We start from the raw sequence: 57,671 nt of genomic DNA, 5'->3' as shown, positions 1-57,671 counted from the left end.
GGTGCAGGTGGTTCGCATCACGGAAGGGTCACCCGCGTGATAACCGCAGGCAATGTTGGCGGAAGAGACGATGCGCATCATCGCCGCATCGTCGCCCATGTTCCAAGAACCGAAAGACTCACCGGAGTCTGAATTGAGGTCAATATGCACGATAGGTGCTCTTTTCTACTGGGAGGTGCGCCGAGGCTGCCGGTAAATACATATTTTGGTTAAAAAAATACTCAATTGACGTTTCGGCTACGATATATCTGTATCTATTGTTGCGTGAAGCAGGGCACACCTGTCAAGATTGTTGAACAATCTTAAGTGTGCGGTTTCACCCGCACCCATTCACACCAAGGTAGGGTACATGACGCGCATCAAACGGTTTTCACTCAACTACGCGCTGGTTGATTGCAACTCTTTGCAACACGCCCTCAGCGTACACGCCCACCTCACCGAGCATCCTACCCCCGGGCAGATTGAGCTGATCCCGGCGGCACAAACTGTACTGGTTCACTTTGCCACCCCGCAGCAGACTGAATCATTCATTACCTCATTTACCGTGCCCGAACACAGCGAAACCACAGGAACGCAGACGACCACGCGCATCATTGAAACCGTCTATACCGGCGAGGACCTCAATGATGTTGCCAACGCTACCGGTCTCAGCGTTGAAGAAGTCATCACAAAGCACAGCAGCGCCAGCTGGCAGGTAGCTTTTGCGGGTTTCGCTCCCGGCTTCTTCTACCTGCACGCACCCGACAACACTATGGACGTACCCAGACGAGCCACCCCGCGCACCTCCGTTCCAGCAGGTTCAGTAGGACTTGCCGGGCAACTTTCCGGGATTTACCCGCGTTCATCCCCAGGTGGCTGGCAGCTGATCGGGCATACCAACGCCCCCCTGTGGGATCTCACCCAGAACCCACCCGCCCTCTTAGAGCCGGGCAACACAGTGCAATTCAAGCCTGTGCGGGAGCTCGTGGAGATTCCCGCGTCCGCAAGCGTTAATCCCCCACAACCCCCTGAAAAAGGTGTTGCCCGCCTTGATGCTCCCGGTCTTCAGACGGTGTATCAAGACGGCGGACGCGACGGCTTGAGCCACTGGGGAGTCTCACCTTCTGGGTTTGCTGACATTGCTGCCGCCCACGAAGCGAACCGCCTAGTAGGTAACGCTGTGACGGTTACTCTTCTTGAAAACTTAGGCGGCGGACTGAAACTAACCGCCACCGACGATATCGTGCTCGCGGTGACCGGCGCACAGGTATCAGCAACAGTAACCTCCCCCGATGAGGCTAACGATAAAACACCCCGAACAGTTCGGCTATACAAAGCCTTCGCCCTCAAACCCAGCGAAACCCTGCAACTGGGCCCCACCACCGGTGGGCTACGCACCTACCTGGCACTGCGCGGTGGCTTTGAAGCACCGGTTGAAGCAGGCAGCACCTCACGAGACACCCTCTCTGGTCTAGGAGCACCACCGCTAACCACCGGGCAAACCCTCTACACCGCCAACCTGCCAGCAAGTGCCGTAGCGGTAGGCGCGCGTCCACTCGATGTGCCCAGCGAAAGCATCACCCTGCGCGTCACTGCCGGACCACGCGATGACTGGTTCACCACCGAATCGCTAGAGAAATTTACCGCAACCAGCTGGCAGGTGAGCGACTCCAGTGACCGCATCGGTGTGAGGCTTACCCCCGAAAATCCGCGGGATTCTACAACGCCGGTCTTGCAACGCTCCCGTGAAGGCGAGCTGCCCAGCGAAGGCATGGTCACCGGCGCCATCCAGGTGCCACCCAACGGTGAACCGGTTATTTTTCTCAGCGACAGACCGGTCACCGGCGGCTACCCCGTAATCGCCAGCGTACACCCAGCCGACCTGCGGCTACTTGCCCAAGCACCACCGACAACCCGCGTCACTTTCACTTTCATCGACCCCGCCAACTAAGGAACCCTCATGCGTAAAATTCTCATTGCCAACCGCGGCGAAATCGCCGTTCGCATCATCAATGCCTGCGCCGATGCAGGTTTTACCAGCATTGCCATCTACGCCGACGCTGATGCCCACGCCCTGCACACTGTCTTAGCAGACGAAGCCCACGCCCTTGAAGGCAGTTCACCGGCAGAGACCTACCTCAACATCGAGAAAGTGCTTGAAATCGCCAAAAAATCAGGTGCCACCGATGTACACCCCGGCTACGGCTTTTTGGCAGAAAACGCCGATTTTGCCCGCGCTGTTATAGATGCCGGTCTCACCTGGATTGGTCCCTCACCAGAGACCATCACCGCCCTGGGCGACAAGGTAGCAGCACGCGACATTGCAATGGCAGTAGACGCTCCACTGGCTCCTGGCACCGACGGACCGGTGGCGGACGCAGCAGAAGCCCGCGCCTTCGCTGAAGAACACGGTCTACCTGTAGTTATCAAAGCCGCCCACGGTGGCGGCGGACGTGGCATGCGAGTAGTACGCTCCCTAGATGAAATTGAGGACGCCTTCGACTCGGCATCACGCGAAGCCATCGGTGCCTTCGGCAACGGCGACTGCTTCGTAGAGCGCTTCTTAGACACCCCTCGCCATGTCGAAGCCCAGGTAGCGGCGGACGTCCACGGCAACGCCGTCGTCATCGGCACCCGCGACTGTTCCCTGCAACGACGACACCAAAAACTGGTCGAGGAAGCCCCCGCGCCCTTTTTAAGCTCGACGCAAGAAGAGCAGATTGTGCGCGCGTCCGCCAATATTTTCAAGCGAGCCGGGTACGTGGGCGTGGGCACCACCGAATTTTTGGTCGCCGTTGATGGCGCTATCTCCTTTCTCGAAGTAAACACCCGTATTCAGGTAGAGCACCCCATCACCGAAGAAGTCACCGGCGTTGATCTGGTGCAGCTGCAATTCGCCCTCGCCGCCGGTGAGCCGCTGCCCTTCACCCAGATGCCAGAACCGCGCGGACATGCCTTTGAATTCCGCATTAACGCTGAAGACCCAGCACGAGGTTTTCTACCCGCTGCCGGCGAAATCACCTCCATCAGTGTGCCTACAGGTCCCGGCATTCGCTGGGATTCAGGGGTACGTGCGGGTACCGTGAGCTCAGGCGACTTTGACTCCCTGCTCGCCAAACTGATCGTGAGTGCCCCGACGCGCCAGCAAGCGATTCGACGCGCACGACAGGCCCTGCGACAGCTAGAAATTCAGGGCATTTCAACCGTCATAGACTTTCACCGCCGAGTCATGGAACACCCTGACTTCACCTCAAACGACGGGTTAAAGGTGTACACCACCTGGATCGAAAACGAACTGGGCGACGACCTGCTACCCGATGAAAACTACCGCGGCGGGCTGCTACCCGTAGGTGCCACGAGCTTTCCGGGCACCGGCGTCACCCGCTTCAACCTCGAAGTGAACGGGGTATCTACCCAAGTAGGAATTCCAGATTCTATCTTCGCTTCTTTCGGCAATAGTGCAGGCGCTGGCAATGCTGGCGGGGAGGTGGCAGACGCGCGCGCACCCGAGGTCACCTCACCCATGAGCGGCAATCTACTGCGCTTTGAGGTTGCCGTTGGTGACAGTGTTGAAACCGGTCAGCAGGTTGCCGTACTTGAAGCCATGAAAACCGAGGTACCCGTCACCGCAGACGTTAGCGGCGTAGTATCTGCCCTGCCGGTAGAACCCGGGACGCGCGTCAACGCCGGGCAAGTATTGGTTCAGTTCTAGGAGTTGACGAAAAAACACGGGATTACGGTGAAAGCAGTATCTCTACGGCTGGTACTTTCGCCGTAGTCCCGTACTTTCTCGGTGAATCTTTAAATACACCGACTAAAGTGATGCACTGTGAACTTTTCTTCCCCAACCACAAACGCCCCCATGCTACTGAGCGAGTTGGTGGACGCGTCCACCCCAACCAACCACACCCACGCACCCGTATGGGCGGCGCAGGTATTGCGGGAAGCCATGATTCAGGGTGTGCTAGCGCCGGGAGCAAAGCTGGGCGAAGTGCAGCTGACCGAGCAGCTGGGCATCTCGCGTAATACCCTACGCCAGGCGTTTACCGCGCTAGAAGCCGAACACCTGGTGACGCGCGTACCCAACCGCGGGGTGTTTGTGGTGGTTCCCGATGCCCAGCAAATTCAGGAACTTTTTACCCTGCGCCTAGCACTTGAGGGGGCAGCTATTGATCTGGCACCCACCAGGGAGCATACGAAACTGCGCGCTATCATCACAGAATCTGCTGCCCACCGCGAGCGAAAATCAGCGGCGGGCATGGCGGCAGCCAACCAAAATTTTCACCGCGGACTCGTGGCGCTGGCGGGTAGCCCCAGATTGGACGCACTCATGGCACACGCACTAGCCGAAATGCGCCTACTCTTTCACTCCATGACAACCGTGCCGGATTTTCATGCACCCTTCATCGACAAGAACGCCCACCTACTGCAACTGATAGAAAACGGACAGAAACCCCAGGCACGGGACTACCTGCACGGGTACCTTGAAGAATCAGCAGCCTACTTTGCGGGCAGGGTCTAAAGCAGGGGATAGCGCGAGCAGATGCAAGGGAGAGAGGGCTGACATTACGTCCGCCCGTTACTGCGGTGGCAGTGCCCCCAGCAACCGGCGATTCTCCCTTTAACGCACGATTCACCTCTGCAGAAGAGGTGAATTATGCAATAAAAGGTGAATTACGGATGCGACCAATCTGCCAGCTCGGGAAAGACCGCGTTCGCTACGCTCACACTCTCCCACGCTGGGCCGCTGACGCTGTGCCCAGCGCTAGCAACCAATTTTTGCTTCCTCACTCACTCGGAAAAGACCGCGTTCGCTACGCTCACACTCTCCCACGCTGGGCCGCTGACGCTGTGCCCAGCGCTAGCAACCAATTTTTGCTTCCTCACTCACTCGGAAAATTGGTTGCTAGCCTTGCCATAGCTTCGCAATGCCACCCAAAGAGTTCCAACCCAAGTAGATGGTCAGCAACCAGGACGCCCAACCCACAACCAACAGCCACACCGGGTACTTATACCCCGCCAGCAAGGTCTTCGCACGGAAAGTCGCCACAAACAAGAGCACACCGAAACCAACCGGCAGAATCAGACCGTTCACCGCGCCCGCCACAATCAGCAGCGTCGCAGGAGCCTTACCCAGCGACATAAAAACAACGGTCGAAACTACAATGAAGCCGATGGTCAAACCGTTCTTCACACCCACCGAAGTGCGAGAAGTCGTCAAGAACGACACCGAAGTATATGCAGCACCAATCACAGACGAAATCGCCGCACCCCACAAAATCAGACCAAACAGACGGGTACCGATCTCACCAGCGGCAACACCAAACGCCTGACCGGCAATCGAGCTTTCCGTTGACAGTTCAATACCGGTAGCAACAACACCCAAAATCGCCAGGAACAGCAAGAAACGCATCACGCCGGTGATAATAATGCCGGTCACCGAAGACCGGGCAATATCGGTCACGGACTCAACACCCGAAACACCGGCGTCAATCATGCGGTGCGCACCCGCATAGGTAATGTAGCCACCCACGGTGCCACCCACCAGGGTCGTAATGACAGCAAAATCAACGGTCTCAGGCATGACGAAGTTACGCATCGCCTCACCCACAGGCGGGTTAGATACAACAGCAACGTAAGCAGTTGCCAGAATCATGATGATACCCAACACAACCACAACGCGGTCCAGAGCCATACCTGCCTTACGTGATACAAAAACGGCGATTGCCAAAACAGCGGTCAAGATACCACCGAGTTTCGGGTCAAGACCCAGCATGGAATCCATGCCCAAACCGCCACCGGCAACGTTGCCCACGTTAAAGACGAAACCGCCGAGGGCAACAAGCACCGCCAAAAACATGCCCAACCCAGGGAGAACGGCATTCGCCAGCTCCTGCGCTTTACGCCCCGAAACACCAATAACACGCCAAACATTCAGCTGCACCGCGATGTCGATAATGATTGACACCAGAATCGCAAACGCGAAAGCGGCACCTAACTGGTAGGTAAACTGACCGGTCTGTGTAATGAAGCCCGGACCGATGGCGCTGGTTGCCATCAAAAAGAGCGAACCGATGAGCGCCGAACGGCGACCTTTCACCGATCGCTGCGGACGCGCGTCCGCAGGGTTAAAATTCTCAGCCACAATGGCTCCTAATCAGAAGAGGAAGACGCTCAAATATTGCGTGTGTCATAGATACTAGTCACAATATAGAGATTGTTGAACAATCCTGCAAGTGGGGCAGGCAAAAAGGGGCGTTCCCCACGGTCTTCCCGCGGAGAACGTCCCCTTTTTTCTGACTGCTAGATAAGGTCAAGACGCGCGGCGGCGGCTTGATGACCAGGGCGCTGACAGCAAGCGAGGTCAGCGTAAAGGCTCATGCACTGGGGGAGGTGAAGGTAGACGGGGTGTTTTCAGGGGTGCAAACTAGCCCTTTCTGGCACAGAGGAAAGCAGTGGCACCGTTTCACCACAACTTAATTGATAACGGTTCTCATTATCATGTTATTGTTGTTTGGGAATCATTTTCAAAACTTCTAGTAGAAAGCACAGCATCGCTGCCATGGCTCACCAAAACTTTAAGCGCGCGCTCTTTACCGGATCTCTTGCGCTCAGCATTGCCCTTCCGGGCATCTCAGCTCACGCACTGCCCGAGAACACCACCGTTGTTGCTGGTGTCCACACTGATGCCATTGCGATGGACCTTCAGGGTAACGCCCTTAAGGTTTTCTCTTACGCTGATTTGCCTGGCAAGATGCGCAGCAAGCTAGACCCTGCCACCACTATTTTTCATCTGCCCGATCATGAGGCAACCAGGGTAGAGGTTCCTGCTGGCTATGAGTTCATTGCCCAGCCCGGCACCCAGGTATGGTTCGCTCCGCAGACTCAGCGCGATGGGGTAATTTGGCCCGGTTGGAACACCGAAGATATCTCCCGCGGTAAGGTGAAGAATGACTCTTTGGTCATGGAACTGGTGGACGCAAAAACCCCGCAGGGTGGTTCTGTTGAGGTTTTCCAGGACAGCGCGTTTGGTGCCCCCACCCGCGTGTGGAGCAGTGACGAGGACGTTAAGAAGTACACCCAGCCCGTTGCCTCGCACGTTCACGCGAACTGGGCTTTTACCCATGCAGGCACTTATACTCTGACCTTTAAGGTCACCGGTGAAACGGTGGATGGCGCCCCCCTTGAAGATACCCAGGACTTCACCTTCGTAGTGGGCGATCTGCCTGCAGATGAAGTTGCACCTGAAAAGAATGACACAGCGTCACCGTCACCCGAGGCTACCGAGCAGCCCAGCGCGTCCGCGCCCACTGCCACCCCGGTAAAGGAATCACCTACGACCCAGCCCAGCACGCCAGCACCTCCGCACGAGAGCGTTCAGCCTACTAAGGACGAGAGCGCGACCTCCCCCGCACCGACCTTCGCTGAGTTGGCAGAATCTGCTCCGGCCGATAATAAGGCAGAGAACCATGACGGGCATTATCACGCGCCTGAACAACCCGCAGCAGAAGCCGGTAAGACAGACGAGCAGAACACACCCCAGCAAGCCCCTGCCCCCACTGCACCAGCAAACCCTGCACCTGCTTCTCAGAACAATTCACGCAGCGGTGCTCAGCAATCAGCCCCACAGAGCGCACCAAAGCCCGCCGCTGAAAAGTGCATGGCAACTGAAGTCGTTGTAGAAAAGGCTCCCGAGCAAAAGACTACTGCTGACCGTGCCGCGTCATCTCAGGACGCAACCATCAAGACCACCGGCAATAAGGCAACAACCGGTGCCCACATTTTCACCATCAATAACTCATCGCGTGAACAGCTCACCGAAGGTCACTTCGATTTCGGGGCGGTTCTCAACGGTAAGCAGCTCAGCGCGTCCATCAAGGACGATCGCACCAGCCCCGCTCGTTGGGTTGCTCCGCGCTCTGTAGAGTTTGTGCTCTCAGAATCTGCGAAGAAGAAGATGCCCGCTGGTATGGAGAATATTGCGCCTGCCGGTAGCGACGTTTACCTCATCGGCAGCACTCAGGAGGCTGGCGTGCCGTGGCTGGGTTGGAATACCCAGGATTCAGCCCTGTCGCAGAATGTGAAGGGTGATGCCACGCTGAAACTCGACTCGGTGACCGGCCCCGGCAAGCTATCGGTGTTCCTCACCGGCAACTTCGGTTCGGCGGGTCAGACCGTGTTCAACGCTCCTGGCGATACCTTCAAGGTGCCTTTAAACACCCACCAGCACGGTAACTGGGTTTTCTCAGCGCCGGGTGTTTACACCGCTACCGTTTCGTGGCATGCCACCCTCAAGGATGGCACCCCCACCAGTACATCAGCAGAGCTTCGCTTTGTGGTGGGCGATGTAACCGTACCTCCGGCGACACCTGCTGAGCAGTCAGAAGCTCAGAATACTGAGAAAGCTAAAACTGAGTCAAAGAACGAGAGCGCACCCCAGGGTTCCGAGCAGAAAGCTACCGCGCAGGGTTCAGTTGATACTGCAACCGGCATCGTCACCAAGCCCGACGGCTCCAAAGTGAAAATTGTCGGTAAAACCTCATCAGGCGCTGATTGCACCCTCTCCGACAACGAGTTGAAACAGGCTCAGGAGGCTTCAGCCCAGGGCAAGCTCGCCTACACCGGTTTCAGTAGCGCTCAGCTTGCCGGTTTTGGTGTACTCACTCTGTTAGCCGGCATCGGCACCTTGCTGCTGGCGCGTCGTGCTCAGCGTAAGAATGCGTAAGACAAAACTTCTTGCTCTAGCAGCTAGCTGCCTTTTCGCGCTCACCGCGTGCACAGCCCCTTCATCGGGCGGTGCAGGCGGTGAGCAACTGAAGGTTGTTACCACCACCCCCATTCTTGCCGACTTCGCCGCTCGTGTTGGTGGGGATTATGCGCAGGTCAGTTCTTTGGTGCCCAACGGGGCTGACCCGCACTCCTACGAACCGACCCTGCGCGATGTGCGTGATATAGCCTACGCTGATGTTGCGTTCACTAACGGGTTACTTCTTGAGCAGCAAAAGATGTTGAAGACCGTCAGCGCGAACTTGCCGCAGGACGCAACCTCCGTGGCTGTTGCCGAAGGCATCGAAACCTACGGCGGCAAACTGCAACCCATCGTTGAAGATGCGTCGCTCGATTCAGTGTGGCTGGGGTTGCGCGTTGAAGCTGGTAACGCAGACACCTCAGGTGAGCACACCGCGACTTTTAGCGCGTCCAACCCGCAAGGCCCCGGCAGGCTGGCAGCTTTCATCACGCAAACTTTTGGTGCTGTTGAGGTCGTTGCAGATTCTGAGCAAGGACGCGCTCAGGTGGGTTCAACCCAGCTACCCCTGAATGCCCACACTCACCTTTCGTGGGCTTTCACTGCCAGCGGTCACTATACCCTGGAAGTTTCTGCCAGCAGTAGCGACCCCTCCCTGGGCGAAGTGCCCACCCACACCCTGCACTTTGTAGTGGGTGAAGACCCCACTGCTGTCGCGCAGCAGATGGGCACCGACACTCACATTCTTGATGGGGGGCATGCTGATCTCACCGCGCAACTTGACCAAGGGCGCATGATGATTCGCACCGACCACGACGGAGAGGTTCACTACCACGAGCTAGAAAAAACCCTTGTGGTCGTGCCCTCCAAAACTCTGCAGGAACTACCCGCCAGTGCCCAGTACCGTTTTCTGGGCAGAGGCGGGGAGCAAATGTACCTGCTGGCTCAGGCGGTAGCGGGCAAGCATGTTCACGGTGAAATCGACCCGCACATCTGGCATTCAGTGCCCAACGCTAAGGCAAGCGTCGAGCTCATGCGAGACACCCTCGCTACCGCTAACCCCAAGCACGCCAGTGCCTACAACGCCAACGCGTCCGCTCTACTGGCAGAGCTGGATCAGCTCAACCGGGATCTCATCGACGCCTATGCGAGCCTTCCAGATTCTCGCAAAAACCTGATTACAACGCATGACGGTTACCGCTATCTCGCAAGCACTTACGGCCTGGAAACCGCCGGGTTTGTGACCCCGGCACCGGGCAGTGAACCCAGTATTCAACAGCGCAACAGACTGCGACGAACCATTGAGGACCTCAACATTTCAGCCCTCTACATAAACAGGGGCGAGATGGAGAAAACCTCAATTCTTGCCCAAGTCGCTGAAGACTCCGGGGTTCGCCTGTGCCAGCTCTACGCCGACAGCCTTGATTCAAACGCACCCCATTACATCGACATGATGCGCTCCAACGCGCAGACCATTACAGAATGTTCAGGAAACTAGATATGACCGAGAAACTACCCTACGTTCGTTCCCTCACCGTGGCGGCTCTTGTCACCGGCATGTGTATGCCCCTTGCCGCCCATGCCGACGATGCAACCGCAGCCCCCGATGCTAGCGCGTCCGCCGAGGTGAAAAGCGCACAAGAAAAAGCGCTGGAACAAAAGATTTCCTCCGATGAGCCCATTGCCAGCGGTCGAGTCAGCATCGACGCTGGGCACGTTGATATGGGGCCCAAGTTCATTGACGGAAACTGGCAGCTCATGGTACATGATGACTCCACTGCCAACCCCGTGTGGCGCATGATGGAAGACGTGGTGCTGGTAGGTAAGGACGCCGCAAAGCTACCGGTACCCGATGATGAGCGCTACTCCTTTGTAGATGCTGCTCCGGGTAGTGATGTGTACGTGATTCCGCAGACCGAAGCTGAGGGCGTTGTCTGGCCCGGCTGGAACACCCAGGACCCTGCGGTTGTTGAGGCACTAGGACGCGGAGTGACCCTCACCCTCGACCGTGTTGAGGGCCCCGGTCAGCTCACCGTTTACCTTGAGAACGGTAACTTCTCAGCGCCCCAGGTGCTCTGGAACTCCAACACCCCCGAATCCCAAGATATCTGGGTTGAACCCAACACCCACACCCACGCCAACTGGGTGTTCACCGCCCCCGGTGCCTACTTCGTGACAGTAACGGCACACGCTACTCTCGCTGACGGCAGCGAGGTTGCCAACACCCAGCGCATCCAGTTCGCTATCGGTAGCCAGACCAACCCCGAGGACGTCTTCGCGCAAGCTGACCAGCTAGAACCCCTCACCGCAGATTCCGCCGAAGCAGCAAATGATTCAGCGAGCACGCCCGATGCTGCTGTACCCGCCGCTGACAGCTCTGACAGTGCAGAGGCAGTCAGCGAAGAGCGCACCGGCATTAGCCCTGCTCTGATTGCGGGCATTGTGGCCGTGCTGGCTGTGATTGGTGGCGGTGTAGCCTTGATGATGCGTAAGTCAGCCGCCGACCAGCGCCGTGCCCAGGAGCAAATCAAGTGAGTGAAACACCGGTTATTTCGCTGGTGAATATGGGGGCTGGCTACGGCAAACGCACCATTCTCAGCGAGGTGAATCTCACCGTTGAACGAGGGGAGTTCGTGGGGCTGATCGGTGCTAACGGCGCGGGTAAAACCACCCTGCTGCGGTCTTTGCTGGGATTAGTACCCGGTGCTACCGGTGAGATTCGCATTTTGGGGAGCACCCCCGCCTCAGCACGCACCCGCATTGGTTACGTGCCGCAGAAGCACCAGTTTCAGTGGGATTTTCCCATCACCGTCAAAGACGCGGTGATGACCGGTCGCAGTGCCCACCTGGGGTTGTTCAAGCGTCCGAGTAGCGATGACTGGGTAGCTGTTTTCTCGGCAATCAAACGAGCAGGCATCGACCACCTATCCCAGCGCATCATCGGTGAGCTCTCAGGCGGTCAACGTCAGCGCGTGCTGTTGGCGCGTGCCCTGGCAGCCGCACCCGAGCTTCTGCTGCTCGATGAGCCCTTTACCGGAGTGGACGCTCCCACCCAAGACATGCTCAACGTCCTCTACCGGGAGTTAGCCGCTGAGGGGCTCACCATCGTCATGTCTACCCATGATATGCTCTCGGCACGCGAAGCCTGCACCCGCTTGGTCGGTGTGCGCGAAACTCTAGCACTCGATGCCACGGCGCGGAGCCTAAGTGTTCAAGAACTTCACCACTGGCTCACCGGCAGAAGCGAGCAAACCCCGACTCTTCACCAGAAAGGTACAGCATGATTACGCCTTTTGAATTTGTGGGAGATTTGCTCAACCCCAATCTCTCTTTTCTTGCCAAGGCCCTCGCTGCCGTTGTGATCTCGTCCATCGTGACGGGTTTGGTGGGCTGCTACGTGGTTATGCGCGGCATGGTGTTTATTGGGGACGCGGTGGCGCACTCTGTCTTTCCGGGGCTAGCTATCGCTTTCGTCATGGGCACTAACCTCATGCTGGGCGGACTGATAGCGGGCGTCATCACCGCTATTTTGGTGGCTATTTTCAGCCAGAATCAGAAGCTCAAAGAAGACTCCGTCATTGGTATTTTCTTTGCGGGTTCTTTTGCCCTAGGCATTGTGATTATCTCGCTGCAACCGGGCTACTCGGGGTCGGTGCAGGACTTCCTCTTTGGCTCTATTGTGGGTGTATCAACCTCAGACATTACCCAGGCGGCACTCATCGCCACCGGCATCATGGCAACCCTGGCAGTATTCCACTCCCGCTTTGTCACCGTCAGCCTTGATAAAGAAAGCGCCCGCGCTATGGGGTTGCCCGTGCTGCTACTTGATGTAGTGCTCTATGTACTCGTGACTATCAGCGTGGTTATTTCGCTACAAACCCTGGGCAACGTACTGGTTCTGGCACTCATCGTTGTGCCCGCCTCCGCCGCGCGTCTTGCCTGCACCAAACTCAGCCACATGATGGTCTTCTCCCCCGCCTTCGGCATCATCTGCTCCACTGTGGGTCTCTACCTTTCGTGGTCCTTCAACCTACCGGTCGGCGGCACCATCGTGCTCACCATGATCGCCGGGTTTATGGCAACCGCAGCAGGTGCGCGCGTCCTGCGCTAAATAAACTTCAGGTACTCACCCAGTGACGAAAAAGAGGACGTTTCATCACATGTTTTACGCGATGAAACGTCCTCTCTCTGTATGAATTAGGTACCGCAGAAGCTCCTAAAAAAGCGGGCGCTTGGCTCTGCTTTTTCAAGATCGGCGACCAGTTGGGCGTGAGCCCCGGTGAGGTCTTGCTGTAGGACGCGCGTATAAGGTGCGCGTACTGCGGCCAGTAACTGCTCCACAGGTTCTGAGTTACCTGCTTCTACCGCGCGCAGGGTCTCTTCAAGAACCAGATTGCGAGGCATATACACCGGATTGCTAGCGTGCATGAGGTCGTGGGCACGCGCGTCCGACGTTTTTGTTTCTACACGCAACTCAGTGAGCTCTTTCTGCCAGGCTGTTACCGAAAGGTCTGAGGGGTGCTCCGCGAAAGGGTTTTCGCCATCGGTCAAAGACCTGAAGAAACCGGTGAAATCTAGGCTAAAGCGTTCCATGAGATCAAGGGTTCCTTCGATGAAAGCCGCGATCTCATCGAATAGATAGGCAGGTGCATCCGGCCCCATATCAAGACCCAGCTTCGCGGCAAAAGCCAGAGTGTGAGCGTGAGCGTAGGCGTCCTCAAATTCATCAAGAACCCGCTTCGCCCGCTCAATAGCACGATTGGGGCCATTGGGGTCAATCAGATCAAGCAGGGTTTCAGCGAAACGCGCCAGATTCCAGTGAGTAATACCGGGCTGATTGCGGTACTTGTAGCGCCCCTGCTGGTCGATAGAAGAGTAAACAGCGTCGCGGGAAAACCCATCGATAAAAGCGCAGGGGCCAAAGTCGATAGACTGCCCAGAAATGCTGACGTTATCAGTATTCAGAACCCCGTGTACGAACCCCAAACCCATCCAGTGAGCAACCAGTTTCGCTTGTTCTTCGACCACCTGTCGCAACAGGGTCAGGGCATTCTCAGGTGCTTCACCCACCGCCAGGTGTGGGTAGTGGCGATGCAGGGCGTACTCCACTAATCGGTTGCGGGTTTCGGTATCACAGTTGTACTGGGCAAACTGAAAAGTACCCACGCGCAGGTGACTGGACGATACACGCACCACAATGCCCGCAGGCTCAGGCAGGGGTGAGCGGCGGCGGATTTTCTCACCGGTTTCAATCACGGCGAGCGCCCGCGAGGTCGGCACTCCCAAAGCGTGCAGGGATTCACCAATCACAACCTCACGCCAGACCGCCGAAAGAGGTGCTTTACCGTCAGAACCCGGACGTGAGAAGGGGGTGAGACCGCTACCTTTGAGGTGAATATCAACGCGGTTTTGTTTTTCCCTTTCGCCGGGTGCGGACGCGCGACTCAGCTCCCCTACTAGGTGCGCGCGTCCGTCACCCAGTACCGGGGAGAGCTGGCCAAACTGAAAACCTGAGTAGGCAAGAGCGTGGGGTGTGGGGTTTTCAGCTGAGGTGCCGGTCAGCCACGCCATGCCCTCAGTGGCTAACCAGTCGGAGTCTAGACCCAGTTCTTGCGCTAGGTCATCATTGACCCAGGTGACGCGGGAACCCTCAGGAATATCCGGGGTAGCCTGCACCGCCAACTGCGGAAAGGACTGGACGTAGGTGTTCTCAAGCGTGGGCGTCATAGCTTCAGTCTATCGGGGAGGGCAAGGGCGCCCTCGTGCGCTTAGCCTACTCGCGCGTCCTTACCCCGCCTCAAAATGCCACGAGGGAGGTGTATTTGACCCCTGTCATGGCACTTTCGGGCGGAGTAAACGTTTCAAGAGCAAGGCGTTCCCTCTGCACTGCACCTAGTCTTCGTCGAGCTGAGTGTCCAGGCGAGCGCGGTCGTCCTCGCGTCGTTTTTTATAGCTGTACAGCGTAAGGGCACTGCCGATAGTCGCAAAGCCAATCATCATCAAATAACCAGGCAAACCCCACAACCCCAGCACTGTGAAACTACGAAAAATGGCACCCGACACCCAGGCTAAAGCCAGCAGGAACATCAGTAAATACTCGCCTGAAGAACTATTGACACGGGGTACAGGAGCTCGCTCACGCAACCAAGACTCACCAATTGAGTGTGTAAGCCCTATCAGTGCCATAGGCAAAGCGGAAAGCAACGAATACAGTCCCGGTAAAACCCATGCCAGTATTACGCTCACTACCGAAACACCAAAGGTCAGCCATGTATAAGAAATAGCTATCGACCGATACAGCACCTCCCGCTCAAACTCGTCATCCATTGACGTGTCATAGCGTTCAAGTATTTTGTCGTTGTAGCTCATGGTTAGTCCTGTTCTTCGTCGAAAACTTCTTCCACCGTCTTGCCGAGGACTCTGCAAATGGAGAGCGCTAGGTAGACCGAGGGCGCGTAGTTTCCTTTTTCGATATTGGCGATTGTCTGGCGTGAAACACCAGCTTGCTCGGCAAGTTCTGCCTGTGACAGTTCGTTCCAGCGTCTAAACTTTCGCACCATGTTGGTGCTGCCGTCCTGCGTTGTCATAGATGTTCTTTCGGTCGAGATCTCTCTTAAAATGTAAATTATTCTTTACAAAATAACAAGGTTTATTTTCTGCCACTGCCTCTCTTGTTCCTGACCGGACCAGCTCCATGTTTGATTAACTGCGACACCATAAAATTTCCCCATTTCGTCATAGAAGTCAGCGCGGGGCGAACGCGCCCCACACTGGCACCGTACACACATCAAAGGTGACAGGATGGAAAGTGAACTGTTTATTCACCAACGAAAGGGTTCATCATGGCTGATCTAACCGGCAAGAAAGTTCTAGCGCTGGCATCACAGGGGTTGGAACAGATTGAGCTCACCTCACCCCGCGAAGCACTCGAAGGTGCAGGTGCAACCGTGACCCTCGCGTCCCCCGACGGCAAAGAATTCCAGGGTATGGAAGGTGACTGGGAAAAGAAGGATTTCTTCACCCCCGAGCTCAAGGTCTCTGAAGCAAAAGCTGAAGACTACGACGCGCTGCTGCTTCCCGGTGGTACTTTGAATGCTGATGCAATGCGTTTGAACAAGGACGCGCGTGCGCTGGTTCGCGCTTTCTTGGATGCTGAAAAGCCTGTTGCTGCGATCTGCCACGCACCGTGGTTGCTGATTGATTCCGGTGTTGTTGAGGGTCGTACCTTGACCTCTTATGAGTCGATTGCTCCGGATTTAAAGAACGCTGGCGCGAACTGGGTTGATCAGGAAGTTGCAATCGACGGTACTTTGGTGACCAGTCGTAACCCCAGTGATCTTGAGGCGTTCAACGCTGCAATCATTGAGAAGTTGGCGTAAAGTTTTGCGAAGTAGGCGAGAGTGCAATTTAAGACCGTTTTTCGCGAAAACATGTCTTAAATTGCGCTCTCGGCAGTTTTTGTGTGAGGAGTTAATGATGATTTTTATTGTTGTGAAGTACCAGATTAAAGACGGCAAGCGTGAAGAGTTTTTGGAGGCTACCCGCGAGTTTACTGAGGCTACTCGTGCGGAGCCGGGCAACAAGTGGTTTGAGTGGTCGCTGAGCGTTGAGAACCCTAATGAGGTTGTTCTTGTTGAGGCCTTTAATGATGATGCGGGTGAGGCACACGTGAACTCGGAGCATTTTACTAAGGGTCTTGAGGCTATGAAGCCGTGGTTGGCGGAGACTCCGAAGATTGTTTCTCGTACTATTGATAGCGATGACTGGGGTGAGATGGGTGAGCTAAAAATCGGTTAGTGCGTAGCACCCACCGATTTTTAGCGAACCAGAAAGCCCTGGGCACCCAAGCTGAACCTACAGGCACTCATATAGATTTAGCAGTGAAAAAATGCTGAGTAAGCTCTCGCAAGGTAAAGATTTCGGGTGATTTTGGTCGCCCAGAGTGCGGTATTTTCGCTTTAAGGCGGTGTAGTTGGGAGCCAGCCTCTCTTACCTGTGACTCAGCGTCCTGAGTTCGCCCCTCACCGGTTGCGCGCGTCCGCCCTTAATTTTGGGGTATTTTAGGCGACTTAACTGTTTTTGCCTGGGGGTATCTGCGGTTATGAGCGGGGGTGGGGGATTTTCGTTTACTAGAATGGGTGTGTTGCACCTTGTGTGTTGTCCCTAATTCTGGAGATTCTTTTATGACTTTTGCCCCGTCTGAGCTTGAGAGCTTTGACCATTCTGCTGAGCATCATGAGGCTGATCATGCGTCGGTGTCATTGGCTGTTTCTACGGTGATTTTGGCGTTGCGGCGTAGTGAGGGTGAGTCGCATCAGTCGTTGTGGTTGCCTTTGGTGCGTCGTTTGCGTCAGCCGTATAAGGGTCAGTGGGCTCTTCCGGGTGGTCCGTTGCCAGGTGATCAGTCGTTGGAGCAGGCTGCTGGTTCTACGTTGAAGCGTGCGACGGGGCTTGTGCCGGGGTATCTTGAGCAGCTGTACGCATTTGGTGATGTGCAGCGCACCCCTGATTATCGTCGGATGCGTGAGGGTGCGGTGGAGCCGCAGGTTGATCCTGAGCGTGTGGTGTCGGTGGTGTATTGGGCGTCGATTCCTGCCACTGACGTATCGCATACTCGTGTGCATGAGAACATCAAGTGGTTTAAGGCTGATGATTTGCCGACGCTGGCTTTTGACCATAATGAGATTGTTGAGTACGCGCTGTACCGCTTGCAGAATAAGGTGGAGTATTCACGCATCGCTCACTCGTTCCTGGGCGAGGAGTTCACTCTAGCGCAGTTGCGTGAGGTGTATGAGGCGATTTTGGGACGCACGCTTGATCCGGCGAATTTCCGCCGTCAGATTGCGGCGTCTAAGTCTATTATCGATACCGGACGTAGGGTTGAAGGCACCCGCCACCGCCCGCCGCGTCTGTACCGTTATGATGATTCGCGGGCTTTCGCTGATCAGGGTCCACTTGGTATGTACCGTGCTACTCACGGGCAAGATGTTGCCCAGCACAAATTTTAAGGATTGTTCGATGCATTTTTCACGTCTTTTGGCTCTTAGCGCGGTGAGTGTTGCTGCTTTGGTAGGATGCTCAAGCGCCGCAAATAACGCTGGTGATTCTATGGCGGTAGCGACTGAAACAGCACCTGCATCTCAACAGGTTGTTACGCCGAAGCCACCGGAGTTTCCCGATGGCACTATGGGTACTGTGGTTGAGGTGCGAAACGGTAACACCCTTGTTTTGAATATTGAGGGTAAAGACCGCGAGGTACGCCTTATTAATGTCTTGGCGCCTCACGAACGTAGCGCTGATATTTCTGGTAGCTGTCTGGTGAATGAAGCTACTGATTTTACGCGCGGTCTTTTACCTGTTGGTACTGAGGTGACCTTGAACTTTGATCCGGCGGCTTTGGGTACTTCTGGTTACCTTGAGGCGGCTGTGTATAAGGGTGAAGAGTTTGTGAATCGCACCGTTGTGGCTGAAGGTTTTGGTGCTGCTACCTATCTTTCTTTCTCTGATAAGTTTTATCAGGAAATTTCGGAGGCGCAGTTGGCTGCTGTTGAGGCGGGTAAGGGTGTTTACTCGCCCGATACTGAGTGCTCGATTCAGCATATGCTGAACAGTGAAATTTCGGCGGTTCAGGGTGCTGGTTCGCTGAGTGAAGACGATGCAAAGATTGTGTACCGCGAGGCTTCTGATTTTTACAATGATTTGCAGCGTACCGCCACTAACCCGGCATCGTGGGCAGGTTCTATTACTACCCTGGAGCCTACTCACCTGAAGATGACCGATTTATTAGAGGCTTTGGGCGGCAACTACTATGATCAGAATGGCGTGAAGGCTGCTGATAAGGAGAGAGCTTCTGCTGCTCCCGTTCGCCCCGGTCAGGAGCCCGAAGTGGTACAGCCATCTTATGACCCCTCGATTGGAGTTGAGCCGGAGCCAACGAGAGAACCCGCATTGACTGATGAAGAACTAGCTGAGGCAGGCTTAACACCTGTAGAAGAAGGTTAGTAAAGATTCCCCAAACCGCTAAAGGTTGACAGCCCGCGTCCGCGCATTCCCCTGTAGAGGGAATAGCGCGAACGCGGGCATTTGTTTTCCATGAAAGAGGACGCATGAGAGGTTTGAGCACGGCTAGCAAGGGTAAGTGACACCTCATATGACAAAGTGACACACCATGTGACAAAAGAGTGTCACATGGTGTGTCACGTTGTAACTTTGATGTCACTTCGTTATTTCTGTACACACGAAAGCACCCGCGTCCCCCCTCTTTAGTGGAAAAGGTGAGGACGCGGGTGCGCGCTATTAACTCATAAAAGCTAGAGACTGAAGGCTTAGGCTTCAGGGATAACCAGACCCTTGGTCTGTGATACTGCGCGGTCGAAGCGTGCTGCTACGTCTTCCCAGTTCACGATGTTCCAGAATGCCTTGACGTAGTCGCCCTTAACGTTCTGGTAGTCCAGGTAGAAAGCGTGCTCCCACATATCCAGCTGCAGAACGGGAATCAATGCAACGGAGATGTTGCCCTGCTGATCGTAAAGCTGCTCGATGATAAGGCGCTTGCCGACGGTGTCCCATGCCAGGATTGCCCAGCCAGAACCCTGAATGGTGGTTGCTACGTTCTCAAAGTGAGCGCGGAAAGAGTCGAATGAACCGAAGTTATCATCGATCGCTGCTGCGAGCTCACCGGTGGGCTTGTCGCCACCCTCGGGTGAGAGGTTCTTCCAGAAGATGGAGTGGTTGGTGTGGCCACCGAGGTTGAAGGCCAGATCCTTGGAGAGCTTGCCGATGTTGGCGAAGTCGCCCTTTTCGCGTGCTTCTTCCATCTTCTCAAGAGCAGTGTTCGCGCCGCCTACGTAGGTTGCGTGGTGCTTTGAGTGGTGCAGTTCCATGATGCGCGCAGAAATGTGCGGTTCAAGTGCTGCGTAATCGTAGTCGAGGTCAGGCAAAACGTACTTCTCAGCCATGAGGAGTTCCTTTCAGTAGAAAACAAGTTCATTGTCGAGCCTACACCTTTTCACCTGCTATGTCGCGGTGTGAGTCACAAATATTTGCCGTTAGCTAACTGAAAATTCACTGGATGCACCCGCGCCTCAGTGGCAGTTCCAGCATCGCCAAAATGTGAAGAACTGCCTACAAGAAGTACATAACTCTTCAACTAGCAAAAGGCGCACCCCGATGAGCAATCAAAACCCCGGCCCCCCAGTGAAAGCCACCTGCAGCAACAATCCCGAAACTGGGCTCTCCAACGGGGTAACCCCTGTGAAAGTAAGGGCGGTGCTGTTGAGGTTCTTGAGCCGCGCGAGGTTCCCCTGCCGCCGGTAGCACACTCGATATCATTGCCGATGAACTGATGAACTGATGAACTCCACCTATGCAGACGGCGGTGTCTTCCCGCAATTCGGTGAGTTCCCCGCCCAACCAGCCGGACGAGCTGAGAGCACCGTCCACCTCGCGGCACCGAGCTAAACACCTTGCCCTCATTAACGTCGGTCGTCTCACCCGAGGCGACCGACATTTTAAATTCTTTACAATGCTGCGATTTCAGCGATGTCAGCCGGTGCTGTACGGCAGCAACCACCAATGACGCGCGCACCTGCCGCCTGCCACCACTCAGTGTTAAGGGCAAGATTGGCGGTGCTGTCTTTGAGCGCCCAGGTTTTGGTGACGGGGTCGTATTCTTCACCGGAGTTGGGGTAAGTTATCAACGGCTTAGTAGTGAGCGCAGAAAGCGCACGCAGCGCCGGTTCTACGTTTTCTTGGGCGGTGCAATTGAGCCCCACCGCAACGACCTGCGGCGACGCATCCAGCACCGGCAGCAGCTCACTTAGGGCAGTACCGTCACACAGATGGTGGGAATCTTTTAATGAAAGTGATACCCAGGCTTCACTCTCGCTAAATTCTTGAGCGAGAAGATCAACGAGCGCACGCACTTCATCACCGTTGGGCATAGTTTCAAGAGCAAAAACATCAGCCCCCGCTTCATCGACAAGTTGCATGCGCTGGCGGTGGAAGTCTTTAAACTCTGTCAGAGTCAGTGAGTAGTTACCGGTATATTCACTACCGTCTGCCAGGTAGGCACCGTAGGGTCCGATGCTGGCGGCAACAACAAGCAAACGTGCGTCCTGATGGTTTTCTTCTGCATATTCATGACGTGTTTTGACGGCAATATTAACTGCCTTCTTAACAAGCTGTACACTTTCAGCTTCGGTTAAACCGCTTTCAACGAACGCTGGTACATTTGCTTGGTACGTATTGGTTGTTGCAATGTGGGCGCCTGCTTCAAAGTAGCTGCGATGTACCTCGGCTATAGCCTGCGGGTGGTCAATCAGCGCCGTTGCAGACCATAGTTGGTTGGCAGTATCAACGCCGAGCTTTTCGAGTTCAGTTGCCATCGCACCATCAGCAACTACGAGCGGGTCAGTGGCTAACAGTTGGCTGAAACGGTGAGTGGTCATAAGAGAGAGACTTCCTTACGTGCTGATCTCTGGCGGGTGCGCCGGGGGTTATTTTTTACCTTATCCGACACCGCATTTATTTTAAGGGCGTTCACGTATGCCTGGTTCACAGAGCGAAACAAAGTCTTCTTCAACGCATCATCTTGAGCGTAAGATGAGCAGCCGCCACATGATCATGCTGTCTTTGGGCGGCGTGATTGGCACCGGTCTCTTTTTGAGTTCGGGGTACACCATCAATCAGGCAGGGCCTTTTGGTACGGTACTTGCCTACGGCATGGGCGCAATCATCGTATACCTGGTGATGATGTGTCTGGGTGAGCTGTCGGTAGCTATGCCGTGGACGGGTTCTTTTCACGTCTACGCCACCCAGTTTTTGGGACCGGGCACCGGGTTTACCGTGGCGATTTTGTACTGGCTAACGTGGACGATTGCGTTAGGTTCTGAATTCACGGCCTCGGGCATCATTATGCAGCAGTGGTTTCCTGACACCCCCGTGTGGGTGTGGAGCGCTCTGTTCATCGTTATTATTTTTGCCCTCAATGCGGTGAGCGTAAAGATTTTCGCTGAAACGGAATCATGGCTGGCACTCATTAAAGTAGTTGCGATTATCGCCTTTATTGTGCTGGGTGCCCTGACGATGTTCGGTGCGATCCCCCTGCAGTCGGGCGAACCTGCACCCGGCTTCACCCACCTTTTTGAAGATGGACTTTTCCCCAACGGTTTTGGCGCGGTCTTCACGGTGATGTTGGCAGTCAACTTCGCTTTCTCAGGCACCGAACTCATTGGCATCGCAGCCGGTGAAGCTGAGAACCCCGAAGAAACCGTACCGCGTGCAATTCGCAGCACCCTCTGGCGTCTCGCCGTCTTCTTCATCGGTGCCATCATCGTTATGGCGTCCTTGATTCCCTATAAGGAAGCAGGAGTGGACGCCTCCCCCTTCGTTCTCCTCTTCGAGAAAATCGGCATTCCCTTCGCCGCCGACATCATGAACTTCGTGGTGCTCACCGCCATTTTGTCAGCCGCAAACTCTGGGCTCTACGCGTCCACACGTATGCTCTGGTCACTGTCGAACGAAGGGATGATTCCCCAGCGCATCTCGCGCGTCAATAAAGCTGGCGTGCCTTTCTTGGCGATGTGCATTTGCATGGTCGGTGGTCTGTTCTCGCTACTGTCAAGCTTCATTGCAGCAGACACCGTTTACATGGTGCTGGTGTCTATTTCTGGTCTCGCAGTGGTACTGGTGTGGGTGTCCATTGCCGCCTGCCACATCGTTTTCCGCAAGCGCTACCTAGCAGAGGGCAAGAAACTTGAAGACCTCAAATACCGCGCCCCCGGCTACCCCTACCTCTCGTGGGTAACCCTAGTTGTTTGCGCGCTCTCGTGCGTCCTCATCGTCTTCGACCCCAACCAGCGTCCGGCACTGTTCTACACCGTGCCGTTCATTGCCCTGTGCTACCTGGCGCACCGCGTCACGAGTAAGCGCAAGAAGCACCTGTAAAAGCACCGAGTACAGACGAGAGTACCGTCTGAGAGAGCAGTTCATTGGTCGCCCTCAGACGGTACTTTTTGTCTCTCTCACTGTGAACCTGTGCATTAAGGGAAAAAGTTATCCACAGGTGTGTAAAACTCTGTGAATAATTCGAACACCTGTACGCGTGCCCGCCACCACTACGCCCCAGAACCTGTCATGACGGGGTTCGCTTGCCTCAATAGACCAGGCTACGCGCCTGTAATCACAGCGGTGTAGTTATCCACGCTGTGGAAAAAATCTGTGGAAAGTTTCGTTTTTACCCAGTTTCTGGAACCAAAAAGACGGTGTGCATCCACATTTATCCACCGGAGCACTCAAAAATGCAGAGTTTAAGTGGAAAATGTTCACAGAGTTATCCACAGATAGTGGAAAACTTGGCTCCGGATACAGAAGGACGCGCCCACCCCCGCGAGATGGATGTATCCGTTGCCCCCTAAGCCCCTGCAATATCGGGGCTTTTAGTGTCTCTATGACCCTGGGGGCTATCCGGTTTTTTATGCACAGCTATGTAATCACAGCAGTGTAGTTATCCACGCTGTGGAAAACTCTTGTGGAAAACTTCGCATAGTCTCACCCGTTGCCCCGGTCAGTTTCGCCAAAGCTGCGTCATAGTCGTAGGATGCGGCAAGCGTCCGAGCCTCTTCAAGAGCGAGCGCTGAGGGGTCTTGGGTTTCGGTAACGGTAGGTGCCGGGGCATTACCGACAGACTGCCCGGCGCTACCGCAACCGGTGAGGGCAAGAGCGCCCAATAGAAAGAGGGTGGCGGGAGGCGTGAACATATTTCATGCGTGGGACTCGCTGTGCTTCTCAAGAACTGCTAAGAGAGTTCTTTCAGCATACACAAACACCGGCAGCTACCCCTGTATCACTCGGTGTGACCGTCCTCTGCCCAGGTGACCACAATAAACGTGGTCACCTGGGCAGAAGGTGGTCACACCCGCCTCCTTCGCGCTGTATTAGCTACCTTCCTGCACCAGCCCGCCTAGCTGAAGCAAGCTGAGGGTAAACCTCGGCGCGTCCGGACGGAGCAGCGGGGTTGGGATAACCGGGTTCAGGTAATAAAAATCCCCCGGTTCATACAACCGGGGGATTTTTATGGCGTTAGGTTTAATCTTCGATGACTGATTTTTTCACGGTAATAATCTCGCTGGGTTTGCCACCTAATACTGCCTCACCAATTTTTGCGAGCTGGGTTGCCTGGCGCTTGTTGATGCGGTTAAAAATTTGGCGGCGCACTTCTTCAACGTGACCGGGCGCAGCTTCCTGTACTTTCTGCAGACCTGCAGGGTGCAGCTCGCAGATGCTGACGCGGCGATCTTTTGACCAAACGGTGCGGCTGACGTAGTCCTGCTTTTCCAAGCGGGTCACTACACGAGAAAGACGCGGCAGCAGAGTGTTGGTCTGGTGCGCCAACTCAGTCATAGTCAGCCGGTGCTCAGGCGCTTCAGAGAGCATGGCAAGCACCATGTACTCCACGAAACTCAAATCAGCATCTCGTTCAAGCTGTGCTTCAAGAGAACCGGGCAGGTTGAAGATGACCGAGCTCAAAAAAAGCCATGCGTCGCGCTCGTCATCATTCAGCCAGGGGGTTTCTTGCTTTGAGCTCACGAGTTATGCTCCATTTCCACAGGTGTAAGACGCTTATCTACGATGTACTGCGACTGGGGCGTGTGCCCCCACAGTGGCATACAGGTTTCTTTCAATTAAAACATGAGCAAACTTGTTGGACGCTCCTAAGACCCTGAAAATCAGTGAGTAGTGGCTCTCAAAGCACCACGAAAACCCACGATGCCGCGCTTTTTCAGGGAACAAAGGGCAAAAACGGGGTACAGCGGGTGAGCCTGCGCCACCGTAAAATAACGGTTTCCCCGCCGACCAGAACCAAGCTGCTGATAAACTAAGGTGCTTAGGTGTGCCGGGAAGTCTGGTCGGCACCTGCGCGCGGCGCAGGTTTTATTTTCAATGACCACTTCTATGTGAGGAACATATGGCTTCTGATAACACTGTTTTGACGCGTGGGACGTACAAAGAGTCCCAGCGCGTCAGCGAGATTCTGCGCAAGGAGTCTGTGGGTGGCATTATCTTGCTCATAGCTACCATCGCAGCACTTGTTTTTGCGAACTCCCCCGCTGCTGATACCTATTTTGGTATTCGTGATTCGTACATCGGACGCGATATCGGCGATTTTCATCTGAAACTTTCGATTGGTCACTGGGCTGCTGATGGTCTGTTGGCTGTTTTCTTCTTCTTGGTTGGTCTTGAGTTGAAGAAAGAGTTTGTGATGGGTGCGCTGCGTAACCCCAGTACCGCTCTGGTACCTATGGTTGCGGCAGCCGGTGGCGTTTTGATGCCTTCGCTGATTTACTTCTTTATTAATATGTCGGGTTCTGCTGAGGCTCGCGGTGGTTGGGCTATTCCCGCGGCAACTGATATTGCTTTCGCGGTGGCGGTGCTTGCTGTTATTGGTTCGCACCTGCCGGCTGCTCTGCGTATTTTCTTGCTGACCCTGGCTGTGGTTGATGACCTCATTGCTATTACCATCATCGCTCTTTTCTACACCTCAGAGTTGAAGGTTCACTACCTGCTGTGGGCTATCATCCCTATCATTCTGTACGCGGTGATTGCTCGTTTCTCTGAGCGTCTCTTCCACCTTAAGCCGATTGCTGCTTGGTTAGTTCTGATGCCTATTGGCTTCATTGTGTGGGCACTGTTCTTGAACTCAGGTATTCACGCAACCATTGCGGGCGTTATTCTGGCTTTCACCGTTCCCGTACGTATGAACAAGCGTTCTAAGTCGGCGCATGCTGAACACGGTCTTGCCGAGGTCATGGAACACAATATTCGCCCCTTCTCGGCTGGTTTCTGCGTTCCCGTGTTTGCGTTCTTCTCAGCGGGCGTTGCTCTCGGTGGCTGGGAAGGCTTCACTTCATCTCTGACCAAGCCCATCGCCTACGGCATCATTTTGGCTTTGGTCTTCGGTAAGATGCTGGGCATTTTCAGCTCTACCTGGCTGGTCACCCGTTTCAGGGGAGCCAACCTTGACCCCGACATCAAGTGGGTCGATATCTTGGGTGTAGCAACCCTTGCCGGTATTGGTTTCACCGTTTCACTGCTGGTTGCGGAGCTCTCCTTCGGTTTGGGTTCTGACTACAACGATGACGCCAAGGTCGCTATTCTCACCGGTTCTGTGACCGCAGCCGTCCTGGGTTCCATCATCTTGGGTCTGCGTAATAAGCACTACAAGAATATTGCGCTGAAAGAAGCTGTGGATGCCGATGAAGACGGCATTCCCGACGTCTTTAGCGATAACGGTTCAGGTATCGGTGGCGGTTCAAAGCGCGCCTAATCGCCGGGTATGTTCAATGCAGAAAAGTACCGCCGTACAGCGAAAAAATAATCGCTGTACGGCGGTACTTTTTACTTTGGAGGTAGGTTTTCTACCGTCAAGGAAAAACCCTAAGCTGCTGCAATACCTGCGGGCTTGTGACCGCGGTTTTCCCTAAAGTTTTCGAGGGCGGCGAGTGCCTTAGTTTCGTAACCAAAGATAGTCATAACAATCAGGTGAACACGCGCCTGTGTGAGGGTGTACACCGTCCACGGCAGGCTCGGTTCGTACTCGTGAATGGCGATAATGACGCGGTTTTCACCGAGGACGCGCCTGAAGGCAAGGCGGGCACGACTACCTTCGGCGGTGCGCGCGAAGAGACCGCCGCTGATAAGGTATACCACCGCGTCCTCACTGGAACGCTGCGGTGAGTGCTGCAGGATCAAAATCGGTTCTTTGAGCAGGGGCAGGAAAATTTCTGTACGGTTATCGGTGATGCGGGTGCCGACCACCTTGAAGCTAGCGCGTGAGAGCCACTTGAGGTAGTAAGAAGCGGTGTCTTGCACTGACCAGCTCGCCGGAATGGTGACGCGCTGAATCGACTTCACGTCGTTCTTGGGGTTTTCCACATCGGATTTGAAGGGGATGCGCAGACGCGGCAGGCTGTAGCCGGTAGAGTCCTGACCCTCGGTTGCCAGGCGCACGCTTTCCTTGAACCCGGTGGGGGCGTTGGTGATCCCCTCGACGGTGTGTTCGGGGGTAATAACCAGGTCGTGTACGAGGCTGTCGAGTAACGGCCCCACCATTTCGATGGGTTTGCCACTGATGAGGGCTACCCAGAGTTTAAACGCCCATACGGGAATAATAGGCAGATCAACCATAGGTAGTTTTTTGCCCAGCACCTCAGCGGTCTGTTCGAAGAGTTCGCGGTAGGTTATCTCTTCGGGCCCGCCAATGTCGATGGAACACTGCCCCAGGTCTTCGCGTTCGATGGCAGCAAGCAAACCCTCTATAAGATCGCGCAGCGCTACCGGGTGGGTGCGGTTATACGCCCATGAGGGCAGCACCAGACCGGGCAGGCGTTCTACCAGAGACTGCAGAATCGGGAATGATGAACCCTTGGGACCCACAATCAACCCGGCACGTAGCGTCGTTACGGGTACGCCGTGGGAGCTAAGGATCTTCTCGCACTCCAGGCGGCTTGCTAGGTGACGAGAAAGTTTTTCGTTCTCAGGTACGATGCCGCTGAGGTAAACAATGCGCTTCACGCCGTTGTTCGCTGCGGCGCGGGCGAAGTTATCTGCCAACAACGCGTCCATATCTTCAAAACTTGCCTGAGTCAGTTTTGCCGGTGGCTGCATGGAATGCACCAGGTAAACCGCCAGGTCAATATCTTTCATGACGCGTTCGTTATCTTCGGGCGCGAAAAGATCAGCCGCCACCCAGGTAACGTTCTTCTCGTTTTCTTTGTTCTCGGTACTGCGGGAAACCACGATGATTTCGTGGTTCTTCTTGAGTTCTTTAAGCAGGTTTCTACCGATGTAACCGGAGGCACCCGTGAGCAAGATTTTCATATTGTACAGCCTTATTGCAGTGCAGGTGCAGTCTATGGGTAGTCTGCTTAGTTTCAAGACTAATTAAGCGCAGTTGCGCTATGGTTTTATACAAAACTACAACACAACTGCGCTCTCGTATACATACAACTTAGTTGTAGCGACATGAGCCAGAGCGAGTATACGGGAGCTGCTTTCTAGCCTGAGATTTTTATTTCCTCGCTCACGCAGAGAACTCCCAGCTAGCTTATTTTTTCTCCACTAGTTTATTTGCGGCAGCCGCCATGGCTCCGAACTTACGCAGAGTCTCGGGCATATCGTCCTTTTCGGTGATAACTTCAATAAAGACCATCTTATTCTTCTCTACCTGAGCTGTAGCGCAGGCATCGAGTAGCTCATTGACGGTGGATGCGCGTAGCACAACGGCGGTCTCGTCGGTGGCACCGAAAGCAGCAGGGATTTTTTGCCAGTCCATGGGAGCGATGTCGTTATAGACAAGCTTTTTACCGTGTATAGCGCGTTCGATGGTGTAGCCATCATTGTTGATGAGGAAAATAACGGGGTTGAGACCATGGCGCACAATAGTGGCGAGTTCTTGGATGGTGAGCTGAGCTGAACCGTCTCCGATGAAGAGCACACCACGAGAGCCACGGTCAGCGATAGTGGCACCCAACAGTGCAGGCAAAGTGTAACCAATGGAGCCCCACAGGGGTGCGCCAATAAAACGGGCATCTTTAGGGAATCCTCGCGACGCCATACCGAAAAACGAGGTGCCCATTTCAACCACAACGGTATTGAGTTCATCGAGGTTAGAAGCCACGACGTCCCAGAGTTGCTGTTGAGTCAGGGCATCATCGGAAGGTTCGGGGTGTACAAGGTCACTGACGAAGGGGGTGTAGTCCATGGGCTTGGCACCCACCTCTAGGGCAACCTCAGCCAGAATATCTAGCGCATCCGCTAGGGCGAGGGGCGCGAAGGTGTCTCGACCAATAGTTGCTGATTCTGCGCCTAGGTTAATTGCTTTGTGCATATCAACCTTGTGTGAGAAACCTACGGTGTTGGTGTCAGTAAATGCAACAGCCGAAAGAATAATTGCCTCAGCATCTTCAATGACAGTGCGAGTTTCATCGGCAGTCAAAGTACCCAAGTAGATACCAGCGAACTGGGTGTTGTTCTCGTCAATGAGAGCCTTTGCGCCCATCAGGGTGCAGTAGGGAAAGTCGGTGGTTTCAATGAGTTTTTGCAGGTCGTCGGTTGCCTGAAGACGGGCGGTCATGTAATCCACCAGTACGGAGGTCTTTTTACCGCGCAAAAACTCGGTAGCAGCCTCCCTAAAAGAGGTTTTCGCGACTTCAGTTGAGATCTGCAGCTTCACCTCAAGCGGAGCAGCAGGAGGGTTGATTTCTGCACTGGCAACATCGGCGGGCAGCATCAGATAACCGGGTTTGCTGTGTACAACGGCGTCGCGGAGTACGCGGTCGATGTCGAAGGCTGCGGTTGCGGGTTGCAAAATAGCGGTGGCGGCATTGACCTCATCTGCCATACGAATGAAGTGTTTGAAGTCGCCGTCGCCTAGGGTGTGGTGTACACGCAGGTGAGAGTTCTGGGCAGCAGTTGAAGGCGCACCAACAATGTGAATGACGGGCACGTTTTCTGCATACGAGCCAGCGGTGGCGTTAATAGAGGAAAGTTCGCCCACACCATAAGTGGTTACTAGGGCGCCGAGACCGCGCACGCGCGCATAACCATCTGCTGCGTACCCTGCATTGAGCTCGTTCATGTTGCCCACCCACTCTAGTTTTTCGTGGTCGAGTACGTCATCGAGGAAACCGAGGTTGAAGTCGCCAGGCACACCGAAGATATCAGTCACACCAAGTTCAGCGAGTCGGTCTAGCAGATAGTTTGCCACCTTGTAGCTCATCAGGATTCTCCTTAGGTGAGGAAATAAAGAATTAGTCGCTAACCTCAAAGGAGTGTCAGCATAAGTCACATCACATCTTACGGCACGAACACCCCTTGAAGTGAGGCGCATCATATTGAATGTTAAATACTCGTTTCGTAGCCCCTCTAAAATTGCGCGCAGTCCCTCAGCGGTGCACAATGAAAAGTGCTATATATTGCCCTCGGGGCTCTTCATTCGGGTAGCGCACACACTAAACACGCACCCACTCTTTCTTCGCAACGACGCGCTACTTACCTCTTTCTTCTGACTGCAGTACCGGTAAGTGGTGCATTTTGCAGATCTGGAGCACATACATGGACGCTTTTCTAAGCGCTATTGAGCGGTTGAACTCTGTCACCGCTCCAGCTTCTGATGTCATTTTGGACATCAACAACTTCATTTGGGGCAAGGGCTTCTTCTTTATTCTGACGGCCATTGCCCTCATCATTACTTTCTGGACGCGTGGCATCCAGTTCCGCGGTATCACCGAAATGTTCCGCACACTGAAAGACCCGGCAGGTACCGAGTACGACGGCAAAAAGAGCATCTCAGCTTTCCGCGCGTTTACTGTTTCTGCGGCATCCCGTGTGGGTACCGGCAATATTGCCGGTGTTGCACTGGCGATCACTATGGGTGGCCCCGGCGCTGTTTTCTGGATGTGGGTTATCGCGTCCATCGGCGCTGCGAGCGCTTTCGCTGAGTCCTTGCTGGGTCAGCTCTACAAGGAGCGCGGCAAGGATTCCTACATTGGTGGCCCCGCTTACTACATGAAGCGTGGTCTGAAGGCTAAGTGGCTGGGCTTCATCTTTGTTGCTTTCATCGTGGTCACCTATGCGTTTGTTTTTGTTGCTGTGCAGACCAACTCAATTGTTGATGCTGTGTCAACCTCTTTTGCCATTGACGTGACCGGCACTAACAATATGGGCTTCCGTATCATGATTGGTCTGGTCATTATGGCTGTTTCAGCTGCGATTATCTTCGGTGGCATCCGCGCGATTTCATCTGTTACTGAGATCCTCGTGCCAGTGATGGCTGTTCTTTACGTTGGCTTGGGCGTTCTGGTTATTGCACTGAACCTGGGTGAGATCCCCGGTATTCTCGCCATGATTTTTGAGGGTGCCTTTGGTCTGCGTGAGTTCGGTGTGGGCGGTCTGATGGGTGCGCTGGTCATTGGTATGCGCCGCGGTCTGTTGTCGAATGAGGCTGGTATGGGTACTGCGCCTAACGCTGGTGCTACCGCTGTGGTTTCGCACCCCGCCAAGCAGGGTTTTGTTCAGGCATTGGGTGTTTACTTTGATACCTTGCTGATCTGCTCCATCACCGCTTTCATTGTTCTGCTTTCAAACCCCTCTTACGGTGAGGACGTTCAGGGTGCTGCTCTGACTCAGACCGCTTTGGCGGGCGAACTGGGCAACTGGGCAATTCACTTCTTGTCAGTAGCAATTACCCTCTTCGCTTTTTCATCGATTATCGGTAACTACTACTATGGCGAGTCGAACATCCGCTTCGTCACCGAGAACAAGGGCCCGATGGCTGTTTTCCGCATCATCGTTCTGCTCTTCGTCTTCTTCGGCGCTATTGCGTCACTGGATCTGCTGTGGAACACTGCTGACCTGCTGAACGCTGGTATGGTCATCACCAACCTCGTTGCAGTTCTGATTCTGATGCCGCAGGTTTCAAAGGTTCTGAAGAACTACGAAGCTCAGCGTGCCGCCGGCAAAGAGCCGGTCTTCCACAAGAATGACCTGCCCGAAGCTGACCTGGCTGCTTGGGACGGCACTGACGAAATCGCGTCCGCCGAGTTCTGGGAGACCCGCGCGATGCCCGTGGTGAAGCTGAAGGAAGCCCGCCGCAAGTAAGGCTCGCCCTTACTCTCTAACTCCCACAAAAGCGTCCTTCTCACGGAACTGGTTTACTGCGCTGTGAAAAGGACGCTTTTGCGTACCCGAAGGTACTTCATACGGCGGGCGCGCATAAACATTCACCGGGGCGTTCTGCACATACTCCAGTGAATGCTTGAATCACTCTCAGCACAAGGACGCGCCGACCCGCCTCATGGGGTACTTGTAATCCACCTGCCGATGACCTCGGCGCGTTATCGTTGTTACTGGGACCACTCTGAGCGATAGTTTTGAAGATAGGAAAACCCTCGTGGCATCACGCTTTAAAAAGACGGCAACCGCTGCCGCCTCTACCCTGACCCTACTTGTTTTGCCTCTTGCTACCCCGGCGCATGCCGAGGGTACCAGTGAGTTGCAGATTCTGAATATTAACGACTTCCACGGTCGTATCAACAACAGTATTGGCATGGGTCTTGCTACAACTGTTCAGCAGCAACGAGCCGAAAACCCCAACTCCCTGCTGCTCTCAGCGGGCGACAACGTGGGCGCGTCCCTCTTTGTATCAAGCATCAGCGATGACGAGGCAACCCTGGACTACCTCAACGCCCTGGGTTTGCAGGCATCAGCGGTAGGCAACCACGAGTTCGACCGCGGTTTGGCTGATTTAATTAACCGCATTGCCCCCAAATCTAATTTTTCACAACTGGGCGCAAACGTCGTTGATACTGTCACTAACAAACCTGCCCTTGACCCTTACGTCGTTCTGACCGCTCCCGATGGCACCAAGGTTGCGGTCATCGGCGCGGTAACTGTTGAGACCCCTCAGCTGACCGATCCCTCAGCGCTAGGCTCTGTACGTTTTGAGAACCCCGTGGACGCGGTGAACAAGTACGCAGCGCAACTCTCAGACGGTGATGAGGCAAACGGTGAAGCTGACATCGTAATCGCTGAATACCACGAGGGTGTAGACACCGCTAACCCTAATGCTGATGCGATTGTGTCGCAGACCAGCGCCGATGTTGATGCGATTTTCACCGGTCACACCCACGCCGAGTACGTTCTTGAAGGCAAGATTCCCGGCAGTGCTAAGACCCGCCCTGTAGTGCAGACCGGCAACTACGGCGATAACCTGGGTAAGGTAGTGCTGACCCTCGATGAGAACAAGAACGTTATCAGCCACACCGCTGAACTGGTGGGGCGTGCTAAGGCTCCCAGCGACGAAGTTGTAGCTGCTGACCCCGTGCTCACTCGCGTCCAAGAAATCCTGACGAAGGCTAATGACTACGCTACCGAGGTGGGTCAGCGGAAACTCGCTACCCTCGAAGCTCCTATCACCACCGGTTGGGACGCCGGCAAGGCTGAGAACCGCGGCGGTTTTGATCAGCGTGACCGCGAATCAACCATGGGTCACCTGATTGCAGATATGTACCTGTCAGCGGCTAATTCCACCGGTCGCACCCCCGCCGATATTGGCATCGTAAACCCCGGCGGTCTACGCGATGAGTTCCCCGGCGGTCTGCGCTCCTCCCTGGAGACTCCGCTGACCGACATCACCTTGGCTCAGGCTGTAGGTGTGACCCCGTTTGCGAATAACCTGTGGACCACCGAACTCACCGGCGCCCAGCTTAAGCAGGTGCTTGAAGAGCAGTGGCAGACCACCGACGCCGAGCGAACCAGCCCCGCATCACGCAGCTACCTGCAGCTGGGTTTCTCCAACAATCTGACCTACACTTTCACCGGCGAGCGCGGTGAGGCTGGCTTAGCAACCGCTGACCGGAATATCGCTGAAATTTTCGTCAACGGTAAGAAGGTCGCTGATGATCAGAAGATTACCGTTGCTATCCCCTCCTTCTTGTTGGGCGGTGGCGATAACTTCCGTACCCTGGCGCAGGGCACTAACTCTCGTGATACCGCGCTGGTTGATTCTGATGCTTTCCAGACCTACTTGAGCGAGCAGAAAAATGTTGCTCCGCGCTTCAACAAGCAGGCTGTTAAGGTTTCAGGTGTTGCTGAGTCTTACGACGTGGCGGGTAACCTGACCTTTACCGCCTCTGAGTTGAATGTTGCTTCTTTCGGTGCTCCCACTGTTGAGAACCTCATGGTTTCGGTCGATGGTGTTGAGCTGGGCACTGTTGCTGTCACCGACGGTACAGCAGCTATCAACCTGCCCCTGGCGGGTAAGGTTACTGCCGGTGAGCGCCTTGTCACCCTCAAAGACGCGGCAACCGGCACGACCGCCAACATCAGCGTTCTATTCACTGGCGAGGTCGCACCTCAGCCCAGCGATGACGAATCAAAGAAGCCTGCTGTTCCCGCACCGGTTGATAGCCCCGACGCTACCCCCAGCCCTGAGGTAACCAAGCCGGCAGATGAAGCCAAGTCAGATGATAAGAAGTCAGACGAGGCGAAGACTGATGCTTCACCGAGCCCCTCTACAGCTGCTGTGAACACCTCGCAGAACTCAGGTTCGCAGGGTTCAACCGCACAGACCCAGCAGACTCAAAAGCCCCTAGCGAACACTGGTTTCGGTGCTCTGCCGCTAGCAATGGTGGGTGTAGCCCTGGTGGTTGTAGGCGGTGTGCTGATGGCACGTCGTAAGACGCTGTAACCCTCAGGTGAAATGACAGTGGCAGGGCGCACGCGCGTCCTGCCATTTTTGCACCCTACACCTATGCCTTATGCCACTCTCAGTAGGCTTACTGCTAGGTTAGAAACTAAGTAATGGGGCGGTTGCCCGCCCCACCTGCGCCGGTAGAAGGCGCTAGGTTTTAGAGCAAGGAGCTTTTCTCGTGGGATCATTCAAACACACCACTGTTATTGCCAGACCGGTGCAGGAGGTCATCGACTGGCACCTGCGACCCGGTGCGCTAACGCGCGCCACCCCTCACTGGGCAGGTTCTGTTGAGCTTGATAAGGGCGTCGAAAAGGGTATGCAGGCACGGTTGAAGGTGGCAGTACCCGCCACTAAGGGTCTGATGACCCGCAATTGGACGGCGCTCATCACCGAGGTCACTGACCGTTCCTTTACCGACACCGCACTCGAAGCACCCGTCGCGCAATGGCAGCACACGCACGACTTCTTAGAAACCGCTAACCAGACGGTGGTACGCGATAGCATCGAGTTCACGCTGACACCGAAGGACGCGGTGAAAGAACGCGCCGTAGCTAAGAACTCCGGTGCTTTGGAGTTTGCGGGCAACGCACTCACCGGCATTGAGGCTATCTCAGATAAGGTAGCCGAGCGTTTCTTTGAGAAGGTTTTTCAGGCTCGTGGTGCGCGCATTGAAGCTGATCTAGAGTTTCAGGAACGCTACGCCGATGTAGCCCCACAAACCATTGTGATTGCGGGAGCCTCAGGCATGGTCGGGCGTCAGGTTTCGGCACTGTTGACCACCGGCGGTCACACGGTACGCACCCTGGTGCGTCGCGCCCCTCAAGCTGAGGGTGAGTACCGCTGGGATCCAGACGCTGGTGAAATCGATGAAAGCGTTTTTGAGGGTGCGGACGCGGTAATTCACCTGGGCGGTGCCTCTATTAATACGCGTTTCACTGAGAAGAACAAGAAGAAAATCCTCGAATCCCGGGTGAAATCCACCGCTTTGCTGGCGCGCACCCTGGCGCGTTTGGCGGGCGAGAATAAGGGCCCAGCAACCCTGGTGGTTGCTTCAGCAATCGGTATTTACGGTGCCGACAGGGCAGGTGAGATTCTGAGTGAAGATTCTACTGCCGGTCGAGATTTCTTAGCTGAGGTATGCGCCCGCTGGGAGCAAGCAGCTGACCCGGCACGCGAGGCAGGTCTGCGCGTCGTCCACGTTCGTACCAGCATTGTACTCACCCCCTTAGGCGGTGCCCTACGCCTGCAACTGCCCCTGTTTTTGACCGGCACCGGCGGCACGGTGGGCAAGGGAGAAAACATCCAGTCGTGGATTTCCCTCGACGATATCGCCGGCATTTACGTACACTCTGTACTGCGTGAGAACGTTGAGGGCGCTATCAACGCGGTAGCGCCCGAACCCGTGGCTAATAAGAAGCTGGCGACAACCGTAGGTAAGGTGCTCAAGCGTCCTGCCGTGATGCGCGCACCGCGCCTAACCTCAGATGCACTGCTGGGCAAAGAAGGCACCGACCAGCTGGTACTTGCCGATCAGAATGTCTCCAATGACAAGCTCACTGGCACCGGTTACGTCTACTTTCACGACACCCTACGCCGGGCTCTTGAAAGCGAACTGGGCTAGCCCCACCCCCTCCCGCCGAGTTCCTGTTTTAAATCAGGATTTCGACAACACATCTCGGCGGGAGGTTTTGTATATATCTAGCGCTTCTTGACGTGATGCTTTGAGATCCACCAGCGGTACTGGGTAGTCAGGGGCAGAAAATCCGAAGCCCTTGGGGTGTTCGGTGTGCAGCGTCCGCGCGTCAGCACCCACCAGTTCAGGTACCCATCGCTTGATATAAAGGGCGGACGCGTCAAACTTTTTGCCCTGTAAGAGCGGGTTGAAAATGCGGAAGTAGGGGGCGGCGTCCGCACCGCACCCGGCAACCCACTGCCAGTTGCAAGGGTTAGAGGCGGTATCGGCATCGACCAAGGTATCCCAGAACCAGCGTTCGCCCTCGCGCCAGTTAATGAGCAGGTTCTTAGTGAGATATGAGGCGACGACCATGCGCACGCGGTTGTGCATGTGCCCGGTTTCCCAGAGCTCGCGCATGCCTGCATCAACGAGAGGGACGCCGGTGAGCCCTTTCTGCCAGGCGGTGAGTTCTTGCGGCGCTTGGTTACCGGTGAGCCAAGGGAAGCTCTGCCATTCGCTGCGGAACTCGGTGTTGTGCAGGTTGGGATTGTGAAAGGTGAGGTGCCAGCAGAATTCCCGCCAACCGATCTCGCTAGCAAAACTGGCGGTGTTTGCCGTAGGTTCTTGGGCGGTGTGCAGGGCGTGCAGTACGTAACGGGGGCTGATTTCGCCAAAGCGCAGGTGGGGCGAGAGGTTGCTGGTGGCTTTCTGACTGGGGCGGTCGCGACCTTCATCGTATCTATGCACGGTGGATTCAACGAAGGTGCGGCAAGTCTTGAGGGCGCTGGTTTCGCCGGGTGTCCAGCGTTCTTTCAGCCCGACAGTCCAGTCGGGGCGGGTGGGTAGCAGTGTCAGACCATCGATGGTGGTAAGCCCCGGTAGGTTCGAGGCTACGCTTTCAGGCAGGACGCTTGCCGCGAGATGTTCTTCGCCCAAAGGGTGCGGTGCCGGTAGCGGCGCGGGGAAGTCTTGCGCTGAAAGCGCCTTCCAGAAGGGCGTAAAGACTTTGTAGAAATCGCCGGATGCCGGTTTCACAACCCAGGGTTCGTGCAGTAAGAACCCAGTGTAGCTGTGCGCTTCGATGGTGTGGGCGTGTGCCCAGTCTTTGAGGGCGGTATCGACGGTGCGCTCGGGCAGGGCGTAGCGGCGGCTGTAGTGCAGGTGGGTTGCCCCGATATGGCTTGCGAGGGCGGGCACAGTGTCTAAAGTTTTCCCGCGCAGGATCACCAGGTTGATGCCCAGTTCTTTAAGTGCCTGTGAGTGACTGGTTAGGGAGTGGTGCAGCCACCATTTTACGGCACGGCCCAGGGGTCTTACTTCCTCGGATTCTTCATCGAGCACGTAGGCAGCGTACACGCGTCCGCCTGTTTGACGTGCCGCAGCCACCGCGGCGTGCAGGGCTTCGTGGTCGTACACGCGCAGGTCATCTCTGAAAAGAACAAGGTGGGTAGTCATGGTTCAAGTGTAGTAGGCGGCTCGGGCGGCGGGTGTGAAACGCTTGCGGATTGAAATGCATCATTATGACGGACGTGCGTTCGCACCTCACACCTTTAACACAACGGATGACTGCACCATCTGGGCGAATGAGTACACGATTTAGTGCATATGCTGCAAAAAGTGTTGCAAGAGCACGAAAAAACCGCTCTGCCCAGAACGTTTGTCCTAGTCAGAGCGGGTTTTTACTCGGTGCGCAAGGGGGGACTTGAACCCCCACGATCTTGCGATCACTGGCACCTGAAGCCAGCGCGTCTGCCAATTCCGCCACTTGCGCAAGTGGCTGAGTGTTGATTTCTCAACAAGCAACGAAGACTACTATACACATTTTCGTACCAACCCCACAAATTGAACTTTATGGAATGCACCACAGAAACCGGTTCGATGGGGACAATTTGGCTATATCACCTAAAATAGAAGTACACGCAGTATGAGCGTAGCACCACTGTCGGCTTTCATGTGAGCCTTCTTAACCTGGTTTATAGAGGAACAACTCAGGTTTTCCTCATCTTGGGTTCATGTAAAGCCGGTAGTCTGGTTCACTCGCACAAAAGATGTGCCGGTCAGCGAAGGAGGCGTCATGGGTTTCATCAATAAAATCGAACAGGGTTTAGAGAAAGCTGTGCGCTCCACTTTCAGCAAAGGCGGTCAGTTTGAGCCTGTAGATATCGCCAACCGCGTCCGCACAGAGATGGATAACCGCGCTTACGCTATTCCCTCAGGACGCACGATTGCACCCAATGTTTTTACCATTGAGTTCGCTGCCGACGATTTTCACCGTGTGCAGGATTGGGGTGCTCCACTTGCTGAAGAGCTGTGCGATGTAGCAATCCGCCATGCGCGTGCCCAAGCGTATTCTTTGCGTGGCTCAGTGCGCGTGACCTTCGTTGTCGGTGATGATTTAGAGCCTGGCGACTTTGTAGTGAACTCATCGCAAGAGAAAATCGCTGCCCCCCATCAAGAAACGAGTGCAGCTGCCACCGGCGCCTTTCACCGGCAGGCACGCACACCGAGCGCACCTTCGCAGAATGCTCGCGGTGAAGCTTCGTTGCCTAGCCGCATTATCAAGCCAGCGGCACCCCATACGTCGCCAGCATACGGCGGACGCGCTGAACCCCACCGCGCAGCCCCTAGTTTCACTCCGCCCAAGCCAGCTGTTCAGGTAGTTCTTGATATCAACGGCGAGCTGTACTCCATTAATTCTTTCCCCGTTGTTTTGGGTCGCGGACGCACCGCTGATATCACCGTTGAAGATGCCGGTGTTTCGCGTCGCCACCTAGAAATTGATGAGCGCGACGGCACCTATATTGCCAGCGACTTAGGGTCTACCAACGGTAGCCAGCTTGACGGTGCGCCACTTATAGGTCGCCGCGAGATCAGCAACGGCTCTGTCATTTCGATGGGGCGTGCCCGCATTATTTTTCGTCTGATGGTTCCGAGGAGCTAACACTATGGCATCTGAAATTACCGTCACTTTGTTGCGCTTCGCATTTTTAGCTTTGCTGTGGCTTTTTGTCTTTATGGTGCTCGCGGCTGCCCGCCGCGATCTCGGTATTGGTCGCAACTTGCGTGCCGCACGGACGCCCGAGGTAGCTCCCAGCGCCAGCGTAGCACCTGCGTCCGACCCTACGCCGGTTGCACCGCCACCTGCCCGCGCTACCCAGCTCACTATCATTGATGGTGCCCAGGCTGGCGCCGTGATGCGATTGGGGGACTCACCCATTACTATTGGTCGCGCCGACGATATTAAAGTGGCACTGCAAGATGATTACGCGTCGGGTCATCACGCGCGTCTTTTCCCGCAGGGTTCGCGCTGGTTCCTTGAAGATTTGGGGTCAACCAATGGCACTTTTGTGGGCGACACCCGCCTGACGCGAGCAACCGCCATTGATATTGGCACCGACTTCCGCGTTGGTCACACGACGATGCGGTTGAAGGCATAAGACTCTATGAATATTGCCTTTCGATTCGCGGCACGCTCAGATGTGGGTATGGTGCGCTCCAAAAACGATGACTCTGCGTACGCTGGTCACTACCTAGCTGTCGTTGCTGATGGCATGGGTGGTCACGTGGGCGGTGACGTCGCGTCAGCCACCACTGTTCTTGATCTTACCCCGCTTGATCGCACCGGTTATTCGGGGTCTGCCGGCATCTATCTGGCTGATGAGATTCAAACAGCCAATATGATTATGAATGAGCTGGTAAGCCTCAACCCTGCCCTCGGTGGTATGGGTACCACCTGCACGGCTCTACTGATTGATGGCGGACGCATTGAGTTAGCTCATATTGGTGATTCTCGCGCGTACCGTCTGCGCGATGGCAACTTTGAGCAGATTACTACCGATCACACTTTTGTGCAGCGCCTACTCAGCGAGGGGCGCATCACCCGCGAAGAAGCAGAAAATCACCCCCACAAAAACGTGATTATGCGCGTTTTGGGTGACGTGGATGCTTCCCCCGAGCTTGAACTTCAAACCTTGGACGCGCAGGTTGGCGAAAAGTGGCTTCTTAGCTCAGACGGTCTTGATAACTGCGTCAGCTTAGAAGAAATTGAGGCGGTACTGCGTTCTACCGGTGACCTCAAGCAGATTGTCGACACTCTCACTGACCTCACCCTTCAGCGCGGAGCGCCCGATAATGTCACTCTGGTGGCGTTGCAGGTGATTGCTGAGGATACGCTGTCGCAGGCAATTACTGCCCCACAGCCTATTATTCCTGTTCGGAAATATGACGATTCGGGAACACATGTGGGTGTTCACCCTGTTCCTGCTGAAGATATCATCGATGTCGATGCCGCAGAACAGGCGCCCGAAGACCACCACAAAATTCCCTGGCGACGACGCCTGCCCAGTGATGCCAAACTACGCAACGCCCTGCGCCACGGAAAATGGCGTGGCGAGTCTTTCTCTGACGGCGTGCTGAACGTGATGACCCAAACCGCGGGCGTTGATGAACGCCCGGTCAACGCAGAGGAATCATCGGCGTCCGTCCTGCGCACCGAGCTGAAAGAACGCCCGCACCAGCTGGTGGGGTCTGCGGCTAACGCCACCCAGACCGGGAAGATTCCCGCGGTTGCTGAACGTACTGTGCAGCAGCGCGCCACTCTGGCGCAGACTGCGACTCTCCAGTCGCAGGAAAAGACCGCTGAGCTACCCGAGGATTTTCGCGCTCTGCTTGAGGGTGAAGACAATGAAGATCCTCGCCCTCGCTGGGCGGTGCGAATTTTCGCCGCCATATTGACCTTGGCGGTGCTGGCAGCAACCGTTTGGAGCGGTCTGAGCTGGATCTCAAACCGCTATTATGTAGGCGTCAACAACAATAAGGTTGCTATTTACAGCGGCGTCCCCCAGTCGGTGGGTCCCATTCATCTGTACGAGCTGCTCGATGAAACTTCTATTGAGGTAGATACTCTGCCGGAGTACTCGCAGTCGCTACTGCACAACACCATTACGGCTACTGACCGTCAGGACGCCGAGCGTATTGTTGATAACCTCAATCAGCAGGTCATCCGTCGCGCGCCTACCCCTGGCACCGTTACCACCGTGACGCCTGAACCCAGCGCGTCCGCACCAAGCGAACCTAAGGCACCTGAAACTCAGACTACCGATGCAGGGGTTCGGTCCGAGACAACGCAGGGAGGTCAGTAATGTCTACACAAGCAGTACCGCGTAGTCGCGCTATCACCGGGTTTGTGCTGAGCGCTTTTGCTGTTGCTTTGTGCCCGCTGGCGATGTGGCTTATTGATGCTGAGCTGATTGCTGCCGGTGATACCCGCTGGCGCACGGCTACCATCACCCTGGCGGTGGGCACCCACGTTATCTATCTTGTTTCTTTCTTCCGCGCGCGTTACGCTGATCCGCTCATTTTGCCCCTCGTGGTGGCATTGAACAGCGTTGGATTGGCAATGATTTATCGCATTGATTTGACTACCAGTGCGGACGCGGGTGAGTCGCAGGTGATGTGGACGGGTGTGGCGATGGGCGCTGCAATGCTTGTGCTAGTGGCTTTGAAAAACCACAGGGTTCTGCGTAAGGTCACGTATATTTCTTTAGCGGTATCTATTGTGCTGCTCTTACTTCCGCTTATTCCCCGCCTTGGTCTTGAAATTAATGGTGCGCGCATCTGGGTGAGCGTGGCGGGTAGAACTTTCCAGCCCGGTGAGATTGCCAAGATCACCCTGGCTATATTCTTTGCTGGCTATCTTTCGACGCACCGTGATTTGATTCTGCTTGCTGGTAAGCGAGTTGGTCCCGTCCATCTGCCCCGTTTCAAAGATTTGGCACCTATGTTCATCGCGTGGCTGGTGAGCATCGGTGTTCTGGTGTTCCAGCGCGATCTTGGCTCGGCAATTCTCTTCTTCGGCTTGTTCATGGCGATGCTGTTCCTGGCAACCGGGCAGATTACCTGGATTGCTCTGGGTTTGTTGTTCGTTGCTGCCGGCGGTTTTCTCGCCTACAACTTCATCTCCCACGTGCATTACCGCATCTCGTCGTGGATTCACGCTTTTGACCCCGAGGTCTATAACCAGCCGGTGGGTGGCTCTGGGCAGATTGTGCAGGGTGTTTTTGGTCTTGCCTCTGGCGGTCTATTCGGACGCGGCTGGGGCAGCGGACGTCCTGACCTGGTTGCCTACTCCAATTCAGACATGATTGTTACCGCCCTCGGTGAAGAACTGGGTCTTCTGGGGCTGGGCGCGATTTTGATGGTCTTCCTCCTGCTGGTATCAAGGGGTTTCCGCGCGGCACTCGGTGTACGCGATGCTTTCGGCAAGCTTCTGGCGGCTGGGCTTTCAGCTGTTATTGTTCTTCAGCTCTTCGTCGTTATCGGCGGGGTTACCCGTCTTATTCCGCTGACCGGTTTGACGACCCCTTTCATGTCGGCAGGCGGTTCTTCTCTTCTTGCCAACTGGGTGATTGCGGCTTTATTGATTGCTATTTCGCACTCGGCGAGGGCACCGCAAGTGGTTGATGCTTTCTCAGATCAGGACGCTGTGGCGGGCTCCATTGCCGCCTCCGAAGGTCATGAGGGAGCAACTTCTGTGATTTCTAGAATTTCAGACGAACAGGCAAACGCTGCAGGAGGTGGCAGATAAATGAATAAGGCTATTCGCAGACTCTGGATTGTGTCTGCCTGCGTCTTTGCCCTCCTGCTGGGAGCGCTTACTTACATTCAGTTTTTTGAGTCAAAGAACCTCATGGCGAATCAGTGGAACAGTCGCCAGCTCTACGATTCCTACGGGGCACAGCGCGGTTCTATTGTGGTCGGCGGCGTTGAGATCGCTTCTTCGGTGCCTTCTGATGATGGTTATAACTACCAGCGAGTGTATGCCCAGCCAGAAATGTATGCGAGTCTTACCGGCTACTTCTCTTCTGTGTACGGCACCACCGGCATTGAGTCTGCCATGGATAAAGAGCTTTCAGGCACCGCTGATGAGCAGTTCTATGATCGCATTTCGCAGATGTTCTCGGGTAGCAGTGCCCAGGGGGCAACTGTTGAGCTAACCATCGACCCTGTCTTGCAAAAAACTGCATGGAACCTTTTGCGGGGTCACAAGGGAGCCATCGTGGCGCTCAACCCCAAGACCGGTGAAATCTTGGCAATGGCGTCCTCACCTTCTTACGACCCCAACGCCCTGTCTTCGCATAACAGCGCTGAAGTCATTGAAAACTATGCGGCACTGAATCAAGACCCCAGTAACCCCCTGCATAACCGCGCTATTGCCGGTAACACCTATGCACCGGGTTCCACCTTCAAAATTATTGACGCTGTGGCAGCCCTGGAATCGGGCAAGTACACGGCAGAGTCTGTGATTGATAACCCCCAGAACCTGCCCCTGCCCAACACAAATATCAGCCTGCCCAACTACGTCAACGGTCAGTGTTCAACACGCGCCCAAGCCACTATCGAGTGGGCTTTGGCGCAATCGTGTAACACCCCCTTCGCGCAGATTGCAATGGCTCTAGGGCAGGATAAGATAGCTCAGACGGCGCAGAATTTTGGGTACGGTCAAAAACTCAGCATTCCCCTTTCGGTTTCGCAGTCTGTCTTTCCCCAAAATATGTCTGATGACCAGTTGGCTTTGGCATCAATTGGTCAGTACGACGTAAAAACTACTCCTCTGCAGGTCGCTATGATGTCAGCTGCTATTGCTAATGAAGGCAAGCAGATGAAGCCCAACATGATAGCGTCTGTGAAATCTCATAATCTAAACTCACTGTATGAATTTTCCAGTGAGCAATTAAGAACTTCTACTAGCCCAGAAATTGCTGCGCAGGTTAAGGATTGGATGGTGAACGACGTGGAAAACGGCATTGCCTCGGGTGCCGCCGTCAATGGCGTTGAGGTAGCTGGTAAGACCGGTACCGCCGAGATTGGTGATACCGGCTCTAACAACGCGTGGTTCACGGGTTTTGCTCCGGCGGATGACCCTCAGATCGCTGTTGCAGTAGTTTATGAAGATGTAGATGCAGTTACTGGTGCTTCGCTCACCTCTCCGGCGGGCAAAGCTCTTTTTGAGGCGGTGTTGAACTAGTGAGACCCTCTGTTGATACGACGCTCGGTGGTCGTTACGACCTGACTGAGCGCATTGCCATTGGCGGAATGGGTGAGGTCTGGAAGGCTCGCGATAAGGTTCTTGGTCGCATTGTGGCGGTTAAGATTCTGAAAGAGGAATATACGGGTGATCCGGGTTTCCTCGAGCGTTTCCGCGCCGAAGCGCGTCACACTGCCCTGCTAAACCACCCCGGTGTAGCGAACGTCTTTGACTACGGTGAAGAGGACGGCTCTGCTTATCTGGTGATGGAGCTGGTGCCAGGTGAGCCGCTATCTAACATCATTGAGAAAGAGAAGCGTCTTGATTCAGACCGCATTCTCAATATCATTGCCCAGACTGCTCGCGCTCTGGCGGCTGCTCACGCACAGGGTCTGGTTCACCGAGATGTGAAACCAGGCAACCTCATTATCACTCCGGACGAGCGCGTTAAAGTTACTGATTTCGGTATCGCTCGTTTGGCTGATCAGGTTCCTTTGACCGCGACAGGTCAGGTGATGGGTACTGCCCAGTACCTCGCGCCCGAACAGGCGACGGGACAGCAGGCAACCGGTCACTCCGATATGTACTCTTTGGGCATTATTGGCTACGAGTGTTTGGCGGGTAAGCGTCCTTTCACCGGTGAGTCACAGATTGCTATTGCGCTGGCTCAGGTAAACGACCCGCCACCCCCGCTACCGCAGGATGTTCCGGCGCCCGCTGCTGCGCTCATTATGTGCCTGCTGTCCAAGGATCCCCAGCAGCGTCCTGAGACTGCTACTGCTTTGGCTTCTGCGGTGGATGCGATTCGCCGCCGCGATGTACCGGCAGCCATTAAAGCTGTGCCTTCCTTGGTAGCTTTCTTGCCGCAGGGTGCTGAGACAAGCGCTACCGAGGTAATGCCACCGGCAACTAAGGTTGCGCCTACTGCGCGTTTTGGTTCCGGTGCTCGTTTTGCACCGAAGCCGACCACTGCGGCACTGCCCGAGGTGGGCGTATCCGGTTCAGCTGCTGCGCCTGCGGCATCTGCACCTCGACCCGCGCCGGTCAAAAAGTCTTCACTCTGGGGTTGGGTATCGCTGTTCTTGGCGGTCATTTTGTTGGGTCTATTGGGTGGGTTCTTCTTGCTCAATAACAAGGATGATGATTCATCGCCCGCGCAGAGTTCAAGCACAGCCCCGACCCCGTCGGGCACCGTCTCAACGGTAAGCTCAGCACCTGCAACTGAAGAACCAGCTCCCAACCAAAACGAGGCGCAGCGAGTTTCAATCCGCAGTAGTGACTACACCGGTAGGGCACTTGATGATGTCATCAATGACCTCACGGCGCTAGGTTTTTCAACCAAAACCGAGGGAATCGTTTCAGATGAGGAGAATGACACCGTCCTCTCTATCTCCCCGACGGGTTCACTCAAGTCGGGCTCAACGATTACCGTTACCTACTCCACCGACCCTGAAAGCGTCGTGCTGCCCAACGACCTTGAGGGACGTAACGCTGATGAGGTCATTAGCGAAATTACAGACATGGGCATTAACGTCCAGTTGCATATGCGGCAGACAAACAGTGCAGACCCTAACACTGTGCTTCGCACCTCGCCTTCTTCAGGCTCACGCGTTGAAATTGGTAGTAGTGTAGATGTTTACGTGGCGCAGACACCTGCAACTGCTTCGGCATCTGCGACTCCCAGTGCGCCTGCAGCTCCTGCTGGAACCAAAAACTCCGGTGCAGCAGCAGACCCTAGTGCTTCAGCGAACGCCCCTGGGAGCGTTGCGACTGAGCCTTCTTCAGCCCCTTCAGAGAACAACGGATAAAGCATGGAACTGAATATTCCCGACACTGTTGACCAGCGTTATAGCGTTGGTGAGGTTATTGGTAGCGGCGCTATGGCTACTGTGTATGCGGCTACCGATAATCGGTTGGGCCGCCAGGTGGCGTTGAAGGTTTTACGCCCAGAGATTGCCCGTGATGAGGCTGCGCGTGTGCGTTTTACCCGTGAGGGTGAATCAGTTGCCTCACTGAATCATGCTGGCATCGTGGCTGTCTACGATACTGGTTCTGTTTCTGTTGAAGATTCAGGTGAGCAGGTTGAGGTTCCTTACCTGGTCATGGAGCTGGTACACGGTAAGTCTTTGCGCGATGTTTTACGCGGTGGAGGAGTCTCTGTTGCGGATGCCGCTGTTTACGGTGTGCAGTTGATGGATGCCCTAGATTGTTCCCACAGTGCCGGGGTGATTCACCGCGATGTGAAGCCCGGTAATTTGATGGTGCTTGAGGCAAGCGATGATGATCGCAAGCAGGGCATTCCCGGTCGTATTAAGGTTATGGACTTCGGTATCGCTCGCGCGGCGATGGAGGGTGAGCCACTGACTCAGGCAAATATGGTGCTGGGCACCCCTCGCTATATCTCACCGGAGCACGCTAGTGGCGCTGCTGTTGACGAGCGAAGCGATGTTTATTCTGCTGCCGTGGTGCTGTACGAGATGGTTGCTGGGCGCGCACCGTTTACCGGTGATGTTGCCAGTGATTTGTTGTCTAAGCATTTAAGCGAGGATCCGAAGGCTCCGAGTTTCTACGCTAAGCGTGAGGTTCCCGTTGAGCTAGATCGCGTCATTTTGAAGGCTTTGAGTAAGGATCCCGCGAGCCGTTATCAGAGCGCTGCGGAGTTCCGCAATGCTTTGGTGCATGCTACGCATTCTTTGTTGCCCACGTCTATTCTTGAAAATCTTGATAACGCTCCGGCAACAACCGCTTTTACTCCTGTTGAGACTCCTATACCTACCAGCCAGCCGGGTGCCGGTGTTGCTGGCGCTGCCGGTATCGGCGCTGCTATGGGTGCCGGGGCGGTAGCTGCTTCCAGCGCTGCAACCCCTGCTAGCGCGTCCTCAGCTACTCCTCCCACCGGCGAGGTAGCAGGTTTAGGCGGTATCTTCACGGACGCGCAGGATGAGTACTCCCGCGAAGAAGTATTGGAGTACGGACGCGATGAGGAGCTGCTGCGCAAGAGCCGCCGCAGGCGCGCGTGGGGCAGGTTCCTCTCTGGTCTGATTATTTTCTTGCTGGCCGCTTCGTGTATTGGCATTGTGTTGTACTATAACAACAAGCTGAACGAGGTTCCCACCGTTGCTGTTCCTTCGGTGACCGGGCAGATGCAGGCGGAGGCTGAGAATACTCTGCGTAATGCTGGTTTGCAGGTGGAGCACATCGAGGATTTCTCGGATAACGTTCCCAGAGGTCAGGCAATCGGCACTGTCCCCGTGGTGGGTACCGCTGTTGATGAAAACTCTATGGTGACTTTGAAAGTTTCAAAGGGTAACGAGCAGATTAAGGTTCCCGGTGATTTGGCGGGTCAGTCTGAGGCTTATGTTCGTGAGGCTTTGACTAAGGCTAACCTTGTTCCCGGTAGGGTTTCGACGGTAAATGACCCCACTATTCCTGCTGGTTTGGTGGTGGCTGTTGAGCCGGGTGAGGGTGAGTCTGTGAAGGCTGAGTCCACCGTGAACATTGTGCTGTCAACCGGTAAGGTTGAGGTTCCTGATTTGGTGGGTCTGACTCGCGATCAGGCGATTGCTGCCTTGACTGGTCCTGATACTCTGCTGAGCACCAATATTGAGAATGTGCAGACAACCTCGGCACCGGCTGGTACCGTGATGTCGCAGAGCGCGGCACCGGGTACGTCCATTGAGCAGGGTTCCACGGTGACTATTCGTATTGCGAATGCTCCTACTCCTACCGCAACTGCGGCACCGGCTACGCCCAGCGCACCGGCGGCTTCTAATGCTCCGAGTGCAGCACCTAGCGCACCGGCTAATCCTAATGCGCCGGCAGGCAATGCGCCTCCGGCTCCGAGCGCGACTGCTTCAGCTGCTAATCGTGCGCCTGCTGCGCCCAGCACGGCGGCAACCGGTGGCGCTAACCGCTAGGTTGGTTCTCTAAGAGTGAGTAAAAGCCCTGCACTGTTTACAGTGCAGGGCTTTTTAGTATCTGGCTTTGCTGTGGGAGCGTGTTTATTCGCTGACTAGGGGTGAGAGTGCGGACGCGCGTTCGGCGACCCCGGCAATGCCACCTACTTCTTCGAGCCAGTTACCGAGCATGAGGTAGCCGCCTTCTGTGAGTACTGATTCGGGGTGGAACTGTACTCCGTGCAGGGGCGCTTCGGTGTGGGCTAGACCCATGATGATTCCGTTGTCGGTGCGAGAGGTGACGCGCAGTTCTGCTGGCACCGTTTCGGGTTCGACGGCAAGGGAGTGGTAGCGGGTAGCGGTGAAGGGTGAGGGTAGGTTTTTGAAGACTGAGTCGCCTTCGTGTACCAGCGATGAGGTTTTGCCGTGCATGAGTTCGGGCGCGTGTGAGACGGTAGCGCCGAAGGCTTCAGCTATTGCCTGGTGACCCAGGCAGACCCCGAGAAGGGGTTTGCGCGCGTCCTTAGCCCAGCGAATCACGTCGATGATGACGCCAGCATCGGCGGGGGCACCGGGGCCGGGTGATACGAGTACGCCGTCGTGGTTCTCGGCAAGAGCAATAGCCTCTTCAACGCTGATTTCGTCGTTGCGTACAACCGTTGTTTCGGCGCCCAGTTGCTGGATGTAGCCCACTAGGGTGAACACAAAGCTGTCGTAGTTATCGATGACAAGAATTTTGGTCATAAGGTCATACCCTGCTATTCGATGGTTGAGGTTTCAGTAAAGGGGCTGTACTCAGCGAGCACAGGAAAGACGTATTCCATGAGTATGAAAACTGCGGTGAGAATCAGAAGTAGCGCCAGAATGATGCGTACTGTCAGAGGTCCGGGAAGGTGGCGAAAAATCCATCCGTACATGCTTTAGCTTCCTTCCACAGTTGATGCGATGTCTTGGGGTGCGCCAGCGGCAAGAGGCTGCCAGCCGTCAAAGCTGGCATGAACAATATAACGTTCGGTGTCTCCGTAGCGCGGGTGGCAGGTGGTGAGGGTCAGGGTGCGCTCGGTGGCTTCAGCGCCGGGTTCGTTGGGTACGGGTGCGATAACCTCTACCTGATGGGGTAGCACAATGTGAGACTGATAGACGGTGTAGGTGTAGTAGCCGTCGATAGTCTGAACGTAGATTTTGTCGCCGTTTTGCAGCTTGTCGATGCGGTCAAGCACCGCTCCGTTAGTTTGGCGGTGACCTGCGAGCGCTAAGTTCCCGACTTCGCCCGGCTGTGCTGTGCCTTCGTAGTGACCGAGTCCTAGGGTGTCGAGGACGTCGTTACCGGTGCCTTCGGCGATGGGTCGCTGGTAGCTTTCACCCAGTCGCGGTATGTAGATGACTCCGTAGGCTTGACCGTAAGCATCCGCACCTGTTGCCACCGGGGGGTTGGTGGGGTCAAAGTTTACGGTATCGGTGCTGGCGGGGTCTGCACTGTTCGCGTTGTCGGTGGAGGTACCGCCGTCCTCGACCTGCCCCGATGCGTCGGAGAGTGCGGACGCTGCCGCCTGCTTAAATTTCTGGGTGAGGGAGGAGACCGCGTCCTGCTGGGCACTGTTGGCGGCGATATTCGTCCACCACAACTGCCAGGCAACAAAGAGAAGCAGTATGAAACCGAGGGTGAGCAGCAGCTCTCCAATGATCTGCACAGCCCATTGCCCTGCGGTGCGAGCAGGGGCAGCCCGGTGAAAGCCGGAGCGCCCTGTTGCTGCTGTATTCATTGCTCCCTTTCGGTTGCGCATTGGTAGCTTCTAGTAACAACGATATAATTGTGTACTGAATTAGTTTTATTTCATTGTAAACCGTACAGTTGTGCGGCACTGGAGGTACCGTGGCATCAGGTAGCAAGAAGGCAGCAGAGAGCGGCATGGACGAAGAGGTTCAGTTGCGCCGTGTGGCACGCGAGATGAGCCAGGATCAGTTCGCCTCACCCACTCCCCTGTGGTACCGCGTCATCATGTTTGGCTTGATGATTATCGGTGTTTTGTGGATTATGACCTATTACATTAGTCAGACTCTTTACCCCATTGCATCTATTGGTGCGTGGAACCTTGTGGTGGGTGTGGGTTTGATGATGATTGGTCTGATTATGACAACTAGGTGGCGTTAGTTAGGTGAGCGGCAAAGGTTTCGCGGGTTCTGATATTCACCCCGAGCTGCCCGAGCAGCCTTCTGATGGTTTTAAGCCGGATGTAACGAACCCGGCGAATTTGGCGCCGGTTGATCCTACGGAGAAACGCGAAGAGCGCGAAGATATTAAAGCGGCGATTCTTGAGACTAAGTTGCGCCGTTGGGCGTTGCTGGCTTTTATTGTGATGCCCGCCCTTTATGTCATTTGGCAGCAGTTTTTCGCTTAGGCTGTAGCTAGCCCCGTCCTTATACGGTGTATAAAAACTGCCCGCTACCAGAAGGTGGCGGGCAGTTTCACTCGCACATCCACTCACAGAAGTCTCTCTCTGCTGGTGAATCCATCCCCTCGCGTGAGGGGAAACTTTTTTATGCCTCGGGTGCGGTGAATTCGAGGTCGAGTTCGATGAGAACCTTGTCTGAGACCATGACGCCACCGGTTTCAACGGCTGCGTTCCAGGTGATACCGAAGTCTTTGCGGGAGATGGTGGTTGATACGGACGCGCCGGTGCGGGTGGTGCCGAAGGCGTCTACCGCTACGCCGCCGAACTCGCCGGTCAGGGTGACGGGGCGGGTCTCACCGCGAATGGTCAGGTTGCCTTCAACGGTGATGTCTTCACCGTTGATCTCAACGGAGCGTGAGGTGAAGGTCATGGTGGGGTAGTTTTCAGCGTCGAAGAAGTCTGCTGATTTGAGGTGACCGTCGCGGGCTTCGTTCTCGGTGTTGATGGAAGCGATCTGGAGGGTCGCTTCAACGGTTGAGTCTAAGATGTTCTCAGCTACGTTGAACTGCGCGTCGATCTGGTCGAAGCTGCCGCGTACCTTTGAGATGCCTGCGTGACGTACAACGAAGCCTACGTGTGAGTGTGCTGCGTCGATTGCCCAGGTGCCTGCGGTGAGTTCTGCCATGATGCCCCCCTTGGTTGAAGCTGTTTTACCTACAAGAATTACTTTACGAGTAAAGTTTATACGAGGCAAACTTTCCTTGTAAAGTTTCTTCATTAAGGGGCACCAAGAGGTCAGATGTGCGTCATTTTCAGGCTAAAAATGACGCGCACCTGACCTATCGCGGTGTATTGCGAGAACCTAGCGCTTCAACGACGCACCGTTGGACGCGATGACCTGCTTGTACCAGTCAAAGGACTTTTTCTTGTAGCGCTGCAAGCTACCCGAACCGTCGTCATGACGATCCACATAGATAAAGCCGTAGCGCTTAGACATCTGTGCGGTAGATGCCGAGACCAGGTCAATGCAACCCCAGCTCGTGTAGCCCAGCAGCTGCACGCCGTCCTCAATAGCCTCAGCCACCTGCACCAGATGGTCATTCAGGTAGTCAATACGGTAATCGTCCTCAACCGTGCCGTTCACCAGCTCGTCTTTAGCGCCCAAACCGTTCTCTACGATAAAGAGCGGCACCTGCCAGCGATCCCAATACTCATTGAGAATGTAGCGCAGACCCACCGGGTCAATCTGCCAGCCCCATTCTGAGGCTTCCAAGGTGGGGTTCGGGATTCCGCCAATGATGTTGCCCTTACCGCTTTCCTTCTCGGTGGCAGACTCACACACCGACATGTAGTAAGAGAACGAGACAAAATCAACGGTGTGCTTCAGATCTTCACGGTCAGCATCGGTTATTTCAAGCTTGACACCCAGCTCGCGCAGCTTACGCCTGAAATAGCCGGGGTACTCACCGCGCACATGCACATCGCCAAAGGTGAAATCGTCATGGGAGGCAATCAGCGCCGCCATAGCGTCATCAGGGTGAGGGGTCAGCGGGTAACGCGGAACCGCCAAAATCATGCAACCCACCTTGCTCTCGGGGTCAATTTCGTGGGCAATCCTGGTCGCCCGACCAGACGCCACCAGCTCATGGTGAATTGCCTGGTACAGGTTCTGCGCCCCGATTTCTTCGGGTATTCCCTCAATGCCCGAGAACATTGGAAAGTGCAGCACCGAGTTAATCTCGTTGAAGGTCAGCCAGTAGCGCACGCGTCCCTTGAAGTGCTCCATGACGGTGCGGGCGTAGTTCTCAAAGAAGCCGATGACCTTGCGGTTGGTGAAGCCACCATATTCACGCATAATGTGCAGCGGGGTTTCATAGTGGCTGAGAGTCACCAGCGGCTCAATGCCTTGAGAGCGCATGTAGTCGATGACGCGGTCATAGAACTCTAGCCCCTCCCGGTTGGGTTCAGCCTCATCCCCGCGCGGGAAGATGCGGCTCCACGCGAAAGAAATACGGAAGGTGGTAAAACCCATCTCTGCCAGCAGATCGATGTCTTCTTCGTAGCGGTGGTAAAAATCAATGCCTTTGAGCTTGAGATTATCTTCGGTGGGGCCGTCCGTGGCAGGGCGGGTGACGCCACCGGGCAGAATATCCTGCACGCTCAGACCTTTCCCGCCCTCATTGTAGGCGCCCTCAATCTGGTTAGCGGCGGTCGCTCCGCCCCACAAAAATCCTTCGGGGAACATATTCTCTTCTTTCTCTCCTTTTAACACAAAAGACCTGAGCCACACAGAACGTGAATCTCAGGTCTAGCCCCTAGCACATCAGCAGCAGGTCAGCTGTTCATACCGGTGAAGGGTAACGATCCATTTCTGAGTCTAGACCTCATACTGTGAGCGGTACAATTAGTTTCACCCTTGTTAATAAATATGCCCCTCCCCCAGCGCTTCGTAGATTCGCTGGGTCACGCGCTCCATCACAGACGAGGTGATCTTCCAGTGCTGCCAATACAGCGGAATCTCCACGGGCGCGTCGGCGAGTTTCACCCAGCGTCCTGCCGCGAGCGCGTCCGCGCACTGAACGTAGGGCACGATTCCCCAACCGATGCCGGTATCAACAGCGCGTACGTAATCCGGCGATGAGGGTACATAGACGCTGGGGGCGTCCTGCAGGTTTTTGCCCAGCTTGAACTTTGCGGCGATAAGTTGGCGGCCGCGTTGCTGACCGAAATCCTTGTGGTCGTATTCGATGACGGGTGCGGACGCGAGTTGTTCGGCGGTGAGGTTGCGGGGAAGATCAGGAAAGAAGTCTTGGGCAAATTCGGCGGATGCGACGGGCCAGTAGCTGCCGATGCCCAGTTTTTCGACGGAGCAGCCTGCGATGGCTTCTGGTTCTGAGGTGACAGCTGCCATGACCTCGCCGGAGCGTAGCAGGGCTGATGAGTGGTATTCGCCTTCGCGGCGCAGGTCGCAGTAGATGTGGTCTTCACGGGCGAGGACGCGCACGGCATCCAGTAGCCAGGTGGAGAGCGAGTCGCTGTTGATTGCTATTGCCACTGTTTGCCCGGAGCGGTCGCCGTCGAGTTCGCGGGCGAGTTCGTCGTGGAGGTACTGGCTTTGCCGTGCCACGCGGAGCACGAGTGTGCCGGGTTCTGTGGGTTCTACGGGGTTGGTGCGTTTGATGAGGACGCGCCCGGCTGACTGTTCCATGGCTTTGATGCGTTGGGAGACAGCTGAGGCGCTAATCATGAGTACGTCGGCGGCAGCTTCGAAGGTTCCGTAATCAACGACGGTGGCGAAAGTGGTGAGCTGGTCTGCGGTAAAACGGGTCATAAGAATATCTTACGCACCGTGAGAATCCTTAGATTGTCTAATTAGACCTAAGACCGTATTGTTTCTCGGGTGACTAGCGCAGAAATCTTCTCTCATTACCTTTTAGGGGTTACGACCCTGCTGACGCTGATTGTGGCTATTGGCGCGCAGAACGCCTATGTGTTGCGTCAGGCGATTCTGGGTAAGTTCGTTGTGCCCATTGTGCTCTTTTGCATCGTTTCGGATATTTTGTTGGTGGGCTTGGGAGTCTTTGGTTTCGGCATCATTGTTGAAAGCGCCCCCTGGCTGTTGGAGATTCTGCGCTGGGGTGGCGGTGCTTTCTTGCTTTGGTATGGTTTTTCAGCTGCCCGGCGCAGCCTGAAGCCTTCTGCCTTGAAGGTGGACGCCTCGACTCAGGGCCCGCAGACCTTGCAGCGGGCACTGGTGCTGGCGGCGGCGATGACTTATTTGAATCCTCACACCTATATCGACACTGTGGTTCTGTTGGGGGCGCTGGCGAACCAGCAGGGCGATGAGGGGCGCTGGTACTACTATGCAGGGTGCGCCACCGGTAGCGTTCTCTGGTTTATAGCCCTCGGGTTTGGTGCGCGTTTTCTGCGTCCTGTCTTTGCCAATCCTAAGGCGTGGCGGGTGCTCGATGGGCTGATTGCCCTGCTCATGTTCTTCCTCGCCTACAAGGTTATGTTTGGTATGCATTAGCCAACCGATCCGCAGACGCCCTCAAAAGCCATCACGAATCCAAATTCAAAGGCGGTTCCTGAGAAGCGGTACTTCTCAAGTAGCTCAGGGGCGCAGTTGTTGGAGCCTATGCCGGTTTGTTTGTAGTCAGTGGTGAGTGCTGTTGCTCCGGCTTGTTGTAGCCGGTCAATCAACTCGAAGTAGTCCTCGAAAATCTCCAGGCCCGTTGCCTATGGCGTGGCTGTATCCCAGGTACTGACCGTTGAGCCACACGTAAAAACAGGAATCAACGCTTCAAAGTTCAGGTTGACCCGCGGGGCGTCCTGCAGAGGGGCGTAGGTGAAGTCTCGCAGGTAGGCACCGGCAGGGTTGTTGTGGGGTACGAAGGGCGGGTCAATCGCATGGGGGTAGTTGACGTTGGTGTACTGGTGGGTGTCCATAACCGTGGTTTTGCCAGACGCTCGGTACAGGAAGGGCGTCGAGCCCATCCACCGGGTAGTCATCCGCGAAGAACCCTTCGGGTACGTCATAGATGCTGGCGAAGTATGCGAAATTCCAGTTTCCACTGAGCAGACTCAACCGGTCTGATGCCTCGCGGTTGTGTGCTAGGGCACCCATGGTACGGGGACGTGGGCACAAAGTAGGAGCGCACGGGCAGGGTATTTTCGTGCAACACCTTGAGGTTTGGTAGTGCTGTGGAACAATCACGAGGTTCTTCCTTCTCTGCGAATCAGGCTGTAGTTGCAGATTCTTTACTGAGCTTATCGGGTGCCCATTCCTCTCGGTGGTAACCGCTGGTTAGCCTTGGTTTATGCCTCTTGCGGCGCTGATAGTTCTCGGGCGCGCGTCCGCTTGGTCAAATGTGGCAGTTCTTATGAGCTTTTGTAGCGGTTCTAGGTGCTAGGACGCGTGAGACCAGATACCATTTATAGGGAAAGACCGCCGCTATGCGGCACTTGCGACAAGGAAAGAGCGTCAGCAATTGGCGCTCAAAATTTTTATAGGAGTACATATGGAACTCGACGTCACTATTGAAATCAACCGTGGCTCACGCGTTAAGTACGAAATTGACCATGAGACCGGTCGCCTGCGCCTGGATCGCGTGCTGTTCACCTCAATGCAGTACCCCACCGCTTACGGTTACTTTGAAAACACCCTGGGCGAAGATGGCGACCCCTTGGACGCGATGGTCATCCTTGATGTTGATGTTGTGCCCGGTGTTTTGGTTGAGTCACGCCCCATCGCTGTTTTCCGCATGACCGACGAAGCCGGTGGCGATGACAAGGTTCTGTGTGTTCCCTCAGATAAGCGTTACAACCACATCCAGTCCATCGACGATGTATCTGACCAGCTCAAGGCTGAGATCCAGCACTTCTTCGAGCGTTACAAGGATCTGGAGCCCGGCAAGTGGGTTAAGGGTGAAGGCTGGGAGAACAAGGACTTCGCTGAGAAGCTCGTTGTTGAGGCTCAGGAACGTTTCAAGGCTTCGCACTACGGTTCAGCTGCTGAAGCTAAAGCAGACGAAACCCACTAAGCTGTAGAAAGCTTTGGGGCTTTGACGCTTTATTGAAGCTCAAGGGGGGGGTCACCGATGTACACCGGTGCCCCCCCTTTAAGCAGACCATTCACCTTTATATGCATGATTCACCTCTGACCCGGGGGTGAATCATGCATTTAAAGGAGAATGATGACGCTTGCCCCAATCTGTTTACCTCACACCGAACTCACCATTGCTGTATAAAATCGGGCAGTTATTCCACTGCCCTACATCGGAGGGTAAAAACTCGACGAGATTCGCGGTATCTACCGGGTGCCCAGCCGCCCTGTCATCGTAGGAATGGAGGTAATTGATACAAATGTTCCACCCCGCATCAGCCAGTGTCTTCACAGCTGCGTAGCCGGTGCTGTTGCTTCGTACTGCACCGGTCACCAGAGCTACTGCACTCATGGCTTATCTCCTTTTAGGGAAGTGCCGATAAAGCGCGCAAAACCGCCCAAAAGCATCTGGGCAACCTCCCGGTCACGGGCATAGACGCCCAGCTCAGCGTCCGGGGCGATGTCCTGCGGTCCAATGATTCCCGAAGACATCTCAAGGCTGCTACCTTCGTCCTCTTCGTCAAAGGTAAAACTCAGCCCGTCTACGAAAGCGCCACCCAGAGCGTTTTCAACAGGTTGCAGAGCAATCACGTCACCGGGGACATAGTGGACGGTCTCGGCAAGGGGCACCAGCTCATTCTCTGCATTCTCTTCAACGAGCAACTCTTCGGTGAGCTCGACGTGCGCCTCGTGGGAGCTACGCAACTCTAAGGGCCACCACAGGTGCATGTATTCAGCAAAAGCCTGCCACAACTCCCCCGATGGCAGCTCAGAGATGATATACAGATCAGTCCTGACCTCTTGCGCCGAGGGCACCTCTGTGGTTTGGATTTCTTCAATGTGATGCGAGAACAGTGAACTCATATCTTCAGCTTAACCCGCTGGAAGTCTTTAGCGTATCCCTTGTCTTAGTTCTGGGGTACGGGTGGGCCCATGAGTAGCAGGGCAACATAAACGACCACAATGACGCCCAGCAAAACGGCTGTAGCCAGCAGGGGTTTACGCAGTACCCACGCCTGCACCTTCTCGATGAAGCCTCGGGGCGTTTCACCACCGGGTGCCAGACGCCAACTGCCGGTGAGCAACCCAAGCTTTTTTAGGTAGATTTCGTAGGGGACGGTGGCGAAGGGGATAACCGAGAGCAAAATGCCGGTAATACCTACAGAGGTTTTCCATTGCTGGTTAACCCATACGAAGAGGGTCACTGCCACGTAGCTGAGGAATACAAAGCCGTGCAAGCCACCAGCTGTAGAAACGAAGTCTGCTACCCCGGTTGCTCGGCTTATTATTGCGGCAATTAACCCTGCCCAGGTGATTGCCTCTGCGGTGGCGAAAATACTAAAGAGTGTGCGTGGGGTGAGATTCATAAGAGTGGATTCCATCTGTATCTATGTCTGTGTGTACAGGGTGAGGTTTCCACTCTACCGCTTTTACTTTACTGTTGCGTGATGAGGATGCGGACGCGGGTTCTTCAGTTGCTCATAGTAAGTGGGGATCTTCTTCCAGGGTATAAAGAGGGCATCTATACCTGCCATTATGAAGAAGTAAATGTCCCCGATAATAAAACCACTAATCAGACATACAAAGAACAGGGAGATACTCACTAGGAGATGGGGGCTTCTCGTTCTGAGTAGCCGTAGGGAACAAAGCGGGAGCGCACTCCCTGCTATCCCACTATAGCTACAGCCCATATATTGCCCGTGAGCATCGTAAAAATACTGAACTTAAACCCAAAGCTCTGAATCGAGGTTTATGCACGCTATGACAGAGACAACAGTTATAGTTATGGCAGCAAGTAAACAGGTGACAGTGTCTTTCATAGTAGGCTCTCCACATCTTTGTAGGGGCTTTACTGCATCTTATGATCCTGAATTTTACTGCACGGGGGGTGGTGCAAGCAGTTAGGGATTTGTTACTAGGTTCTTAAACGAGAAAAAGTCCCTACCGTCAAACGATAAAGACTAAATCCCAAACAAAAAACCCGCGGTGACCTACTCTCCCACACCCTAACAAGTGCAGTACCATCAGCGCAAAAAGCCTTAACTACTGGGTTCGGAATGGAACCAGGTATTTTACTCTCGCCAAAACCACGGAAA

General features: G+C 55.1%; 51 protein-coding genes, 1 tRNA gene and 1 rRNA gene (1 of these 53 running past the window's edge). 28 read left to right on the top strand and 25 right to left on the bottom strand.

Annotated elements, in window-relative coordinates; all coding sequences use genetic code 11:
• On the bottom strand, positions 1–153 hold the start of the coding sequence (locus JTP09_RS09865; RefSeq protein WP_204878302.1) for a 5-oxoprolinase subunit PxpA. 621 nt of this gene lie to the left of the window's left edge; only the first 153 of its 774 coding nucleotides appear in the window; its start codon is at positions 151–153; its stop codon lies off the left edge, out of view.
• 196 nt (positions 154–349) lie between these two features.
• Here JTP09_RS09865 and JTP09_RS09860 point away from each other — a divergent pair, with 196 nt between their 5' ends.
• The 3 genes from JTP09_RS09860 (at position 350) to JTP09_RS09850 (ending at position 4,501) form a co-directional block, all read left to right on the top strand.
• A complete protein-coding gene (locus tag JTP09_RS09860; RefSeq protein WP_204878291.1) occupies positions 350–1,930 on the top strand; it encodes a carboxyltransferase domain-containing protein in 1,581 nt (526 codons plus the stop codon).
• Between the two features lie 9 nt (positions 1,931–1,939).
• Complete coding sequence (locus JTP09_RS09855) at positions 1,940–3,691, top strand: biotin carboxylase N-terminal domain-containing protein (RefSeq protein ID WP_204878290.1); 1,752 nt, start codon at positions 1,940–1,942, stop codon at positions 3,689–3,691.
• Positions 3,692–3,808: 117 nt separating this feature from the next.
• A complete protein-coding gene (locus JTP09_RS09850; protein WP_204878289.1) occupies positions 3,809–4,501 on the top strand; it encodes a GntR family transcriptional regulator in 693 nt (230 codons plus the stop codon).
• Positions 4,502–4,885: 384 nt separating this feature from the next.
• Here JTP09_RS09850 and JTP09_RS09845 read toward each other — a convergent pair whose 3' ends face one another.
• On the bottom strand, positions 4,886–6,124 hold the full coding sequence (locus tag JTP09_RS09845) for an NRAMP family divalent metal transporter (protein ID WP_370592557.1): 1,239 nt from the start codon (positions 6,122–6,124) through the stop codon (positions 4,886–4,888).
• A gap of 417 nt (positions 6,125–6,541) precedes the next feature.
• Here JTP09_RS09845 and JTP09_RS09840 point away from each other — a divergent pair, with 417 nt between their 5' ends.
• From JTP09_RS09840 to JTP09_RS09820, 5 genes are read left to right on the top strand one after another with little or no spacing between them, the layout of a single operon-like run.
• Positions 6,542–8,704, top strand: a complete 2,163-nt coding sequence (locus JTP09_RS09840) for a TIGR03773 family transporter-associated surface protein (RefSeq protein WP_204878288.1) — start codon at positions 6,542–6,544, stop codon at positions 8,702–8,704.
• On the top strand, positions 8,697–10,223 hold the full coding sequence (locus JTP09_RS09835; RefSeq protein WP_204878287.1) for an anchored repeat ABC transporter, substrate-binding protein: 1,527 nt from the start codon (positions 8,697–8,699) through the stop codon (positions 10,221–10,223). The genes JTP09_RS09840 and JTP09_RS09835 overlap by 8 nt, the downstream gene beginning before the upstream one ends.
• A 2-nt stretch (positions 10,224–10,225) precedes the next feature.
• Complete coding sequence (locus JTP09_RS09830) at positions 10,226–11,260, top strand: choice-of-anchor M domain-containing protein (RefSeq protein ID WP_239479208.1); 1,035 nt, start codon at positions 10,226–10,228, stop codon at positions 11,258–11,260.
• A complete protein-coding gene (locus JTP09_RS09825) occupies positions 11,257–12,009 on the top strand; it encodes an anchored repeat-type ABC transporter ATP-binding subunit (protein ID WP_370592556.1) in 753 nt (250 codons plus the stop codon). The genes JTP09_RS09830 and JTP09_RS09825 overlap by 4 nt, the downstream gene beginning before the upstream one ends.
• Positions 12,006–12,836: an anchored repeat-type ABC transporter permease subunit gene (locus JTP09_RS09820; RefSeq protein ID WP_204878285.1), complete on the top strand. Its 831-nt coding sequence runs from the start codon at positions 12,006–12,008 to the stop codon at positions 12,834–12,836. Before JTP09_RS09825 ends, JTP09_RS09820 begins: the two co-directional genes overlap by 4 nt.
• A gap of 86 nt (positions 12,837–12,922) precedes the next feature.
• Here JTP09_RS09820 and JTP09_RS09815 read toward each other — a convergent pair whose 3' ends face one another.
• From JTP09_RS09815 to JTP09_RS09805, 3 genes are all read right to left on the bottom strand, one after another.
• On the bottom strand, positions 12,923–14,452 hold the full coding sequence (locus tag JTP09_RS09815) for a protein adenylyltransferase SelO family protein (protein ID WP_204878284.1): 1,530 nt from the start codon (positions 14,450–14,452) through the stop codon (positions 12,923–12,925).
• A gap of 165 nt (positions 14,453–14,617) precedes the next feature.
• Entirely contained in the window at positions 14,618–15,094 is a 477-nt protein-coding gene (locus tag JTP09_RS09810) for a hypothetical protein (RefSeq protein ID WP_204878283.1), read from the bottom strand.
• A gap of 2 nt (positions 15,095–15,096) precedes the next feature.
• Positions 15,097–15,312: a helix-turn-helix transcriptional regulator gene (locus tag JTP09_RS09805; RefSeq protein ID WP_204878282.1), complete on the bottom strand. Its 216-nt coding sequence runs from the start codon at positions 15,310–15,312 to the stop codon at positions 15,097–15,099.
• A 255-nt stretch (positions 15,313–15,567) separates the two neighbouring features.
• Here JTP09_RS09805 and JTP09_RS09800 point away from each other — a divergent pair, with 255 nt between their 5' ends.
• From JTP09_RS09800 to JTP09_RS09785, 4 genes are all read left to right on the top strand, one after another.
• Positions 15,568–16,104, top strand: coding sequence for a type 1 glutamine amidotransferase domain-containing protein (locus JTP09_RS09800; protein ID WP_204878281.1), 537 nt, complete (start codon positions 15,568–15,570; stop codon positions 16,102–16,104).
• Between the two features lie 97 nt (positions 16,105–16,201).
• Complete coding sequence (locus JTP09_RS09795; protein ID WP_204878299.1) at positions 16,202–16,522, top strand: putative quinol monooxygenase; 321 nt, start codon at positions 16,202–16,204, stop codon at positions 16,520–16,522.
• Positions 16,523–16,908: 386 nt separating this feature from the next.
• Positions 16,909–17,733: an NUDIX domain-containing protein gene (locus JTP09_RS09790; protein WP_204878280.1), complete on the top strand. Its 825-nt coding sequence runs from the start codon at positions 16,909–16,911 to the stop codon at positions 17,731–17,733.
• 10 nt (positions 17,734–17,743) lie between these two features.
• Positions 17,744–18,727: a thermonuclease family protein gene (locus JTP09_RS09785; protein ID WP_204878279.1), complete on the top strand. Its 984-nt coding sequence runs from the start codon at positions 17,744–17,746 to the stop codon at positions 18,725–18,727.
• 323 nt (positions 18,728–19,050) lie between these two features.
• Here the strand turns inward: JTP09_RS09785 and JTP09_RS09780 are convergent, their stop codons facing one another.
• On the bottom strand, positions 19,051–19,683 hold the full coding sequence (locus JTP09_RS09780; protein ID WP_204878278.1) for a superoxide dismutase: 633 nt from the start codon (positions 19,681–19,683) through the stop codon (positions 19,051–19,053).
• A 561-nt stretch (positions 19,684–20,244) separates the two neighbouring features.
• Entirely contained in the window at positions 20,245–21,174 is a 930-nt protein-coding gene (gene mmuM / locus JTP09_RS09775; protein ID WP_204878277.1) for a homocysteine S-methyltransferase, read from the bottom strand.
• A 97-nt stretch (positions 21,175–21,271) separates the two neighbouring features.
• On the opposite strand from mmuM, the gene JTP09_RS09770 reads away from it, so the two are divergent.
• A complete protein-coding gene (locus JTP09_RS09770; RefSeq protein WP_204878276.1) occupies positions 21,272–22,672 on the top strand; it encodes an amino acid permease in 1,401 nt (466 codons plus the stop codon).
• Positions 22,673–23,217: 545 nt separating this feature from the next.
• Here JTP09_RS09770 and JTP09_RS09765 read toward each other — a convergent pair.
• Both JTP09_RS09765 and JTP09_RS09760 read right to left on the bottom strand, forming a co-directional pair.
• The gene (locus JTP09_RS09765) at positions 23,218–23,484 is read right to left on the bottom strand and encodes a hypothetical protein (RefSeq protein WP_204878275.1); all 267 of its coding nucleotides are present in this window, start codon (positions 23,482–23,484) and stop codon (positions 23,218–23,220) included.
• Positions 23,485–23,812: 328 nt separating this feature from the next.
• Entirely contained in the window at positions 23,813–24,313 is a 501-nt protein-coding gene (locus JTP09_RS09760) for a MarR family winged helix-turn-helix transcriptional regulator (protein ID WP_204878274.1), read from the bottom strand.
• A gap of 379 nt (positions 24,314–24,692) precedes the next feature.
• Here JTP09_RS09760 and nhaA point away from each other — a divergent pair, with 379 nt between their 5' ends.
• Entirely contained in the window at positions 24,693–26,051 is a 1,359-nt protein-coding gene (nhaA, locus tag JTP09_RS09755; protein WP_204878273.1) for a Na+/H+ antiporter NhaA, read from the top strand.
• 110 nt (positions 26,052–26,161) lie between these two features.
• Here the strand turns inward: nhaA and JTP09_RS09750 are convergent, their stop codons facing one another.
• On the bottom strand, positions 26,162–27,604 hold the full coding sequence (locus tag JTP09_RS09750; RefSeq protein WP_204878272.1) for an NAD(P)H-binding protein: 1,443 nt from the start codon (positions 27,602–27,604) through the stop codon (positions 26,162–26,164).
• Positions 27,605–27,830: 226 nt separating this feature from the next.
• Positions 27,831–29,504 (bottom strand): alpha-keto acid decarboxylase family protein, encoded by a 1,674-nt coding sequence (locus tag JTP09_RS09745; protein WP_204878271.1) that lies wholly within the window; start codon positions 29,502–29,504, stop codon positions 27,831–27,833.
• Positions 29,505–29,839: 335 nt separating this feature from the next.
• Here JTP09_RS09745 and JTP09_RS09740 point away from each other — a divergent pair, with 335 nt between their 5' ends.
• The 3 genes from JTP09_RS09740 (at position 29,840) to JTP09_RS10140 (ending at position 35,601) form a co-directional block, all read left to right on the top strand.
• The gene (locus tag JTP09_RS09740) at positions 29,840–31,384 is read left to right on the top strand and encodes a sodium:alanine symporter family protein (protein ID WP_204878270.1); all 1,545 of its coding nucleotides are present in this window, start codon (positions 29,840–29,842) and stop codon (positions 31,382–31,384) included.
• Between the two features lie 292 nt (positions 31,385–31,676).
• Positions 31,677–33,974 (top strand): bifunctional UDP-sugar hydrolase/5'-nucleotidase, encoded by a 2,298-nt coding sequence (locus tag JTP09_RS09735; RefSeq protein ID WP_204878269.1) that lies wholly within the window; start codon positions 31,677–31,679, stop codon positions 33,972–33,974.
• A gap of 181 nt (positions 33,975–34,155) precedes the next feature.
• A complete protein-coding gene (locus JTP09_RS10140; protein WP_204878268.1) occupies positions 34,156–35,601 on the top strand; it encodes a TIGR01777 family oxidoreductase in 1,446 nt (481 codons plus the stop codon).
• A 33-nt stretch (positions 35,602–35,634) separates the two neighbouring features.
• Here the strand turns inward: JTP09_RS10140 and JTP09_RS09725 are convergent, their stop codons facing one another.
• Together JTP09_RS09725 and JTP09_RS09720 are read right to left on the bottom strand one after the other, a co-directional pair.
• Entirely contained in the window at positions 35,635–37,110 is a 1,476-nt protein-coding gene (locus tag JTP09_RS09725) for a deoxyribodipyrimidine photo-lyase (RefSeq protein WP_204878267.1), read from the bottom strand.
• A 232-nt stretch (positions 37,111–37,342) separates the two neighbouring features.
• Positions 37,343–37,426: transfer RNA gene (locus JTP09_RS09720), tRNA-Leu, on the bottom strand.
• 303 nt (positions 37,427–37,729) lie between these two features.
• Here JTP09_RS09720 and JTP09_RS09715 point away from each other — a divergent pair.
• From JTP09_RS09715 to pknB, 7 genes are read left to right on the top strand one after another with little or no spacing between them, the layout of a single operon-like run.
• Positions 37,730–38,596, top strand: coding sequence for a DUF3662 and FHA domain-containing protein (locus tag JTP09_RS09715; protein ID WP_204878266.1), 867 nt, complete (start codon positions 37,730–37,732; stop codon positions 38,594–38,596).
• A 4-nt stretch (positions 38,597–38,600) separates the two neighbouring features.
• Entirely contained in the window at positions 38,601–39,092 is a 492-nt protein-coding gene (locus JTP09_RS09710) for an FHA domain-containing protein (protein ID WP_204878265.1), read from the top strand.
• 6 nt (positions 39,093–39,098) lie between these two features.
• Positions 39,099–40,796, top strand: coding sequence for a PP2C family serine/threonine-protein phosphatase (locus tag JTP09_RS09705; RefSeq protein WP_204878264.1), 1,698 nt, complete (start codon positions 39,099–39,101; stop codon positions 40,794–40,796).
• Entirely contained in the window at positions 40,796–42,241 is a 1,446-nt protein-coding gene (locus JTP09_RS09700) for an FtsW/RodA/SpoVE family cell cycle protein (protein ID WP_204878263.1), read from the top strand. The genes JTP09_RS09705 and JTP09_RS09700 overlap by 1 nt, the downstream gene beginning before the upstream one ends.
• Complete coding sequence (locus JTP09_RS09695) at positions 42,242–43,681, top strand: penicillin-binding protein 2 (RefSeq protein ID WP_204878262.1); 1,440 nt, start codon at positions 42,242–42,244, stop codon at positions 43,679–43,681. It begins immediately after the preceding gene.
• A complete protein-coding gene (locus tag JTP09_RS09690) occupies positions 43,681–45,489 on the top strand; it encodes a protein kinase (RefSeq protein WP_204878261.1) in 1,809 nt (602 codons plus the stop codon). Before JTP09_RS09695 ends, JTP09_RS09690 begins: the two co-directional genes overlap by 1 nt.
• A gap of 3 nt (positions 45,490–45,492) precedes the next feature.
• Positions 45,493–47,598, top strand: coding sequence for a Stk1 family PASTA domain-containing Ser/Thr kinase (pknB, locus tag JTP09_RS09685; RefSeq protein WP_204878260.1), 2,106 nt, complete (start codon positions 45,493–45,495; stop codon positions 47,596–47,598).
• A gap of 84 nt (positions 47,599–47,682) precedes the next feature.
• Here the strand turns inward: pknB and JTP09_RS09680 are convergent, their stop codons facing one another.
• From JTP09_RS09680 to JTP09_RS09670, 3 genes are read right to left on the bottom strand one after another with little or no spacing between them, the layout of a single operon-like run.
• Positions 47,683–48,321, bottom strand: a complete 639-nt coding sequence (locus JTP09_RS09680) for an aminodeoxychorismate/anthranilate synthase component II (protein WP_204878259.1) — start codon at positions 48,319–48,321, stop codon at positions 47,683–47,685.
• Between the two features lie 14 nt (positions 48,322–48,335).
• Complete coding sequence (locus JTP09_RS09675; RefSeq protein ID WP_204878258.1) at positions 48,336–48,494, bottom strand: hypothetical protein; 159 nt, start codon at positions 48,492–48,494, stop codon at positions 48,336–48,338.
• A 3-nt stretch (positions 48,495–48,497) separates the two neighbouring features.
• On the bottom strand, positions 48,498–49,340 hold the full coding sequence (locus JTP09_RS09670) for a class E sortase (RefSeq protein ID WP_204878257.1): 843 nt from the start codon (positions 49,338–49,340) through the stop codon (positions 48,498–48,500).
• A gap of 110 nt (positions 49,341–49,450) precedes the next feature.
• Here JTP09_RS09670 and JTP09_RS09665 point away from each other — a divergent pair, with 110 nt between their 5' ends.
• Together JTP09_RS09665 and JTP09_RS09660 are read left to right on the top strand one after the other, a co-directional pair.
• The gene (locus JTP09_RS09665) at positions 49,451–49,729 is read left to right on the top strand and encodes a cell division protein CrgA (RefSeq protein ID WP_240333953.1); all 279 of its coding nucleotides are present in this window, start codon (positions 49,451–49,453) and stop codon (positions 49,727–49,729) included.
• 4 nt (positions 49,730–49,733) lie between these two features.
• A complete protein-coding gene (locus JTP09_RS09660) occupies positions 49,734–49,976 on the top strand; it encodes a long-chain fatty acid--CoA ligase (RefSeq protein ID WP_204878256.1) in 243 nt (80 codons plus the stop codon).
• 139 nt (positions 49,977–50,115) lie between these two features.
• Here JTP09_RS09660 and JTP09_RS09655 read toward each other — a convergent pair whose 3' ends face one another.
• The 3 genes from JTP09_RS09655 to JTP09_RS09645 all read right to left on the bottom strand — a co-directional run bounded on the left by JTP09_RS09655 (position 50,116) and on the right by JTP09_RS09645 (position 53,301).
• Positions 50,116–50,655, bottom strand: coding sequence for a YceI family protein (locus tag JTP09_RS09655; RefSeq protein ID WP_204878255.1), 540 nt, complete (start codon positions 50,653–50,655; stop codon positions 50,116–50,118).
• A 177-nt stretch (positions 50,656–50,832) separates the two neighbouring features.
• Positions 50,833–52,215 (bottom strand): glycoside hydrolase family 1 protein, encoded by a 1,383-nt coding sequence (locus JTP09_RS09650; protein WP_204878254.1) that lies wholly within the window; start codon positions 52,213–52,215, stop codon positions 50,833–50,835.
• Positions 52,216–52,389: 174 nt separating this feature from the next.
• Positions 52,390–53,301, bottom strand: coding sequence for an ArgP/LysG family DNA-binding transcriptional regulator (locus JTP09_RS09645; RefSeq protein ID WP_204878253.1), 912 nt, complete (start codon positions 53,299–53,301; stop codon positions 52,390–52,392).
• Between the two features lie 69 nt (positions 53,302–53,370).
• Here JTP09_RS09645 and JTP09_RS09640 point away from each other — a divergent pair, with 69 nt between their 5' ends.
• The gene (locus JTP09_RS09640) at positions 53,371–54,000 is read left to right on the top strand and encodes a LysE/ArgO family amino acid transporter (RefSeq protein WP_240333954.1); all 630 of its coding nucleotides are present in this window, start codon (positions 53,371–53,373) and stop codon (positions 53,998–54,000) included.
• Here the strand turns inward: JTP09_RS09640 and JTP09_RS09635 are convergent.
• Positions 53,997–54,173 (bottom strand): hypothetical protein, encoded by a 177-nt coding sequence (locus tag JTP09_RS09635; RefSeq protein WP_204878252.1) that lies wholly within the window; start codon positions 54,171–54,173, stop codon positions 53,997–53,999. The two genes, JTP09_RS09640 and JTP09_RS09635, sit on opposite strands and share 4 nt — an antisense overlap.
• A gap of 36 nt (positions 54,174–54,209) precedes the next feature.
• A complete protein-coding gene (locus JTP09_RS09630) occupies positions 54,210–54,482 on the bottom strand; it encodes a hypothetical protein (RefSeq protein WP_204878251.1) in 273 nt (90 codons plus the stop codon).
• A gap of 509 nt (positions 54,483–54,991) precedes the next feature.
• Here JTP09_RS09630 and JTP09_RS09625 point away from each other — a divergent pair.
• The gene (locus JTP09_RS09625) at positions 54,992–55,513 is read left to right on the top strand and encodes an inorganic diphosphatase (protein WP_204878250.1); all 522 of its coding nucleotides are present in this window, start codon (positions 54,992–54,994) and stop codon (positions 55,511–55,513) included.
• A gap of 174 nt (positions 55,514–55,687) precedes the next feature.
• On the opposite strand, the gene JTP09_RS09620 is transcribed toward JTP09_RS09625, so the two are convergent.
• The 4 genes from JTP09_RS09620 to rrf all read right to left on the bottom strand — a co-directional run bounded on the left by JTP09_RS09620 (position 55,688) and on the right by rrf (position 57,670).
• Positions 55,688–55,927, bottom strand: coding sequence for a hypothetical protein (locus JTP09_RS09620; protein WP_204878249.1), 240 nt, complete (start codon positions 55,925–55,927; stop codon positions 55,688–55,690).
• Complete coding sequence (locus tag JTP09_RS09615; RefSeq protein WP_204878248.1) at positions 55,924–56,439, bottom strand: hypothetical protein; 516 nt, start codon at positions 56,437–56,439, stop codon at positions 55,924–55,926. The genes JTP09_RS09620 and JTP09_RS09615 overlap by 4 nt, the downstream gene beginning before the upstream one ends.
• Before the next feature lie 44 nt (positions 56,440–56,483).
• Complete coding sequence (locus tag JTP09_RS09610) at positions 56,484–56,957, bottom strand: DUF3817 domain-containing protein (RefSeq protein WP_239479206.1); 474 nt, start codon at positions 56,955–56,957, stop codon at positions 56,484–56,486.
• A 596-nt stretch (positions 56,958–57,553) separates the two neighbouring features.
• Positions 57,554–57,670: ribosomal RNA gene (gene rrf / locus JTP09_RS09605) — 5S ribosomal RNA — on the bottom strand.
• Position 57,671: the final 1 nt, after the last annotated feature.

It is taken from the genome of Rothia sp. ZJ1223, assembly GCF_016900985.1.
Taxonomy (GTDB): Bacteria; Actinomycetota; Actinomycetes; order Actinomycetales; family Micrococcaceae; genus Rothia.
This window is presented reverse-complemented; position numbering and strand designations above follow the sequence as displayed.

Coding starts and splice junctions, on each gene's coding strand:
- JTP09_RS09700 (WP_204878263.1), top strand. CDS start 40,796: ATGTCTACACAAGCAGTACCGCGTAGTCGCGCTATCACCGGGTTTGTG.
- JTP09_RS09815 (WP_204878284.1), bottom strand. CDS start 14,452: ATGACGCCCACGCTTGAGAACACCTACGTCCAGTCCTTTCCGCAGTTG.
- pknB (WP_204878260.1), top strand. CDS start 45,493: ATGGAACTGAATATTCCCGACACTGTTGACCAGCGTTATAGCGTTGGT.
- JTP09_RS09620 (WP_204878249.1), bottom strand. CDS start 55,927: ATGAGTGCAGTAGCTCTGGTGACCGGTGCAGTACGAAGCAACAGCACC.
- JTP09_RS09750 (WP_204878272.1), bottom strand. CDS start 27,604: ATGAAAATCTTGCTCACGGGTGCCTCCGGTTACATCGGTAGAAACCTG.
- JTP09_RS09790 (WP_204878280.1), top strand. CDS start 16,909: ATGACTTTTGCCCCGTCTGAGCTTGAGAGCTTTGACCATTCTGCTGAG.
- JTP09_RS09780 (WP_204878278.1), bottom strand. CDS start 19,683: ATGGCTGAGAAGTACGTTTTGCCTGACCTCGACTACGATTACGCAGCA.
- JTP09_RS09820 (WP_204878285.1), top strand. CDS start 12,006: ATGATTACGCCTTTTGAATTTGTGGGAGATTTGCTCAACCCCAATCTC.
- JTP09_RS09645 (WP_204878253.1), bottom strand. CDS start 53,301: ATGACCCGTTTTACCGCAGACCAGCTCACCACTTTCGCCACCGTCGTT.
- JTP09_RS09855 (WP_204878290.1), top strand. CDS start 1,940: ATGCGTAAAATTCTCATTGCCAACCGCGGCGAAATCGCCGTTCGCATC.
- JTP09_RS09860 (WP_204878291.1), top strand. CDS start 350: ATGACGCGCATCAAACGGTTTTCACTCAACTACGCGCTGGTTGATTGC.
- JTP09_RS09715 (WP_204878266.1), top strand. CDS start 37,730: ATGGGTTTCATCAATAAAATCGAACAGGGTTTAGAGAAAGCTGTGCGC.
- JTP09_RS09670 (WP_204878257.1), bottom strand. CDS start 49,340: ATGAATACAGCAGCAACAGGGCGCTCCGGCTTTCACCGGGCTGCCCCT.
- JTP09_RS09675 (WP_204878258.1), bottom strand. CDS start 48,494: ATGTACGGATGGATTTTTCGCCACCTTCCCGGACCTCTGACAGTACGC.
- JTP09_RS09745 (WP_204878271.1), bottom strand. CDS start 29,504: ATGAGCTACAAGGTGGCAAACTATCTGCTAGACCGACTCGCTGAACTT.
- JTP09_RS09740 (WP_204878270.1), top strand. CDS start 29,840: ATGGACGCTTTTCTAAGCGCTATTGAGCGGTTGAACTCTGTCACCGCT.
- JTP09_RS09695 (WP_204878262.1), top strand. CDS start 42,242: ATGAATAAGGCTATTCGCAGACTCTGGATTGTGTCTGCCTGCGTCTTT.
- JTP09_RS09805 (WP_204878282.1), bottom strand. CDS start 15,312: ATGACAACGCAGGACGGCAGCACCAACATGGTGCGAAAGTTTAGACGC.
- JTP09_RS09795 (WP_204878299.1), top strand. CDS start 16,202: ATGATTTTTATTGTTGTGAAGTACCAGATTAAAGACGGCAAGCGTGAA.
- JTP09_RS09725 (WP_204878267.1), bottom strand. CDS start 37,110: ATGACTACCCACCTTGTTCTTTTCAGAGATGACCTGCGCGTGTACGAC.
- JTP09_RS09680 (WP_204878259.1), bottom strand. CDS start 48,321: ATGACCAAAATTCTTGTCATCGATAACTACGACAGCTTTGTGTTCACC.
- JTP09_RS09765 (WP_204878275.1), bottom strand. CDS start 23,484: ATGTTCACGCCTCCCGCCACCCTCTTTCTATTGGGCGCTCTTGCCCTC.
- JTP09_RS09830 (WP_239479208.1), top strand. CDS start 10,226: ATGACCGAGAAACTACCCTACGTTCGTTCCCTCACCGTGGCGGCTCTT.
- JTP09_RS09810 (WP_204878283.1), bottom strand. CDS start 15,094: ATGAGCTACAACGACAAAATACTTGAACGCTATGACACGTCAATGGAT.
- JTP09_RS09710 (WP_204878265.1), top strand. CDS start 38,601: ATGGCATCTGAAATTACCGTCACTTTGTTGCGCTTCGCATTTTTAGCT.
- JTP09_RS09630 (WP_204878251.1), bottom strand. CDS start 54,482: ATGACTACCCGGTGGATGGGCTCGACGCCCTTCCTGTACCGAGCGTCT.
- JTP09_RS09785 (WP_204878279.1), top strand. CDS start 17,744: ATGCATTTTTCACGTCTTTTGGCTCTTAGCGCGGTGAGTGTTGCTGCT.
- JTP09_RS09615 (WP_204878248.1), bottom strand. CDS start 56,439: ATGAGTTCACTGTTCTCGCATCACATTGAAGAAATCCAAACCACAGAG.
- JTP09_RS09840 (WP_204878288.1), top strand. CDS start 6,542: ATGGCTCACCAAAACTTTAAGCGCGCGCTCTTTACCGGATCTCTTGCG.
- JTP09_RS09770 (WP_204878276.1), top strand. CDS start 21,272: ATGCCTGGTTCACAGAGCGAAACAAAGTCTTCTTCAACGCATCATCTT.
- mmuM (WP_204878277.1), bottom strand. CDS start 21,174: ATGACCACTCACCGTTTCAGCCAACTGTTAGCCACTGACCCGCTCGTA.
- JTP09_RS09610 (WP_239479206.1), bottom strand. CDS start 56,957: ATGGAATCCACTCTTATGAATCTCACCCCACGCACACTCTTTAGTATT.
- nhaA (WP_204878273.1), top strand. CDS start 24,693: ATGGCTTCTGATAACACTGTTTTGACGCGTGGGACGTACAAAGAGTCC.
- JTP09_RS09650 (WP_204878254.1), bottom strand. CDS start 52,215: ATGTTCCCCGAAGGATTTTTGTGGGGCGGAGCGACCGCCGCTAACCAG.
- JTP09_RS09835 (WP_204878287.1), top strand. CDS start 8,697: ATGCGTAAGACAAAACTTCTTGCTCTAGCAGCTAGCTGCCTTTTCGCG.
- JTP09_RS09800 (WP_204878281.1), top strand. CDS start 15,568: ATGGCTGATCTAACCGGCAAGAAAGTTCTAGCGCTGGCATCACAGGGG.
- JTP09_RS09655 (WP_204878255.1), bottom strand. CDS start 50,655: ATGGCAGAACTCACCGCAGGCACCTGGGCAATCGACGCAGCACACTCA.
- JTP09_RS09705 (WP_204878264.1), top strand. CDS start 39,099: ATGAATATTGCCTTTCGATTCGCGGCACGCTCAGATGTGGGTATGGTG.
- JTP09_RS09625 (WP_204878250.1), top strand. CDS start 54,992: ATGGAACTCGACGTCACTATTGAAATCAACCGTGGCTCACGCGTTAAG.